The sequence below is a fragment of the Rhizobium binae genome (assembly GCF_017357225.1).
GTDB classification, from domain to species: domain Bacteria; phylum Pseudomonadota; class Alphaproteobacteria; order Rhizobiales; family Rhizobiaceae; genus Rhizobium; species Rhizobium binae.
In genome coordinates, this window is the sequence record NZ_CP071604.1 from 3,740,839 (window position 1) to 3,796,873 (window position 56,035).

At 61.7% G+C, this 56,035-nt stretch carries 52 protein-coding genes, 1 other RNA gene and 2 pseudogenes; 32 read left to right on the forward strand and 23 right to left on the reverse strand.

Annotation, left to right across the window (positions count from 1 at the left end; all coding sequences use genetic code 11):
* Nucleotides 1–438 precede the first annotated feature (438 nt).
* The 10 genes from glmM to ybgC all read right to left on the reverse strand — a co-directional run bounded on the left by glmM (nucleotide 439) and on the right by ybgC (nucleotide 11,867).
* Nucleotides 439–1,791, reverse strand: a complete 1,353-nt coding sequence (glmM, locus tag J2J99_RS18320) for a phosphoglucosamine mutase (RefSeq protein WP_168296115.1) — start codon at nucleotides 1,789–1,791, stop codon at nucleotides 439–441.
* A gap of 244 nt (nucleotides 1,792–2,035) precedes the next feature.
* A complete protein-coding gene (gene ftsH, locus J2J99_RS18325) occupies nucleotides 2,036–3,967 on the reverse strand; it encodes an ATP-dependent zinc metalloprotease FtsH (RefSeq protein ID WP_038691074.1) in 1,932 nt (643 codons plus the stop codon).
* Nucleotides 3,968–4,063: 96 nt separating this feature from the next.
* Entirely contained in the window at nucleotides 4,064–5,524 is a 1,461-nt protein-coding gene (tilS, locus tag J2J99_RS18330; RefSeq protein WP_168296114.1) for a tRNA lysidine(34) synthetase TilS, read from the reverse strand.
* Between the two features lie 11 nt (nucleotides 5,525–5,535).
* Nucleotides 5,536–6,525, reverse strand: a complete 990-nt coding sequence (gene ybgF / locus J2J99_RS18335) for a tol-pal system protein YbgF (RefSeq protein ID WP_168296113.1) — start codon at nucleotides 6,523–6,525, stop codon at nucleotides 5,536–5,538.
* Nucleotides 6,526–6,684: 159 nt separating this feature from the next.
* Nucleotides 6,685–7,218, reverse strand: a complete 534-nt coding sequence (pal, locus tag J2J99_RS18340) for a peptidoglycan-associated lipoprotein Pal (RefSeq protein ID WP_168296112.1) — start codon at nucleotides 7,216–7,218, stop codon at nucleotides 6,685–6,687.
* A gap of 148 nt (nucleotides 7,219–7,366) precedes the next feature.
* Nucleotides 7,367–8,677, reverse strand: coding sequence for a Tol-Pal system beta propeller repeat protein TolB (tolB, locus tag J2J99_RS18345; protein WP_168296111.1), 1,311 nt, complete (start codon nucleotides 8,675–8,677; stop codon nucleotides 7,367–7,369).
* A 21-nt stretch (nucleotides 8,678–8,698) separates the two neighbouring features.
* On the reverse strand, nucleotides 8,699–9,835 hold the full coding sequence (locus J2J99_RS18350; RefSeq protein WP_168296110.1) for a hypothetical protein: 1,137 nt from the start codon (nucleotides 9,833–9,835) through the stop codon (nucleotides 8,699–8,701).
* A gap of 8 nt (nucleotides 9,836–9,843) precedes the next feature.
* Nucleotides 9,844–10,299 carry a protein TolR gene (tolR, locus tag J2J99_RS18355; RefSeq protein WP_168296109.1) on the reverse strand — a complete coding sequence of 152 codons (456 nt, stop codon included), beginning with the start codon at nucleotides 10,297–10,299 and terminating at the stop codon, nucleotides 9,844–9,846.
* An 18-nt stretch (nucleotides 10,300–10,317) separates the two neighbouring features.
* On the reverse strand, nucleotides 10,318–11,037 hold the full coding sequence (gene tolQ, locus J2J99_RS18360) for a protein TolQ (RefSeq protein WP_004671617.1): 720 nt from the start codon (nucleotides 11,035–11,037) through the stop codon (nucleotides 10,318–10,320).
* 374 nt (nucleotides 11,038–11,411) lie between these two features.
* On the reverse strand, nucleotides 11,412–11,867 hold the full coding sequence (gene ybgC, locus J2J99_RS18365) for a tol-pal system-associated acyl-CoA thioesterase (protein ID WP_168296108.1): 456 nt from the start codon (nucleotides 11,865–11,867) through the stop codon (nucleotides 11,412–11,414).
* 163 nt (nucleotides 11,868–12,030) lie between these two features.
* Between ybgC and J2J99_RS18370 the strand changes: the two genes are divergently transcribed.
* The 6 genes from J2J99_RS18370 (at nucleotide 12,031) to J2J99_RS18395 (ending at nucleotide 17,909) form a co-directional block, all read left to right on the forward strand.
* On the forward strand, nucleotides 12,031–13,251 hold the full coding sequence (locus J2J99_RS18370) for an NAD-dependent epimerase/dehydratase family protein (RefSeq protein WP_168296107.1): 1,221 nt from the start codon (nucleotides 12,031–12,033) through the stop codon (nucleotides 13,249–13,251).
* A 409-nt stretch (nucleotides 13,252–13,660) separates the two neighbouring features.
* On the forward strand, nucleotides 13,661–14,497 hold the full coding sequence (locus J2J99_RS18375; RefSeq protein ID WP_168296106.1) for a glycosyltransferase: 837 nt from the start codon (nucleotides 13,661–13,663) through the stop codon (nucleotides 14,495–14,497).
* Complete coding sequence (locus J2J99_RS18380; RefSeq protein ID WP_168296105.1) at nucleotides 14,494–15,414, forward strand: NAD-dependent epimerase/dehydratase family protein; 921 nt, start codon at nucleotides 14,494–14,496, stop codon at nucleotides 15,412–15,414. Before J2J99_RS18375 ends, J2J99_RS18380 begins: the two co-directional genes overlap by 4 nt.
* Before the next feature lie 133 nt (nucleotides 15,415–15,547).
* Nucleotides 15,548–16,135, forward strand: a complete 588-nt coding sequence (locus tag J2J99_RS18385) for a 5-formyltetrahydrofolate cyclo-ligase (RefSeq protein ID WP_168296104.1) — start codon at nucleotides 15,548–15,550, stop codon at nucleotides 16,133–16,135.
* 3 nt (nucleotides 16,136–16,138) lie between these two features.
* A complete protein-coding gene (locus tag J2J99_RS18390) occupies nucleotides 16,139–16,963 on the forward strand; it encodes a TIGR00282 family metallophosphoesterase (RefSeq protein WP_168296103.1) in 825 nt (274 codons plus the stop codon).
* Nucleotides 16,964–17,060: 97 nt separating this feature from the next.
* Nucleotides 17,061–17,909: an MBL fold metallo-hydrolase gene (locus J2J99_RS18395; protein WP_168296102.1), complete on the forward strand. Its 849-nt coding sequence runs from the start codon at nucleotides 17,061–17,063 to the stop codon at nucleotides 17,907–17,909.
* A 16-nt stretch (nucleotides 17,910–17,925) separates the two neighbouring features.
* Here J2J99_RS18395 and J2J99_RS18400 read toward each other — a convergent pair whose 3' ends face one another.
* Nucleotides 17,926–18,429, reverse strand: coding sequence for a pyridoxamine 5'-phosphate oxidase family protein (locus tag J2J99_RS18400; protein ID WP_168296101.1), 504 nt, complete (start codon nucleotides 18,427–18,429; stop codon nucleotides 17,926–17,928).
* A gap of 141 nt (nucleotides 18,430–18,570) precedes the next feature.
* Between J2J99_RS18400 and J2J99_RS18405 the strand changes: the two genes are divergently transcribed.
* The gene (locus J2J99_RS18405) at nucleotides 18,571–19,317 is read left to right on the forward strand and encodes a YebC/PmpR family DNA-binding transcriptional regulator (protein ID WP_168296100.1); all 747 of its coding nucleotides are present in this window, start codon (nucleotides 18,571–18,573) and stop codon (nucleotides 19,315–19,317) included.
* 101 nt (nucleotides 19,318–19,418) lie between these two features.
* On the opposite strand, the gene J2J99_RS18410 is transcribed toward J2J99_RS18405, so the two are convergent.
* Both J2J99_RS18410 and J2J99_RS18415 read right to left on the reverse strand, forming a co-directional pair.
* The gene (locus tag J2J99_RS18410) at nucleotides 19,419–20,420 is read right to left on the reverse strand and encodes an LLM class flavin-dependent oxidoreductase (RefSeq protein WP_168296099.1); all 1,002 of its coding nucleotides are present in this window, start codon (nucleotides 20,418–20,420) and stop codon (nucleotides 19,419–19,421) included.
* Nucleotides 20,421–20,544: 124 nt separating this feature from the next.
* Nucleotides 20,545–22,860, reverse strand: coding sequence for a methyl-accepting chemotaxis protein (locus J2J99_RS18415; RefSeq protein ID WP_168296098.1), 2,316 nt, complete (start codon nucleotides 22,858–22,860; stop codon nucleotides 20,545–20,547).
* A 240-nt stretch (nucleotides 22,861–23,100) separates the two neighbouring features.
* Between J2J99_RS18415 and ruvC the strand changes: the two genes are divergently transcribed.
* From ruvC to J2J99_RS18455, 8 genes and pseudogenes are all read left to right on the forward strand, one after another.
* Entirely contained in the window at nucleotides 23,101–23,610 is a 510-nt protein-coding gene (ruvC, locus tag J2J99_RS18420; protein WP_168296097.1) for a crossover junction endodeoxyribonuclease RuvC, read from the forward strand.
* Between the two features lie 57 nt (nucleotides 23,611–23,667).
* Complete coding sequence (locus J2J99_RS18425; protein WP_168296096.1) at nucleotides 23,668–23,919, forward strand: AbrB/MazE/SpoVT family DNA-binding domain-containing protein; 252 nt, start codon at nucleotides 23,668–23,670, stop codon at nucleotides 23,917–23,919.
* Nucleotides 23,919–24,332, forward strand: a complete 414-nt coding sequence (locus tag J2J99_RS18430; protein ID WP_168296095.1) for a type II toxin-antitoxin system VapC family toxin — start codon at nucleotides 23,919–23,921, stop codon at nucleotides 24,330–24,332. The genes J2J99_RS18425 and J2J99_RS18430 overlap by 1 nt, the downstream gene beginning before the upstream one ends.
* 13 nt (nucleotides 24,333–24,345) lie before the next feature.
* Nucleotides 24,346–24,960, forward strand: a complete 615-nt coding sequence (gene ruvA, locus J2J99_RS18435) for a Holliday junction branch migration protein RuvA (RefSeq protein WP_168296094.1) — start codon at nucleotides 24,346–24,348, stop codon at nucleotides 24,958–24,960.
* An 82-nt stretch (nucleotides 24,961–25,042) separates the two neighbouring features.
* The gene (gene ruvB / locus J2J99_RS18440) at nucleotides 25,043–26,083 is read left to right on the forward strand and encodes a Holliday junction branch migration DNA helicase RuvB (protein WP_168296093.1); all 1,041 of its coding nucleotides are present in this window, start codon (nucleotides 25,043–25,045) and stop codon (nucleotides 26,081–26,083) included.
* Entirely contained in the window at nucleotides 26,084–26,986 is a 903-nt protein-coding gene (locus tag J2J99_RS18445; protein ID WP_168296092.1) for a metallophosphoesterase, read from the forward strand.
* Between the two features lie 7 nt (nucleotides 26,987–26,993).
* A pseudogene (locus J2J99_RS18450) lies at nucleotides 26,994–27,499 on the forward strand (NUDIX hydrolase).
* Between the two features lie 38 nt (nucleotides 27,500–27,537).
* The gene (locus J2J99_RS18455) at nucleotides 27,538–28,104 is read left to right on the forward strand and encodes a DinB family protein (RefSeq protein WP_168296091.1); all 567 of its coding nucleotides are present in this window, start codon (nucleotides 27,538–27,540) and stop codon (nucleotides 28,102–28,104) included.
* Nucleotides 28,105–28,118: 14 nt separating this feature from the next.
* Here the strand turns inward: J2J99_RS18455 and J2J99_RS18460 are convergent, their stop codons facing one another.
* A complete protein-coding gene (locus J2J99_RS18460; protein ID WP_168296090.1) occupies nucleotides 28,119–29,501 on the reverse strand; it encodes a virulence factor family protein in 1,383 nt (460 codons plus the stop codon).
* Nucleotides 29,498–32,101, reverse strand: a complete 2,604-nt coding sequence (mprF, locus tag J2J99_RS18465) for a bifunctional lysylphosphatidylglycerol flippase/synthetase MprF (RefSeq protein WP_168296089.1) — start codon at nucleotides 32,099–32,101, stop codon at nucleotides 29,498–29,500. Before mprF ends, J2J99_RS18460 begins: the two co-directional genes overlap by 4 nt.
* A 237-nt stretch (nucleotides 32,102–32,338) precedes the next feature.
* Between mprF and J2J99_RS18470 the strand changes: the two genes are divergently transcribed.
* The gene (locus tag J2J99_RS18470) at nucleotides 32,339–32,716 is read left to right on the forward strand and encodes a DoxX family membrane protein (protein WP_168296088.1); all 378 of its coding nucleotides are present in this window, start codon (nucleotides 32,339–32,341) and stop codon (nucleotides 32,714–32,716) included.
* A 6-nt stretch (nucleotides 32,717–32,722) separates the two neighbouring features.
* Here the strand turns inward: J2J99_RS18470 and J2J99_RS18475 are convergent, their stop codons facing one another.
* The 3 genes from J2J99_RS18475 to J2J99_RS18485 form a co-directional block, all read right to left on the reverse strand.
* Nucleotides 32,723–34,834 (reverse strand): mechanosensitive ion channel family protein, encoded by a 2,112-nt coding sequence (locus J2J99_RS18475; RefSeq protein WP_168296087.1) that lies wholly within the window; start codon nucleotides 34,832–34,834, stop codon nucleotides 32,723–32,725.
* A 263-nt stretch (nucleotides 34,835–35,097) separates the two neighbouring features.
* A complete protein-coding gene (gene gnd / locus J2J99_RS18480) occupies nucleotides 35,098–36,129 on the reverse strand; it encodes a phosphogluconate dehydrogenase (NAD(+)-dependent, decarboxylating) (protein ID WP_168296086.1) in 1,032 nt (343 codons plus the stop codon).
* A gap of 153 nt (nucleotides 36,130–36,282) precedes the next feature.
* The gene (locus J2J99_RS18485; protein ID WP_168296085.1) at nucleotides 36,283–36,765 is read right to left on the reverse strand and encodes an SRPBCC domain-containing protein; all 483 of its coding nucleotides are present in this window, start codon (nucleotides 36,763–36,765) and stop codon (nucleotides 36,283–36,285) included.
* 55 nt (nucleotides 36,766–36,820) lie between these two features.
* On the opposite strand from J2J99_RS18485, the gene J2J99_RS18490 reads away from it, so the two are divergent.
* From J2J99_RS18490 to J2J99_RS18505, 4 genes and pseudogenes are all read left to right on the forward strand, one after another.
* Entirely contained in the window at nucleotides 36,821–37,156 is a 336-nt protein-coding gene (locus tag J2J99_RS18490) for an ArsR/SmtB family transcription factor (RefSeq protein ID WP_168296084.1), read from the forward strand.
* 63 nt (nucleotides 37,157–37,219) lie between these two features.
* Entirely contained in the window at nucleotides 37,220–37,822 is a 603-nt protein-coding gene (locus tag J2J99_RS18495; protein ID WP_168296083.1) for a helix-turn-helix domain-containing protein, read from the forward strand.
* A gap of 33 nt (nucleotides 37,823–37,855) precedes the next feature.
* Entirely contained in the window at nucleotides 37,856–38,839 is a 984-nt protein-coding gene (locus J2J99_RS18500; protein ID WP_168296082.1) for an NAD-dependent epimerase/dehydratase family protein, read from the forward strand.
* A gap of 116 nt (nucleotides 38,840–38,955) precedes the next feature.
* Nucleotides 38,956–39,554 (forward strand): annotated as a pseudogene (locus J2J99_RS18505) (esterase-like activity of phytase family protein); the annotation flags it as partial.
* A 79-nt stretch (nucleotides 39,555–39,633) separates the two neighbouring features.
* Here the strand turns inward: J2J99_RS18505 and ssrS are convergent.
* From ssrS to J2J99_RS18520, 3 genes are all read right to left on the reverse strand, one after another.
* Nucleotides 39,634–39,792, reverse strand: a non-coding RNA gene (ssrS, locus tag J2J99_RS18510) — 6S RNA.
* Nucleotides 39,793–39,861: 69 nt separating this feature from the next.
* Entirely contained in the window at nucleotides 39,862–40,239 is a 378-nt protein-coding gene (locus J2J99_RS18515; protein WP_168296081.1) for a cell division protein ZapA, read from the reverse strand.
* A 16-nt stretch (nucleotides 40,240–40,255) separates the two neighbouring features.
* Nucleotides 40,256–40,531, reverse strand: coding sequence for a DUF4164 domain-containing protein (locus tag J2J99_RS18520; protein ID WP_004673381.1), 276 nt, complete (start codon nucleotides 40,529–40,531; stop codon nucleotides 40,256–40,258).
* Nucleotides 40,532–40,863: 332 nt separating this feature from the next.
* Between J2J99_RS18520 and tkt the strand changes: the two genes are divergently transcribed.
* The 8 genes from tkt to J2J99_RS18560 all read left to right on the forward strand — a co-directional run bounded on the left by tkt (nucleotide 40,864) and on the right by J2J99_RS18560 (nucleotide 50,749).
* Nucleotides 40,864–42,837: a transketolase gene (tkt, locus tag J2J99_RS18525; RefSeq protein ID WP_168296080.1), complete on the forward strand. Its 1,974-nt coding sequence runs from the start codon at nucleotides 40,864–40,866 to the stop codon at nucleotides 42,835–42,837.
* 81 nt (nucleotides 42,838–42,918) lie between these two features.
* Complete coding sequence (gene gap, locus J2J99_RS18530) at nucleotides 42,919–43,929, forward strand: type I glyceraldehyde-3-phosphate dehydrogenase (protein ID WP_168296079.1); 1,011 nt, start codon at nucleotides 42,919–42,921, stop codon at nucleotides 43,927–43,929.
* A gap of 141 nt (nucleotides 43,930–44,070) precedes the next feature.
* Complete coding sequence (locus J2J99_RS18535; protein WP_168296078.1) at nucleotides 44,071–44,385, forward strand: hypothetical protein; 315 nt, start codon at nucleotides 44,071–44,073, stop codon at nucleotides 44,383–44,385.
* Nucleotides 44,386–44,539: 154 nt separating this feature from the next.
* The gene (locus tag J2J99_RS18540) at nucleotides 44,540–44,719 is read left to right on the forward strand and encodes a hypothetical protein (protein WP_168296077.1); all 180 of its coding nucleotides are present in this window, start codon (nucleotides 44,540–44,542) and stop codon (nucleotides 44,717–44,719) included.
* 379 nt (nucleotides 44,720–45,098) lie between these two features.
* Nucleotides 45,099–46,973 carry a potassium/proton antiporter gene (locus J2J99_RS18545; protein WP_168296076.1) on the forward strand — a complete coding sequence of 625 codons (1,875 nt, stop codon included), beginning with the start codon at nucleotides 45,099–45,101 and terminating at the stop codon, nucleotides 46,971–46,973.
* 70 nt (nucleotides 46,974–47,043) lie between these two features.
* Entirely contained in the window at nucleotides 47,044–48,246 is a 1,203-nt protein-coding gene (locus tag J2J99_RS18550) for a phosphoglycerate kinase (RefSeq protein ID WP_205918744.1), read from the forward strand.
* A gap of 284 nt (nucleotides 48,247–48,530) precedes the next feature.
* Nucleotides 48,531–49,556 (forward strand): class I fructose-bisphosphate aldolase, encoded by a 1,026-nt coding sequence (locus J2J99_RS18555; RefSeq protein WP_168296074.1) that lies wholly within the window; start codon nucleotides 48,531–48,533, stop codon nucleotides 49,554–49,556.
* Between the two features lie 269 nt (nucleotides 49,557–49,825).
* On the forward strand, nucleotides 49,826–50,749 hold the full coding sequence (locus tag J2J99_RS18560) for a PhzF family phenazine biosynthesis protein (protein WP_168296073.1): 924 nt from the start codon (nucleotides 49,826–49,828) through the stop codon (nucleotides 50,747–50,749).
* A 9-nt stretch (nucleotides 50,750–50,758) separates the two neighbouring features.
* Here the strand turns inward: J2J99_RS18560 and J2J99_RS18565 are convergent, their stop codons facing one another.
* Nucleotides 50,759–50,923 carry a hypothetical protein gene (locus J2J99_RS18565; RefSeq protein WP_012485131.1) on the reverse strand — a complete coding sequence of 55 codons (165 nt, stop codon included), beginning with the start codon at nucleotides 50,921–50,923 and terminating at the stop codon, nucleotides 50,759–50,761.
* Nucleotides 50,924–51,096: 173 nt separating this feature from the next.
* Between J2J99_RS18565 and J2J99_RS18570 the strand changes: the two genes are divergently transcribed.
* The 3 genes from J2J99_RS18570 (at nucleotide 51,097) to rcdA (ending at nucleotide 53,626) form a co-directional block, all read left to right on the forward strand.
* Nucleotides 51,097–52,377, forward strand: a complete 1,281-nt coding sequence (locus J2J99_RS18570) for an MFS transporter (RefSeq protein WP_168296072.1) — start codon at nucleotides 51,097–51,099, stop codon at nucleotides 52,375–52,377.
* 152 nt (nucleotides 52,378–52,529) lie between these two features.
* Entirely contained in the window at nucleotides 52,530–52,721 is a 192-nt protein-coding gene (locus tag J2J99_RS18575; protein ID WP_168296071.1) for a DUF1192 domain-containing protein, read from the forward strand.
* A 389-nt stretch (nucleotides 52,722–53,110) separates the two neighbouring features.
* Nucleotides 53,111–53,626, forward strand: a complete 516-nt coding sequence (gene rcdA, locus J2J99_RS18580) for a protease adaptor protein RcdA (protein WP_004679442.1) — start codon at nucleotides 53,111–53,113, stop codon at nucleotides 53,624–53,626.
* Between the two features lie 140 nt (nucleotides 53,627–53,766).
* Here the strand turns inward: rcdA and rpmE are convergent, their stop codons facing one another.
* Nucleotides 53,767–53,988 carry a 50S ribosomal protein L31 gene (gene rpmE, locus J2J99_RS18585; protein ID WP_003566413.1) on the reverse strand — a complete coding sequence of 74 codons (222 nt, stop codon included), beginning with the start codon at nucleotides 53,986–53,988 and terminating at the stop codon, nucleotides 53,767–53,769.
* Between the two features lie 192 nt (nucleotides 53,989–54,180).
* Here rpmE and J2J99_RS18590 point away from each other — a divergent pair, with 192 nt between their 5' ends.
* Entirely contained in the window at nucleotides 54,181–55,983 is a 1,803-nt protein-coding gene (locus J2J99_RS18590; RefSeq protein ID WP_207600933.1) for an ABC transporter transmembrane domain-containing protein, read from the forward strand.
* Nucleotides 55,984–56,035 lie beyond the last annotated feature (52 nt).

Here is a 56,035-nt window from a genome sequence, read left to right on the forward strand (position 1 = left end):
GGCAGAGGAAACATGGATTGCTGCGGTAGAAGTCTTGGAAACGACGAACTGCCGAGCGATTTGGCTCGAATAACGGATTTAACAAGAAAGCCGGCACCGCCCACCGGCTCTTCCCGTAATATTCGCCCAGTCGTGGCACGGCATATGAGCATCACCGGCGAGTGATAAATTGGCGATGACGGTCGCCCCCAGCCACGCACCAAGTGGGTTGATACTTCCGCTGGATTTAGTGCCGTAAAGCATAGCGTCGAACGCAGCTTCGCGAACAAAGCAGCCCCGACCAGCCCATCAGCCAAGCACCCGGTCGGCGGCGGGTGGCAGCACGCCACAGCAGATCCGTATTGTTGCATAGCGCACCGGTGACCGTCCCCGTCTCGAGGCCCCTGCGGGGCGCCTCAGGATGAGGACGGAGAGAGTGCCTCGCCAATCCCCAAGGGATCAGGCAGCGCTACGAACGTTTGAAATCGTGCCGATCAGCTCGTTGACGATGCGCTCGATCTGCGCGCGATCGTCGCCCTCGGCCATGACGCGGATCAGCGGCTCGGTGCCGGAGGGGCGGATGACAAGTCGCCCGGTCTTGGCAAGCTCGGCTTCGGCATCGGCGATCGCCTTCTGCACCTGGATATCCTCCAGCGGCTTGCCGCCACTGATGCGGACATTACGCAGCAGCTGCGGCACCGCCTCGAAACGGCGGCAGACCTCGCTGACGGTCCTGCCGGTGCGTTTCACGGCGGCAAGGATCTGCAGGGCGGCAACCAATCCGTCGCCCGTCGTGCCGTAATCCGACAACACGATATGGCCCGACTGCTCGCCGCCGACATTGTAATTGTGCTGGCGCATATGCTCGACAACATAACGGTCGCCGACCTTCGTGCGGGCGAGCGCCATGCCGCGCTCGTCGAGAAAGCGCTCGAGGCCGAGGTTGGACATGACAGTGGCGACGATGCCATTGCCGCGCAGCTGCTGGCTCTCAGCCCAGCTCTCGGCAATGACCGCCATGAGCTGGTCGCCGTCGACGATCGAACCATTCTCATCGACGATGATGACGCGGTCTGCATCGCCATCGAGCGCGATGCCGATATCGGCACGGACCTCGTCGACCTTCTTCTGCAGCGCGACCGGACTGGTGGAGCCGCAGTTGAGATTGATATTGGTGCCGTTCGGCTCGTTGCCGATGGTGACGACGTCGGCGCCGAGCTCCCAGAGCACGGCAGGCGCCACCTTATAGGCAGCGCCGTTGGCGCAGTCGATGGCGATCCGCAGGCCCTGCAGGGTCACGTCGCGCGGCAGGGTGCGCTTGGCGTGTTCGATATAACGGTCATGGACGCCGTCGACGCGCTTGGCGCGGCCGATGTCATCGGACTTGGCGAGCTGCGTGCTCAGATCCTTCTCGAGTAAATCCTCGATCTCGGCCTCGATGTCGTCGGACAGCTTATAGCCGTCGGGGCCGAACAGCTTGATGCCGTTATCCTCGTAAGGATTGTGCGAAGCGGAGATCATCACGCCGATATCGCAGCGCAGCGAGCGGGTCAGCATGGCGACGGCAGGCGTCGGGATCGGGCCGAGGATGAAGGCATCAAGGCCGGCGGCAGTGAAACCCGCGACCATGGCATTCTCGAGCATATAGCCGGAAAGGCGCGTATCCTTGCCGATAACGACGCGATGGCGATGGTTGCCGCGGCGGAAGATCGTGCCGGCAGCGATGCCGACCCGCATGGCGAGATCTGGCGTCATCGGGAAGACATTGGATTGACCGCGAATGCCATCCGTACCGAAATAGCGTCTTTTCATCTGCACTCCTGCGCGTTCCGCGCGCCATTCAAGACAGCGCCACATTTCAGCGAATCTGTCTTCAAAAAGGATCTGTCGTCACTCCGGGACCCATGAATCAGACCTGCCTCAATTCATCGGGATGCCATAAATCGTGGGCATCGGCACGTAAATTACCGAGAAAATTCATTATATCCCGTTACCAATGGAAAAGGCCGGCTTTCCCTTGTGGGAAAACCGGCCCTGTCTGGAGGGGTGCCGCCGTTCAATGCGGCTGCGGCTCGAGGCCGGCTTCGGGCTCGTCGCCCTTCGTAGCAGGCCGCGCGCCGGCCTTCGGAACGGCCGAGCCGCGGCTCGGCGGAGAGTCGTCACCGAGATCGCGCGAAGGCTTCTCGCCGCGGATCAGCGCCTTGATCTCCTCGCCGGTCAGCGTCTCGTATTCGAGCAGGCCTTCGGCCAGCGCAACGAATTCATCGTGCTTTTCCGTGAGGATCGTGCGGGCCTGCGTATAGGCTTCGTCGATCAGGCGGCGCACTTCGTTATCGATCTTCTGCGCGGTGGCTTCCGAAACGTTCTTCGACTGCGATACCGAGTGACCGAGGAAGACTTCCTGCTGGTTCTCGCCGTAAGCGACCTGGCCGAGTTGATCGGAGAAGCCCCACTGCGTGACCATGGCGCGGGCAAGCTTGGTGGCCTGCTCGATATCCGAGGAGGCACCCGAGGTGATGTTCTCCTTGCCGAAGGTGAGCTCTTCTGCAACGCGGCCGCCCATCATGATGCAGAGGCGCGACACCATCCACTTGTAGCTCATCGAGTAGCGGTCGCCCTCGGGAAGCTGCATGACCATGCCGAGCGCACGGCCACGCGGAATGATCGTTGCCTTGTGCAGCGGATCGGCGACAGCGACATTGAGCGCAGTGATGGCGTGGCCGGCTTCGTGATAGGCGGTGAGCTTCTTCTCCGCCTCGGTCATCGCCGAGGAGCGGCGCTCGGCGCCCATCATGATCTTGTCCTTGGCGTCCTCGAATTCCTGCATGGTGACGACGCGCTTGTTGCGGCGGGCGGCCATGAGGGCGGCTTCGTTGACGAGGTTCATCAGGTCGGCCCCGGAGAAACCGGGTGTGCCGCGGGCAAGAACCTTAAGGTCGACATTCGGCGCCAGCGGCACGTTGCGGGCATGCACCTTGAGGATGCGCTCGCGGCCGACGATGTCAGGGTTCGGCACCACGACCTGACGGTCGAAGCGGCCCGGACGCAGCAGCGCCGGGTCGAGGACGTCGGGACGGTTGGTGGCGGCGATCAGGATCACGCCCTCATTCGCCTCGAAGCCGTCCATTTCGACCAGCAGCTGGTTCAGCGTCTGCTCGCGCTCGTCGTTGCCGCCGCCGAGGCCGGCGCCGCGATGGCGGCCGACCGCATCGATTTCGTCGATGAAGATGATGCAGGGCGCATTCTTCTTCGCCTGTTCGAACATGTCGCGCACGCGGCTTGCGCCGACGCCGACGAACATTTCGACGAAGTCGGAACCCGAGATTGTAAAGAACGGCACATTGGCTTCGCCGGCGACCGAGCGGGCGAGCAGCGTCTTGCCGGTTCCCGGAGGACCGACCAGCAGCACGCCGCGCGGTATCTTGCCGCCGAGACGCTGGAATTTCTGCGGGTCACGCAGGAATTCGACGATTTCTTCGAGATCCTGCTTGGCCTCGTCGACGCCGGCGACGTCATCGAAGGTCACCCGGCCATGCGCTTCGGTCAGAAGCTTGGCCTTGGACTTCCCAAAGCCCATCGCGCCGCGCGAGCCACCCTGCATCTGCCGCATGAAGAACAGCCAGACGCCGAGAATGAGAAGCATCGGCAAGAGCGTGCCGAGATAGCTCAGAAATCCCGAGGACCCGTCCGTCTCCGGCCGGGCGGAAACCAGGACATTCTTCTGCTGCAGGCGATCGAGCAGGCTGTCGTCGATTACAGGGGAGTAGGTCTGAAAGGTGGTGCCGTTTTCAACATAGCTTCCGGAAACACGGTTGCCCGTGACCACGACGTCCTTCACGCGGCCCGCATCGACCTCACGCAGAAACTGCGAATAGGGGATTTCGCGGGAGCCAGTCTGCGCCGGAGCCGTCTGAAACATACTGAACAGGGCAATCAGCAGAAGCGCGATGATCGCCCACAAGGCAAAATTACGTAAGTTAGGGTTCATTGAACTCCCCAGCACTGGAACAGCCGCCTCATGGCGACGGTCTTATTCGTTCTAACATAGGGTTGCGCCGTGCTGTTGCCAAGGCAATCCCCCAGGTCAGATGGTTTTTCCGTCAATACTTCTAAAAGGCAGTCCCGCATAGGGCGCCATCGCGAAAACCGCCGAAAGCCTGTCGGCAAAGATGAAATCAAATCGTGTCAAAAAGCGGTCGAAGGGTGCGAAATAAGGCATCAGATGGATCGCTCCGGCGGATTCCGGAGATAAATAGGCTCCTTCCGAGGATAAGGCGGGCGCAGAGGCAATGGCGCGCTTCCATGCGGCCTTGGGCAGGTGCCGCATATCCTCCCTCATTCCTGTGCTCGTCACAGGAATCCAGCCACCGCGCGTCCGCGCGGTGAATGACTGCTTTCGCCTGCGAGTAATGTCTCCTGCGCCCAGGGACTTGGGCGCAACGGATTCCTGTGACAAGCACAGGAATGACGGGGAGTGTGCTGCAGCGGCCTCGACTTTGACCGGTGCGGCCAACCAGTTGCGCACATAAAACCTCCCGTCCCACACCCCCGCCTCTCCCGGCCGCAGAACCAGCGGCAATAAGCCCCGGCTTTCGCGCGTGAAATAAAGCCCATCACGCCTGTGATCGAACACCACTCGACCGACGGTCATTCGCCCCGGTTCCCCGCCGGTGGCAAATGAGCGAAGGCGGTCCATATGCGCCCTCCCCGGCACGAATGTCTGTCCGCCGAAGACGGCCGTCAGACGGCCGAGCGCATAGTCCAGAACTGCGCGATCCTGTCGCAAACCATCAACAGATATTTGGCCAAGCAGGCCGCCATGAAGCCTGAAATGGCGCTCAAGCCATTCGGCGGCGCGCAGCGACAGAGCCAGCCGTGCTTCCCAGGCCGCGCGAATATCCGTCTCCGTCGCTCGATCGGCGGGTAGCTGCCGGCGCACCCGCACGCGCTCGTATTTCACATCCTCATTGGTGGGGTCGTCGATCCACGGAACACCCCGATCTTCCAGAAAAGCGCGAATATCGGCCCGACTGGAAAGAAGAAGCGGCCGCAAAATCCAGAACCGCCGGTCGAAGAGCACCGCATCGGCGATACCCGATGAAAGCTGCTCCGTTCGCATGCCGCGCATCTGCAATGTTTCGCGCTGATCGTCCAGCGTATGGCCGGTAACGATGAGATTGGCGCCGAACCGCTCCGCCGATTCCGCCAGGAGGTTGTACCGCGCCTCGCGGGCCGCAGCCATGATGCCGGTTTTCGGCTTTTCGCCCTGCCAGGCTGTAATAATGTGGGGAATGCCGAGCGATGCGCAGAGCGCTGCAACCTGTTGCGCTTCGTCCGTGGAGCCGGCGCGCAACCGGTGATCGATGGTGGCGGCACAGAGGGTAATCGAAAGATGAGACGCGGCCTTCACGGCATCATCGAGGAGGAGAAGCAGGCCGGTGGAATCGCTGCCACCCGATATCGCGACGAGAATGCGCGCAGGACTTTGAAGCGATAGGAGAAACTGAAGGATCGCCGCATGAGGCGATGCGGCTTCCGGAGACATTCCGGAAGACCTCAGCAGGCGAGACGTTTCTGTTCGCTCGCAACCTTGCTTATGACGGCGCGTGAAGCTTTCGGATAGCGCTTCGAGACCTCTCTCAGGGTCGCGCAGGCCGTTTCCTTATTGTCGAGGGCAGCAAGCGACATGCCGAGTTTCAGCAGCATTTCCGGCGCCTTTTCCGAGCTGCCGTATTTCTGATGCCCGTTGAGGAAAGTCTTAGCCGCCTCGTTATATTTACCCTGAGAATAGAGCGCTTCGCCGAGCCAGAAATTGGCGTCGGCCGCCCGCGCGCTGCTCGGGTAACGAGCGATATATTGGTTGAATTCCTGCTCTGCAGTGCGGTAATCGCCGGAAAGAACGTGGCCGTAAGCTGCCTTGTACTGATCCGCCTCACTGCCGAGTGAGGCCGTCTGCTGCGGTGTGCGGCCATTGGCATCGGGAATGGGGCCGGAGCCGATGCTGGCATTTTCGTCGACGCTTCCGCCGATCGCGTTGCCGTTCTGATCGAAGTCGATCGAGCCAAGCTGCTTCGGCGGCTGGCCGAGGCCGGTATTGTCAGGCACATCGGTGGAGGGAGCCGTTTCGGCTCCCTGCGGTGCTTGGATCACCCTGGCGACATCGTCCCCGCCGGAAGCTGGCGGAGCGGCATCAGTCTCGCTCTTCTTGACAGGAGCCTTGGCGCCACCGCCGCCGGCACCGGTCTTTTCGAGCTGCTGGAAGCGGAATTCATTGTCTTCCTGCTGCTTGCGGATCGTCTCCTGCATCTGCAGCAGCTGGAAGCTCATTTCCTCGATCCGGCCGTTCAGCTGCCGCAGCTGTTCTTCGAGCTGCTGCACGCGGACCTCGGCGTCGCCGCTCTGCACCCTGACAACAGGCGGCGCCGCCTGGTTTTCCGTGGATCGACCGCCGAGATGCAGCCCGAAGAACGAGGCCGAATAGGCCGCCCGTTCGCTCCCGGTCACAGCCGCGAGGCACAGCATGCCTGCCACGACAAGTTTCTTCATATGTATCGTCCTGTCCCAGTGATTCTTCGCGCCTTGAGGCACGAACAGGAGATTTTTCCAATTGCTGTCAAAAAGCAACGGAGTCTGGCCAAAGTGTGGTCAAAAAGAAAAGGCGGCCCCTGATGGGACCGCCTTCAGAAAACGAATTATATCCGTAAATTACATGCCGGCGCCGCCGAGCACGGTGACCGCGCGACGGTTTTGCGACCAGCAGGAAATATCGTCGCAGACGGCGACGGGACGTTCCTTGCCATAGGAGATCGTCTTCATGCGCTGCGCCGGAACGCCGCGCGAAGCGAGGTAATCCTTGGCGGCAGCGGCACGGCGAGCGCCGAGCGCCAGGTTGTATTCGCGCGTCCCGCGCTCGTCGGCATGGCCTTCGACGGTGATCTGGTAGTTCGGATAGCGCGCGAGCCACTGGGCCTGGCGGTCGAGCGTCTGCGAAGCATCGGCGCGGATCGACGAGGAGTCGGTGTCGAAGAAGATGCGGTCGCCGACATTGACCGTGAAGTCCTGGGCAGAACCCGGCGTTGCGGCACCACCCGCGCCGGCGCCGAGGCCAAGATCACCGGCACTGTTCGGCGGCTTCTTGGCGCAGCTTGCAAGCGCGAGACCGGCCAGAAGCGCGATCATGACGGGGTTGCGGGCGAAATTCTGCATGCGGCTCATTGCCGGGGTGTGAATTCGGCTCATGGCCGGGTCTCCTTGCGATTTCAGGGTTTCCGGACAGTAACCGCACTCGGTTAACCGCCCCTCAAAGATTATGGTTAACAGTTTACTGATTTGTCCCGTAGTCGCCCGGTTTTCATGATTCTAGGGCAACATGAAGGCATTGCCGCGCCTACTCCAAAAGCGGCGACCAGGCCGGGTCGGAAGCGTAGCTCGGCGTCTTGACCAACTGCTCGTTATAACCGGTCAGATCGATCGAATAGAGCTGCGGACCACCGGCGCCTGCCGCCTGGCGGAAGAACATCAGCACGCGGCCGTTCGGCGCCCAGGTCGGGCCCTCATTGTGGAAGCCGGTCGTCAGGATGCGTTCGCCCGAACCATCCGGCTTCATCACGCCGATCGAGAACTTGCCGCCGGCCTGCTTGGTGAAGGCGATGAGATCGCCGCGCGGCGACCAGACCGGCGTCGAATAGGAGCCGTCGCCGAAGGAAATACGGGTCTGGCCGGAACCATCGGCATTCATCACGTAGATCTGCGGCTTGCCGCCGCGGTCGCTTTCGAAGCTGATGCGCGCACCATCGGGCGAATAGGAGGGCGAAGTGTCGATCGCCGCCGTCGAGGTCAGCCGCGTCGTCGTGCGCGAGCGCAGGTCCATCGTATAGATGTTGGAATTGCCTTCCTGCTGCAGGCTCATGATCACCTTCTGGCCGTCAGGTGAAAAGCGCGGCGAGAAGGTCATGCCGGGGAAGTTGCCGACGACCTCGCGCTGCCCCGTTTCGAGCTGCAGCAGATAGACGCGCGGCTGCTGGTTGGCGAAGGACATGTAGGTGACTTCCTGCCGGCTCGGCGAGAAGCGCGGCGTCAGCACGAGGTCGCTGCCGTCGGTCAGCGTCCGCACGTTGAAACCGTCCTGGTCCATGATCGCCAGCTGGCGCTTGCGCTGCTGCTTGGTGCCGGATTCGGAGACGAAGACAACACGGGTGTCGAAATAGCCTTCCTCACCAGTGATCTGCTTATAGATCGCATCGGCGATGATGTGAGCGACACGGCGCCAGTTCTCTGGCTGGGTAAAGAACTGCTGCCCAGTCATTTGCTGGCCGGCGAACGTATCCCAAAGACGAAATTCGGCGCGAAGTCGTCCATCAGCCTCTTGGGTGACGCGCCCGGTGACCAAGGCCTGGGCGTTGATGACCTTCCAGTCTTCGAAGCGCGGCGCGGCATCTGGATTGGAGATCTTCTCAATAAATGCGCTTTTATTGATCGGAGCGAACAAACCCGAACGCTGAAGGTCTGCTGCGACAACCTGCGAGACCTGCGCACCCATGTCGCCCTGGAGGAAGTCGGTTACCGCGATCGGCAGCGGCTGAACATTACCCTTGTTGATGTTGATCTCGACGAGAGCATTGGCCGGCGTTGCGAACGCAGCAATGGTCACCAGACCGGCAGCGACAGCAATCGCCCGGATGAAGGAACACTTGTTCATGGAGTGAAAGCCTTTCAGCATTTAAATTCCCAGATCGCTTGGATCGAAATTAACGACGACTTCGCTCCAGGCGTCGTATTTGTCTTTTGGAAGCGACGAGAAGGGGGCCGATTTCATGATGGCGCGATAAGCGCCGCCGGCGAGTGCCCGGCGGGTAGATTCGTTGTCGCCACCGACCGCCTCGACTTCCGGTTCGCCGACTATGTTTCCGTCCTGATCGAGGTTCATGTGCACCTTGATGCGAACGTCGCTCATGCCTTCCATGCCAGGAATAACCGTCCAGTTGCCGGCGATGGCGCTCTTCAGCGCGTCCATCTCACTCATGGACAGCTTGGAACCACCATTGCTCTTCTTGGCGCCCAGCGATGCCTCCTGCGTCGAGCGCTTGGCACCGCCGGCGGAAGGATCCGTCTTGTTCAGCAAGGCTGAAATCTCGTCCGCATTGAAATCGCTTTTCATCGACGAAGCCGATTTCGCCGTTTCCTGCTTCTGGTCCGCCTTCTTCTTCTCGGTCGGCTTGTCAGCGGTCTTCGGCTGATCCTGGTTCTTTTCCGGCGGCTTTTCGGCTGGCTTCTGCGGTTCCGGCGGATTCACCTGCGGCTTGGCGACAGGGGTTGGCACGTTGTCCGGCAACGCCTCGGCTTCCGGCTTCGGCGGCTCCTCGGGCTTGGCCTGTTCTTCCGGCGGCTTTTCCTCGGGCTTGGGCGGCGTCACTTCGACGGGCTTCGGCGGCGGAATTGAGGCGACTTCTTTCGGCTGCTCGACTTCCGTATCCTCCTTGACGATGTCCTTGACATCGTTCGGGACAGGATCAGTCTTCGGGAGCGGCTTATCGCTCGAATTCGCTGCCGCAGCTTCCGTATTGCTGGGCTTCGCGTTCGGCACGGGCGGCGTCTTCAGGTCGACATTATTGTCACCGGCATTTTCGGCCGGCTGTGCGATCGGCGGCCGCGTCGTTGGCACGGGCGCAGACGTCTCCTTCTTCGGAGCCTTCTTGTCGCCCTGCTGCATCTGGGTAATGGATTCCACCGGTACGAGATCGACCGGCATCGCCTCGAAATCCTCGACCTTGAAGGATTCCGGCGCGCTCAAAGACACCATCGCCCAGGTAAGCACCAGGCAATGCAGAACAGCAGATGTGACGACGCTGGCCTTCATTTTGAGCGCTACTGGTCCTTCTTCTGCTGCGTCACGAGGCCGATGTTCTTGAAGCCGGCCCCCTGGATGCGGGCCATGACGTCGGCGATGACACCATAGGGCGCCGTCGCGTCGCCGCGTACGAAGATGCGTTCGTTATAGCCGGTGGTTGCGATCGCCTCGAGCTTGGCAGCGATCTCGGCGGCCGGGATCGGCGTTTCCTGCAGGAATACCTCGCCGTCGTTCTTGACGGAGATGGTGATCGGCTGCGTCTCGGAATTCAGCGCCTTGGCCTGCGTTTCCGGCAGGTCGATCGGCACGCCGACGGTCATCATCGGTGCGGCGACCATGAAGATGATCAGAAGCACCAGCATGACGTCGACGAGCGGCGTCACGTTGATTTCGGAAATGACGGCCCTGTTCCGACCGCCGCGACGGCGGCGTCCGCTGCCCCCGCCGCCATTGCCTCCAACAGCCATACCCATGTCAGTATACTCCGTTGGTTACTGAGCGGCAGCGCGCGGCTGCAGCTTTTCGTCGATCTGGCGCGAAAGTATGGCGGAGAATTCATCCGCGAAACCTTCCATGCGCGCCGAGAGCTTGCCGGCATCGGCGGAGAACTTGTTATAGGCGATAACAGCCGGGATAGCGGCGACAAGGCCGATCGCAGTGGCGAGCAACGCTTCGGCGATACCGGGAGCGACGACCGCGAGATTGGTCGACTTCGAGCCGGCGATCGCCTGGAACGAGGTCATGATGCCGACGACGGTGCCGAACAGGCCGATGAACGGACCGGCCGAACCGATCGTCGCAAGCGACCCGAGACGGGCGCCGAGATATTCGGTTTCACGCGCAAGCGTCACGTCCATCGCGCGGTCGATACGCATCTGCAGGCCGATCGGCGAGCGGGCGCCGCGTTCGAAGGATTTCTTCCATTCGCGCATGGCCGCAACGAAGATCGACGCCAGGCCGGTATTGTTGCGCTCCGACAGGGAGCGATAGAGTTCTTCCAGCGACTGACCCGACCAAAACACCTGTTCGAACTTGTCGAACTGGCGCCGTGCCCGGCCATAGGCCAGGTATTTGTCGATGACGATCGCCCAGGTCCACACAGAGGCTGCGATGAGCCCGAGCATGACGAGCTTGACGACGATGCCGGCCTGCATGAAAAGCGACCAGAGGCTGACGTCCGTCGTTGCTGCTGCCAATCCTACTTGTTCCATTGATCCAAAATCCCCGAATCCAAACGCCCGGCGCTGGACCGGGCGGCACAAAGTGATCTCGCAAGAAGTGTCCGGCGGCCGCCGCCCAAAGCCCTGGTCAAGCTTCCAAGTTCATCTTCCGCCTTCTTGCCGTCAAATTTGGTCAAAGGAAGGCGTGCACCGCACAAACTCCGACTTTCCCAGTAAGACACCATTATGGTTAATAGATCGTTAGTGCCGGACTATGACAGCAAGCCTGTATTCGGGAGATTCTATTCCTGGAGTACTTGACCGGAGCATTGTCTGGCGGCCGAAAGAGCGCTCGTCCTGCGGCGCGGCAATTCCTTCACATAAAGATCAAGTTTTTACAAGGCCGAATTTCAGCCAATTCGGCGCTATAGCGGCGTGCTGCCTTCCAGGAATTTTGCCGCCAGCGTTTCCGGCAGCCGCCGCGGCCGCCCCCGGGCGTTGATGACGGCGATGATCACCCGGGCGGCGATCAGCAGGGTCTCGCCCGTGCGGATCTGCTGATTGAGCACCATCTTGGCGCCACCGGCTTTTTCCGTATGCGTCAGGATCGTCAGCACGTCGTCCATGCGCGCCGGGCTCTTGAAGTCGATCTCCATGCGATGGACGACGAAGACAAGCCCCTCCTCGTCAGCGCTGATGAGCTCGCGCTGCTCGACGCCGAGGCAGCGCAGATAATCGGTGCGGCCGCGTTCCAGGAAATGCAGGTAGCGGGCGTGATAGACCAGGCCGGAGAAATCCGTATCCTCATAATAGACCCGCTGGACGAGGCGATGTCCTGCTTCCGTCAGTTCTCCCGAAATGGAAAAAGGGCGTTCCGTCATAATTTTCTCCAAACTGCGGTGCCCTCTTTGGCGCAACGCTTCTCGGCAGGCAAGCATTGAATGCCCGGCAGGTAGGCATTGAATGCGCCGCCGGCAGGCATTGAATGATTGTCATAATTCCTAACTATTCCCGATAATGAGCGAGCGATCAGGAGACGATGCGATGAAGATTGCGGTTATGGGCGGAGACGGTTTCATTGGTTGGCCAACGTCGCTGCATCTCTCCGATGCCGGTCATGACGTCCATATCCTCGACAATCTCTCGCGCCGCTGGATCGACACCGAACTCGGCGTTCAGTCGCTGACGCCGATGGATTCGATCCAGGAGCGCACCCGCATCTGGCATGCCGAGACGGGACGCCGCATCCACTTCAACCTGATCGATCTCGCCAGGGACTACGAACTGCTGAAGAACTGGCTTTCAGAACATCGCCCCGATGCCATCATCCATTTCGCCGAACAGCGTGCCGCGCCCTATTCGATGAAAAGCGACCGCCATAAGAACTACACTGTTAACAACAATGTCAGCGCCACGCACAACCTTCTGAACGCGCTGACCGAACTCAACCTCGACGCTCACCTCATCCATCTCGGAACCATGGGTGTCTACGGCTATTCGACGGTCGGCGCGGCGATCCCCGAGGGTTACCTGCCGGTCGGCATCAAAACGGCGGGCGGCGAGATGGTCAGTCAGGAAATCCTCTACCCCTCCAATCCCGGCTCGATCTACCACATGACCAAATGCCTGGATCAGCTTCTCTTCCAGTTCTACGCCAAGAATGACGGCCTGCGCATCACCGACCTGCACCAGGGCATCGTCTGGGGCACGCATACCGAGCAGACGCGCCGTCACGCGCAACTCATCAACCGTTTCGACTACGACGGCGACTATGGCACGGTGCTGAACCGCTTCCTCATCCAGGCGGCGATCGGCTATCCGCTGACGGTACACGGCACCGGCGGCCAGACCCGCGCCTTTATCCACATCCAGGATTCGGTGCGCTGCATCGAGCTGGCGCTGCTGAACCCGCCCGCCCGCGGCGCCCGCGTCGAAATCTTCAACCAGATGACGGAAACCCACCGGGTGCGCGACCTCGCCGAGATGATTGCCAGGATGAGCGGCGCCAAGATCGCCTGGCTGCCCAACCCACGCAAGGAAGCCGCCGAAAACGAGCTGATCGTCCACAACGAGAAGTTCCGCAAGCTCGGCCTCGAGCCGATTACCCTGGAAGCCGGCCTGCTCGGCGAGATCGTCGACGTCGCGAAGAAATTCGCCTATCGCGTCGACCGCGCCCGCGTGCCGGCCGTCTCCGCCTGGACCAAGGACATAGCCGCGACGATCAACCACGATCCGGAAGGCAAGCGGCTGAAGTCGGTGTCATGAGCAAGAGCGAATTCGTATTGAGAGGCGCAATAAAGCTGCTTCACCAAATCGGTTTAAGCCGTGACTGGCATGGTCTGGTTTCGCTAGAAGACGACCTGCGTGACGCTGGCGTGTGCGCGGTGAGTGGCTCCTTCCGTCCGCCCCACCCTCCGTCATCCCAGGCCTTGAGCCGGGCAACACCGCATCCATCAGCAGCAGTCGCATGGATCCCGGGCTCGAGGCCTGGGATGACCGGGAGTGCGGTTGGCGTTCTCACCAAACTCGCCGCCGGCATACAGAGACACGCCGCAGCGGATGATTCACTAGGCCGGCACTTACCCACCCTAAGTTCTGTCCTCGGGTTTGCGAGGGGTGTCACAGGAATTCAGCCACGGCGCGTCCTCGCGGTGATTGAGTGAGCGTGCTAGTGATGCACGTGTCCAGACAGCCATGCCACCGTTTCGCCTACGTTACCCTCGTCACCAACGCCGACTACGCGATCGGCGCGACCGCGCTTGCCCGCTCCTTGCGCCGGACCGGCACCAGCGCCGACATCGTCGTCCTGCATACCGGCGGGGCCGAAGCAGCCGCCCTCGCCCCGCTCGAGACCCTCGGCTGCCGCCTGATCGAAGTCGAGCACCTGCCGCTCTCCGACTCTTTCAACGAACGCCACGCCCGCGGCCAACTCCATTCCGCAGCGCCATTCACCAAGGGTCGAAAGCCGGATTTTCACTCGCCGCTCGACAATTTCTGCAAGCTCAGGCTCTGGCAGCTCGTCGAATACGAGCGCTGCGTCTTCATCGACGCCGATGCCATCGTGCTGAAAAACGTCGACAGGCTCTTCCTCTACCCGGAATTCTCCGCCGCTCCCAATGTCTATGAGAGCCTCGCCGACTTCCGCCGCATGAATTCCGGCGTCTTCGTCGCCACGCCGTCGCATGACACGTTCCGGCACATGCTCGAAAGCCTCGACAGGCCGGACGCATTCTGGCGCCGCACCGATCAGACCTTTCTCGAGACGTTCTTCCCGGATTGGCACGGCCTGCCGGTGTATTTCAACATGCTGCAATATGTATGGTTCACCATGCCGGCGCTTTGGGACTGGAAGAGCATTTCGATCCTGCACTACCAATATGAAAAACCATGGGAAATAGATCATCCCAAGGCAGCGCAGCTACAACCTTTGATCGATTTATGGCATCGTTTCCACGATGACGGCGACGTGCCCGAGATCGCGGCGTTGGACAATCCGGAAGGGGCAGCATGAAGGTATTGGTATCCGGCGGAACGGGTCTCGTCGGCCGCTATGTCGTCGAGGAACTTCTGACCGCCGGCTATCATGTGATCGTCGGCGGACGCCGGGCGCCGCATCCCCGCCTGTTTTCCAGCCCGGTCGAGTTCGCCTCACTATCGCTCGATCCCGACAAAGATCAGATCGACATCTTCAACGACGCCTATTTTTTCGTCCACGCCGCCTTCAGCCACATTCCCGGCAGATATCGCGGCGGCGAAGGCGATGATCCGAAGACCTTTCACAGGTTGAACCTCGACGGCACCGTCCGGCTTTTCGAAGCGGCCAGACGCGCCGGCACGCGCCGCTGCGTCTTCCTGTCCAGCCGGGCGGTCTACGGCGACCATCCTGCGGGAACCGAGCTTACCGAAACGATGCTGCCGAAGCCGCAGACGCTCTACGGCCAGATCAAGCTCGACGCGGAAGGCGCACTGACCCACCTCTCGACGCCGGGTTTTGCCGGCGTCAGTCTGAGGGCGACCGGCATCTATGGCGATTTCTCGCCAAACAAATGGGACGGCCTCATCGACGACTATCGCGCCGGCCGGCCGGTCGCTCCCCGCGCAGGCACGGAGGTTCACGGCCGCGACCTCGGACGCGCGGTGCGGCTGATGCTGGAGACGGAAAGCACGCGCATCTCCGGCGAGGTCTTCAACGTGTCGGACATCGTCGTCGACACCCGCGACATCCTTGCCCCCGTCCAGCGCGAGACCGGCTGTCGTCACGCGCTGCCGGCTCCCGCCGCCCGCACGGCGCTCAATCCGATGAGCACGGCGAAAATTCGCACGCTCGGCTGGATGCCGGGCGGAATCCCGCTATTCGAGGAAACAATGCGGCAGCTGGCCGCCGCGCTGCCGATGTCGCCAGCCCACGAGTCGACGCAGGAGCGATAGGCATTGTCGTCTGACGCCCGGCGGCCCGCAAGCTGGCACGGCGTGAAACCGCCGCGGTCGTGTCGCAGCTTGCATTTGCATCGGACCTCCAGCCGACTATGCTCGGCCGAACCTCTCACATCTGGCAGATCGAATGACCGCACGAGAACTGAAAGCGCAGTTGCGCAATGAACGGCTGGCCGCCCGCAACGGCATCACTCCTGAGGAGCGCATCTCCAAAAGCCTTGCAATGGCAGATCATGCCGGCGAGGCCGTCGCCTTTTCGCCCGGCACGATCGTCTCCGGTTTCCTGCCGATCCGGTCCGAGGCCGATCTGCGGCCGCTGATGGCCCGGTTTGCAGCGCGCGGCGCGCGGTTGTGCGTTCCGGCGATCCTCGACAAGCAGACCATCGCCTTTCGGGAACTGACGGAAGGCGTACCGCTCATCGACACCGGCTTCGGCACGGTCGGCCCCGGCGCGGAGGCCGCAATTCTCGATCCCGAGATCATGCTGGTGCCGCTGTCGGCCTTCGATGCCCGCGGCCATCGCATCGGTTACGGCGCCGGCTACTATGACCGCGCCATCAGCCGGCTAAGAGAGAAAGGTCTGCATCCGAAGCTGATCGGCATTGCATTCGACTGCCAGGAAGTGGCACATGTGCCCGACGAGCCGCACGACATAAGCCTGGATGCCATCCTGACAGAAAGCGGCCTTCGCTTTTTTGCCTCTTGGATCGGATAGGGAATGCGGCTGCTTTTTTTGGGTGACATGGTCGGCAAGACGGGACGCACGGAGGTCTGGGACCGCCTTCCCGGCCTGATCTCCGATCTCAGGCTCGATTTCGTCGTCGTCAACGGCGAAAATGCCGCCGGCGGCTTCGGGATCACCGAGGATATCTTTCTGGAAACGATCAATGCCGGCGCCGATGTGGTGACCACAGGCAATCACGTCTGGGACCAGAAGGAAGCGGTCGCCTTTGCCGGGCGCCACGATCAGTTTCTGCGGCCGGCCAATTATCCCCAGGGCACGCCCGGCCGCGGCTCCGGCCTTTTCTATGCCAGGAACGGCGCGCGCGTGCTCGTTGCCAATGTCATGGGCCGGGTCTTCATGCACCCGGAACTCGACGATCCCTTCAAATCGGCGGAGGTGATCCTCGACGCCTGCCCGCTGAAGGAGCAGGCCGATGCGATCATTTTCGATTTCCATGCGGAAGCGACCAGCGAGAAGCAGTGTTTCGGCCATTTCGTCGACGGCCGCGCCAGCTTCGTCGTCGGCACCCATACCCACGTGCCGACTGCCGATGCGCAGATCCTGAACGGCGGCACGGCCTATATGTCGGATGCCGGCATGTGTGGCGACTATGATTCCTCCCTCGGCATGGACAAGGAGGAGCCGCTGAACCGCTTCATTTCCAAGATGCCCAAGGGCCGCATGGAAGCGGCGAGCGGCCCGGCGACGATCTGCGGCGTCGGCGTCGAAATTTCCGACGCGACGGGACTGGCTGAGAAGATCGCGCCGCTGCGGCTCGGACCGCGCCTGGCCGAGACTCTACCGGAGTTCTGGCGGTAATTATCGCCTGCGCCCAACACGCAAATGTGAGCACCCCGATCTGGACCCCTGCGACCTCATGCCGCATTCTCCCGACCTTCAGCGCCGGAGGGGTGGCATGAGGCCGCAACATCTTGTCCTCGCGATCGCATGTATTGCGGCCTTCATCGTGTCGGGTCGCGCGGCAACAGCGCAGCAACAGCGATCGCCCGTCAGCCAGTGCCAGGCGATCGCGCAGGCCATCCCCGAAGTGACCTTCGCCAGCTTTTCCGGCGCCCAGCCGGTCGCGTCCGCCGTTTCCGAGGGCGAGGACGTCAAGTTCACCTTCCTCGGCCATTCCACTTTCGAGATCGATACACCTGCCGGCATCATCATCGCAACCGATTATAACGGCTGGTATCGACCGGCGGCGCTTCCAGACGTCGTGACCATGAACAAGGCGCATACGACCCACTTCACCTTGACGCCCGAGCCGGGCATCAAGCACGTGCTGCATGGGTGGAGCGATATCCCCGGCGAGGCAGCCAACATCGATCTTGTGGTCGGCGATGCCCATATTCGCAACGTCGCCACGGATATCCGCTTCAGCTATGGGCTCGGCGGCTCGCAGCAGAATGGAAACTCGATTTTCATTTTCGAAATTGCCGGCCTCTGCATCGGCCATCTCGGCCATCTGCATTACGAGCTGACGGATACCCATTATACCGAGATCGGCCGCCTCGACGTCGTCATGGTGCCGGTCGACGGCGGCCTGACCATGGGCGCCGACAGCATGAGCCGTGTGATCAAGCGGCTGCGCTCGTCGCTGATCCTGCCGATGCACCGCCGCGGCCCGCCGGTCAATGCCTTCGTCTCCATGTTCGGCAAGGACTTCGATGTCGCCTATGCATCCGATGACAGCATCACCGTCTCCCTGCGCACGCTGCCGAAGAAGCCGCTGATCTATGTGCTGAAGGGGGTTCAGTAGGCCGCCCGGTTTTTACTCAGGCGAACTGTAGATGACGCTTGATGCCGACGTCAGGCATCTTGTCGTCATCCAGATTGGCCTTGGCGATCTCCCAGCCAAATTTCAGCGTGTTGCCTGTGGAAACCCAGATCTCGGCGTCGTCGACGTGCAGAGATAACATGGTGAGCTTGGGATCTTTCTTGCCGCCGTCATACCAGGCCGCCACGATCGAACTCCAATACTCCTCGATCTTGGAAGGGTCGGGACGGACCTCGATCACGCCGGAAAGACAGGCGTGATAGTCATGATCCTTGCCAATAACGCAGAAATGGGCGCGGCTGCCGGGCTTGATGGCGCGCACGATATCGGCGTCGGTCTTGGTATAGAACCAAATCGTGTTGGTGGTGGGATCTGCATGGGGCGCCATCGGCTGCATGTGCATATCGAGCCCTGATATGCCGAGCATTCCGGCGTGAACGCCGTTGACCTGATCCCAGAGTTGACGTGCCGGTTGTTCCTGCGCCTCGCTGAGACTAGCCATGACCGTTCCTTTCCGTTGGATGGAGTCCGGTTGAAACGTCATCCCTTGGCCTTTGTTCCGAACCGCTTTTTCCTTGAATGGCTGCCGTTTCGCTCTTATAAGGCGGCCCATTCCGAACAATGAGACGTGAACAGGGGTGCCATGGCTGGCCATTCACAGTTTAAAAACATTATGCACCGCAAAGGCCGTCAGGATGCCGTGCGCTCGAAAATGTTCTCCAAGCTCGCGCGCGAAATCACGGTTGCCGCCAAGGCCGGCCTGCCCGACCCGTCGATGAATGCGCGTCTTCGCCTGGCGATCCAGAACGCCAAGGCCCAGTCCATGCCGAAAGACAATATCGACCGCGCCATCAAGAAGGCGGCCGGCGCCGACGGCGAAAACTATGACGAAGTCCGCTATGAGGGCTATGGTCCCGGCGGCACGGCGATCATTGTCGAGGCCTTGACCGACAATCGCAACCGCACCGCCTCCAACGTCCGCTCGATCTTCACCAAGGCCGGCGGCGCTCTCGGCGAAACCGGATCCGTTTCCTTCTCCTTCGACCATGTCGGCGAGATCACCTACAAGCTTTCCGTTGGCGATGCCGACAAGGTGATGGAAGCCGCGATCGAAGCCGGTGCCGATGATGTCGAGACCGATGAAGAGGGCCACTACATCACCTGCGCCTTCGAAGCCCTCGGCGAAGTGTCGAAAGCGCTGGAATCCAGCCTCGGCGAAGCCGAAACCGTCAAGGCCGTCTGGCGCGCCCAGAACAATGTGCCGGTGGACGAGGAAAAGGCCCAGTCGCTGATGAAACTGATCGACAGCCTGGAAGATGATGACGACGTGCAGAACGTCTATTCCAATTTCGAGGTCTCGGAAGAAGTGCTGGCCAAGCTCTCAGCCTGAGTTTCCAAACGATCATCAACGAAAAACCCGGCCGCGACGCCGGGTTTTTCTTCTCGCCTCGCATACGATGTTCCGCTCTGAAGGTGCTCGTTGCGCCCCCTCTACGCGGCAACCCGCAGGAAATTTCCCAACCCCGCGAACAATTCCACCGACTTCAGTCGCGCTTCGATATCATGGATCGGCATGGAAATGATCACCTCGTCGGCCTGCGTTTCCTTGAGAAATGCCGTCAGTTTCGCCTCCGCCGTCTCCGGCGACCCGACCACGGCATAACGCAGCGTGTGTTCGACGTTCATCTTCTCCATCGGCGACCAGAATGTCTCCATATCGGCCACCGGACGCGGGAACGGACCGCGGACATTGCGGCGCAGGTTGACGAACTGCTGCTGAGCCGAAGTGAAATGGTAGCGCGCCTCCTCGTCCGTCGCCGCCACCGCGCCCATGACGCCGACCATCACATAAGGCTTGTCGAGCGTTGCCGAGGGCTGGAAGCGATCGCGGTAGATGGCGATCGCATCGAGCAGCATGTCGGGCGCGAAATGCGAGGCGAAGGCATAGGGAAGCCCGAGCATGGCGGCCAGCTGGGCGCTGTAGAGGCTGGAGCCGAGCAGCCAGATCGGAACATGCGAACCGTTGCCGGGAACGGCAAGGATCGCCTGGTTCTCGACCGGCTTACCAAGCAGCTGCTGCAGTTCGACCACGTCGTTGGGAAAGCTGTTGGCGCCGGCCTCAAGATTACGCCGCAGCGCCTGCGCCGTGCGCATGTCGGTCCCCGGCGCACGTCCGAGGCCGAGATCGACGCGGCCGGGGAAGAGCGCCTCGAGCGTGCCGAACTGCTCGGCGATGACGAGCGGCGAATGATTGGGCAGCATGACGCCGCCGGAGCCGATGCGGATGCTTTTCGTCGCCGCCCCGACATGACCGATGACGACGGCGGTGGCCGCGCTGGCAATTCCCGGCATGCCGTGATGTTCGGCGAGCCAGAAGCGTTTGTAACCGAATTCCTCGGCCTTGCGTGCCATCCGCGCCGAGCTTTCGAGCGACTGGCTGACGGTGCTGCCTTCGGCAACGGGGGAAAGGTCGAGGATGGAGAAGGGAACCATGGGAAACCTGCCGGCCAATTGAAGGATGCAGCCTATGTAGGTTCGCGCCCGCGCCATTCCAAACCATGCACGCAAACAAAAGGGCCGCGCGAACGCGACCCATGCTAGATGCCCGAAACGATGCCTACCGGTGACGGCGCAGCACATGCACCTCGGCGCTCGGCCTGTGGTCTCCGTGCGGCAGCGTGAAATTGCCGAGTTGGCGATCCATTTCCAAAGCTTCCGTCGCCAGCCGGTGGATCGCTGCCGTCGTCTCCTCGACCATTGAGGCATTCTGCTGCGTCATTGCGTCGAGTTCGGCGACGGCGCTGTTGATCTCCCGCAGCGTATTGGCCTCCTCGCGCGTCGATTCCATGATCTCGTGGATCTGCCCGTTGATCGCCTCGACATGCGCGCCGATGCCCGTCAGCGCGACACCGGCCCTTTCGACCAGCGAAACGCCGCTTTCGACCTCATGCGTCGATTTCTGCAGCAAGCTGGAGATCTCCTTGGCCGCGCTCGACGACCGCTGGGCGAGCTCGCGCACTTCCATGGCGACGACAGCAAAGCCCTTGCCCGATTCACCGGCGCGCGCTGCCTCGACACCGGCATTCAGCGCCAAAAGATTGGTCTGGAAGGCGATGTCGTCGATGACCGAGATGATCGTGTTGATCTGGCGTGAGGAGGTCTGGATCGCCTCCATCGCCGCGATCGTCTCGCGCATGATCTGGCCGGAGCCGGTCGTCTCCTTCTTGGCGTCGCGGGCGATGCGCTCGGCCTGCTCGGCCCGCTCGATCTGCCGACGGACGGACTGGGTGATGGCGCTGATTGCATTCGCCGTCTCGGTGATCGAGCCGGCCTGGCGCTCGGTGCGCCCGGCAAGCTCGTCGGCGCTGGTGCGCATCTCCTCCGAGCCGGCCCGCACCGCCATCGAGTTGCCGCCGATGGCCGTCATGGTTTCGCTCAGTGTCGCGAGCGCCTCGTTGAAATTGATGCGCAGGCTTTCGAGCTCGCTCGGGAAGTGCCGATCGATCTGATAGGCGAGATCCCCGCTCGCCAGATGGTGCAGGGCCTCATCGATCGCCTCCACCACCTGCTGCAGCGACTTCGCCTCGGCCTCGCGCTCGGCAAGGTTCTGCTGGCGGTCCTGCTCGGCCTGAAGGCGTGTCTCTTCGCTGGCGGCTTCCAGTTCGCGGCCTTCGATCAGCGACTGCCGGAAGCGGGCAAGCGCGTTGGCCATCGTGCCGATCTCATCTTTTCGGTTCAGGCTTCCGATCTCGGTGTTGAGCTTGCCATCGGCGACATCGCGGGTGACGCCGGCAAGCCGCGCAAGCGGCGAGAACAGAAAATTGGTGACCAGGCCAGTGGCTATCGCCATGACGACGAGCACGCCGATGCCGATCATCGTCAACAAAGTGGCGATCTCGAGTGAGCCGGCATTGAGTTCGCTGAGCAGCACGCTTTCGACCACGAGGAAGCGGTCGCCGCGATAATCGATGCCGCGGACATAGGCGCGAGCCGGACCGTCGGCCCTGTCGAAATCGGCCACCGTCATCGCCGAACTGGCAAGCGCGTCCTTGATGAAGCTGAAGGGTGCGGCATCGAGCGTCGCAAGCTTGCCGTTCGCATCGAGACCAATCGCCGAGCCATCGTCGGAGACGATCGCCGCCCGCGCGGTGCTGCCCTGAACAATGCCCTTTGCCAGGATGCTGGTGACGATGTCGTCACGCACCTTGAACAGGATGATGCCTTTGGCCGCACCGAGTTTGACGATCGGCACGGCATAGAAAATCGCCGACCCGCCGCTGGCCGCATCGACGCGGAGCCCGGAAAAGCCTGTTGGCGCGGCATCATCGGTCGCCTTGGCGGTATTGTCGATTGCCTTGGCGAAAGCGATGCCGGCGCCGGTCGCCTTCCAGGCGTCCGACCTCAGATTCTCGGCGAAGTCGTCCTCCTTCTTATAGGAATAGAGGACGGTACCATCGAGATCGGCGATCAGCAGATCGCTGAAAGCGGTATCCTCGAGGTCGCGGGCGACCTCGCCCTGCGTCTTCTCATGGTTCGAATAATAAAAGCCGCTCGGCCCTTCCGGCTTCATCAGCTTCTCGCGCTGATCGGCGGGGTTGGGATTGGCCGTGATGAAGACTTTCTTCAGCTCGGCGCGGGCATCGCCGGAGGTCTTCTCGATCGTCTTCCAGCCGCTCTTCAGGCTGGTGATCGACATCTGCAGCGCCTCGATGCGGGCGATGGAATTGGCCTGGTTCTCAAGCTGCGCCAGCTGATCCTGCAACATGTCGCCGCGGAAGATCAGCACGCTCTCCTTGGCCTTCAGCGCCTGCTCGTCGGAGATGCGGCTGCTGGCGAAATAGGCGAGCACGTCGATCACCGCGATGGACAGCACGGTCATCAGGATGAATGTGGCAATGACCTTGAAGGACAGGGATTGAAATCTCTGAGCCATGTACGACGAACCCCTTCTGAACGCGTCTGCCGGCGCGGGCAGGCAGCGTGCCTGATCGACCGATCTTCAAACAGAACACCGGGGCTTATCTCTTTGCGACACAAGACCCCCTTGGTGTTTGACACTAGAATTCAAGCATCTGTTTTAATTCGCGGTAAATGGAGCGGCGTAAATCCGGAAGGGTTTTTGTTTTGTTCACATATCGATGGCACTTATTTCGCAGTCGCTATAGGTTAAACCATGCAAAATACGATTCGCATCGTCGGCATCGATCCCGGACTTCGCCGCACCGGCTGGGGGATCATCGACACATTAGGCAATTCCCTGCGGTTTGTGGCCTCGGGAACCGTGACCTCCGACGGAGACATGGATCTCGCCTCCCGCCTGTGTCAACTGCATGACGGCCTGGCGGAGGTCGTGCACGCTTACAAGCCGGATGAGGCCGCGGTTGAACAGACCTTCGTCAACAAGGATGCGGTGGCGACGCTCAAGCTTGGCCAAGCCCGCGGCATCGCCATGCTGGTGCCGGCGCGCGCCGGGCTGCAAGTCTCCGAATATGCGCCGAACGCCGTCAAGAAGGCCGTCATCGGCGTCGGCCATGGCGAAAAACATCAGATTCACATGATGTTGAAGATCCTGATGCCGAAGGTCGAATTTAAGGGCGATGACGCCGCCGACGCCCTGGCCATTGCCATTTGCCATGCCCACAATCGTGGCAGTAATCGGATGCGGGAAGCGCTGGCCGGCTAATCCGTTCTTGACTTGTTCCCATAGTAAGGATAATCCTTACTTCGAAGGAGCAAGAAGATGCGCGTCACCTCCAAAGGCCAGGTCACCATTCCACGCGATCTCAGAGAGCTTGCGGGCATCGAGACCAATAGCGAAGTCATCTTCTCGATCGAGAACGGTAAGCTCGTTCTCTCCCCGAAGAACGGCAAGCAGGAGATCGAGGACCGGGGCCGGCTGGACCGTTTCCTTCAGACGATCCGTCGTCTCGAAGGCACCGGCGATCAGGCGATCAATGCCGAAGACCTGATGTCGATGACCCGTGATCGCTGATGGCAACGCTTGTCGATACAAACATACTCGTCGATCTGGCAGTGGCCGGTTCGGACTGGCACGGTTGGTCGCGTCGAAAAATGCTCGACGTCTTCAAAGATGGGCCGGTCATCATAAATCCGATCATCTATTCCGAATTTTCCCTTCGCTACGACGATATGGATGAAGTCGACCAACTGCTTCCGCAGGATGAATTCCGCCGCGAGAACCTTCCTTGGCCGGCTGCCTTCGCCGCAGCTCAAGCCTTCCGGCTTTACCGTCGCGTCGGCGGAGGACGCGAACCGATATTGCCCGACTTCCTCATCGGCGCCCATGCGGCGATAAGGGGCTACAAGATTTTGACCCGCGACCCGAGCGGATACCGATCTTATTTCCCCTCCGTTGAACTTATCACGCCCGAAACGGAACCTTGAGAGACCGCGCCCCATGATCGGCAAGCTGAAAGGCACCATAGACGAGATCGGCGAAGACTATGTACTCGTTGATGTGCACGGCGTCTGCTACGTCGCTTACTGCTCCGCCCGCACCCTGTCCAAGCTCGGCTCGGCCGGTGAGGCCTGCGTGCTGTTCATCGAGACCTATGTGCGCGAGGACCAGTTGAAGCTCTTCGGCTTCATGACCGCATTGGAGCGGGAATGGTTCAACCTGCTCCAAAGCGTTCAGGGGGTGGGCGCCAAGGTCGCGCTTGCCGTGCTCTCGACCTTGACGCCGGGCGAACTCGCCAATGCCATTGCCCTGCAGGACCGCGCTGCCGTTTCCCGCGCCCCGGGCGTCGGCCCGAAAGTGGCGATGCGCCTCGTCACCGAGCTCAAGAACCGAGCGCCGGCCTTTGCCGGGGAAGCGATCAATATCGCCCTTAAGCAGGAACTCGGGGAAGGTGTCGCGGCCGCACCCGTTGCCGACGCGGTGTCTGCGTTGACCAATCTCGGCTACAGCAGAGACCAGGCGGCGAATGCGGTTGCCGCGGCAATGAAGACGGCGGGCGATGGCGCCGACAGCGCCAAATTGATCAGACTGGGATTGAAGGAACTGGCACGGTGAAAACCGGAAAACCAATGAATGGGTGTCGGGGCACCCGACGTTTGGTGTATTGCTGTAACAGGTTTCAAAACGGAATGAGAGCATGAGCGAACCCGCCCGCCTGATATCGCCGGAAAAGCGGGGCGAAGATCTAGACATCACGTTGCGCCCGCAATCGCTGGACGAATTCACCGGCCAGGCGGAAGCGCGCGCCAATCTCAAGGTCTTCATCGAGGCGGCGAAGAATCGCGGCGAGGCGCTGGACCATGTGCTCTTCGTCGGCCCGCCCGGCCTCGGTAAGACGACGCTGGCGCAGATCATGGCGAAGGAACTCGGCGTCAACTTCCGCTCGACATCCGGTCCGGTGATCGCCAAGGCCGGCGATCTTGCCGCACTGCTGACCAATCTCGAGGAGCGCGACGTGCTCTTCATCGACGAGATCCATCGCCTCAATCCGGCCGTCGAGGAAATCCTCTACCCGGCCATGGAAGATTTCCAATTGGACCTCATCATCGGCGAGGGCCCTGCCGCCCGCTCGGTGAAGATCGATCTGTCGAAATTCACGCTGGTGGCGGCGACCACCCGCCTTGGCCTGTTGACGACGCCGCTGCGCGATCGCTTCGGCATCCCGGTGCGCCTGAGCTTCTATACTGTCGAGGAACTGGAACTGATCGTGCGCCGCGGCGCGCGGCTGATGAACCTGCCGATGACCGAGGAAGGTGCGCGCGAGGTCGCGAGACGCGCCCGCGGCACGCCACGCATCGCCGGCCGGCTGCTGCGGCGCGTGCGCGATTTCGCCGAGGTGGCAAAGGCGGAAGCCGTCACCCGCGAAATTGCCGACGAGGCGCTGACCCGCTTGCTTGTCGACAATGTCGGCTTCGATCAGCTCGACAAACGCTACCTCAACATGATCGCCGTCAATTTCGGCGGCGGCCCGGTCGGCATCGAAACCATCGCCGCCGGCCTTTCCGAGCCGCGCGACGCAATCGAGGATATCATCGAGCCATATATGATCCAGCAGGGTTTCATTCAGCGCACGCCGCGCGGCCGTGTTCTGACCGCAATCGCGTGGAAACATCTCGGAATGCAACCGCCCAAGGACATGGAGGCTGCGCAGTTCCGGCTGTTCCAGGAGGACAACTGAGTGATCACCCGCCGCGGATTTTTCAAGCTTGTCGGCGGCGGTATCGCAGGTGTCATGTCGCTTGGTGGTTACGCCTTCGCCTATGAACCGCTGGCAAGGCTCGGCATCGCCCGCTACCGGCTGACGCCGCCGGGATGGACACCAGGGCTGAAGCTCCGCGTCGTCGCGCTCGCCGATATCCATGCCTGCGAACCCTGGATGTCGGCAGGCCGCATTACCGCGATCTGCCAAAGGGCGAATGAACTCGAAGGCGATGTGACCGTCCTGCTCGGCGATTATGCCTCGGGCATGAACATGGTGACGCAATACGTACATTCGAGCCAGTGGTCGAAGGCGCTGGCCACTCTGCGGGCCCCTCTCGGCGTCCATGCAGTCATGGGCAATCATGACTGGTGGGAAGACAGGACTGTCCAGAGGAACGGCGGGATGGAAACTTTCGGGCACCGGGCGCTTGCCGACGTCGGCATCCCGGTCTACGGCAACCGCGCCGTACGACTCGAAAAGGATGGCCACGGTTTCTGGTTCGCTGGCCTCGAGGACCAGCTGGCGCTGCTGCCCGGCCGGAAATGGGGCCGCACGCGCATGCTCGGCCTCGACGACCTCGAGGGAACGATGGCGCAGGTGACTGACGATGCGCCCGTCATCCTGCTCGCCCACGAGCCCGATATCTTTCCGCGCGTACCCGAGCGCGTCTCGCTGACGCTCTCCGGCCACACCCATGGCGGGCAGATCCGGTTCCTCGGCCGTTCGCCGATCGTCCCCTCGCGTTACGGCAATCGCTACGCCTATGGCCATATCGTCGAAGCGGGGCGCAATATCATCGTGTCCGGCGGCCTCGGCTGCTCCATCGCGCCGGTCCGCTTCGGCGTGCCGCCGGAAATCGTCGTGATCGATCTCGGATAAGAATGACATGAGCAAGCGCACTCACATCCGCCTGACTGTGGGCGCTGAGTGTTTCAACCATCGCATCGCCAGCCTTGGTTTTCGCAATGGCCATGTGCTCGTCCATCGCGCCGTGCACGAGCCCTTCTGGACTTTCCCGGCGGCAGGGCGGAAATCGGCGAGACCTCGGAAGAAACACTAAAGCGGGAGATGATGGAGGAACTCGGCATTGACGTCACAGTCTCGCGCCTCCTCTGGACCGTCGAGAATTTTTTCCGCTATGAACACCGCGGCTGGCATGAGCTCGACTTCTATTATCTGATGGAAATTCCACCGGAATTTCCCTTTCGGCCGCACGAGATCATCCATCGCGTCGAAGACGGCGACAACCATCTCGAATTCAAATGGGTGGCGGCAACGCGCACTGCCCTGACCGCGCTCGACATCCCGCCCTATTTCATTGCCCAGGAAATCGAGAACCTGCCGGCAGCACCGCGTCATCTCGTCTGGCGTGATGGCAATCTCGATGACTGACGCAAACATTCCGCCAGCGCTTGAGAGGAAAGCCGCCGATGTCGACGACCTTCGATCCCGTCAGGGTCTTTCGCAAACTTGCCTATAACAACGCCCTTGCCAATCACCGTCTGTTGCGCGCTTGCGCGGCATTGAAACCTGGCGAATTCGAAGCGCAGCGGACGGGCTTCTTCCCCTCGATCAAGGAAACCATGAACCACATCATCACGGTCGACTGGTTCTATGTCGATGGCATGGAAGGCGGCACGCTCGGCTACCAGGCCTTCGAGGTCGAAGAACCCTTCGACGACGTCGAGTCACTGGCGCAAGCGCAGGCGAACGTCGATCAGCGTCTGATTGCGCTTTGCAAAGCCCTGACACCGGAAAGGCTGGTGTCGACCGTCAGGCTCCATCGCGGCGACCGCATCCAGGAGGAGCGCATGGACGACGTGCTCGCCCATCTCTCCCAGCACCAGACCCATCATCGCGGCCAGGTGCACGCGATGCTTTCAGGCACCAGCGTCGCTCCGCCGCGACTCGACGAATTCATCGTCGCCGACGATGCGCAGTTTCGAGGCAAGGAAGTCGCCGAACTCGGCTGGAGCGAGGAAATGCTGATACGTTAGAGCACGATGCCGTTCTAGTCTTGCAGCCGCTTCTTCAGTCCGTCGATGATCGTCTTGGTCAGAAGATCGTAATTTTCATCGAAGTGATGATCGCCGGGCAACTCGATAACCTCGGCGCCGCTGTCTTTCAGCGCCGGGCAGGCGACGTCGTCGTCATCGTCCTTGCCGTAGATGCATTGCACGAGTTTGGGGTCGACGTTCTTCAAATCGGCGACCGGATCGCCTCCCGCCCCTTCCGTCTTCTGGCCGAGCCAGCCGAGAACGGAAATGACGTAGTCGACTTGGTGCGAGAGCGACAGCAGCGACAATTGCGCCACCGCCGACTTCTCGGCCGGTTTCAGCAGCTGGTAGGTCGCGGGCACGACGTCGGCGCCGAAGGAATAGCCGACGAGCAGCACATGCTTCACCTTCCACTGTTTGCGGTAGAAATCGATGATCTTCGAAAGATCGCCGGCGGTCTCCTCCGGCTTGCGCTCCGACCAGAAATAATGAAGCGAGTCGATGCCGACGACGGGAATGCCTTCCTTCTGCAGGGTGCCGCCCACCTCCTTGTCGATGTCTCGCCATCCGCCGTCGCCGGAATAGATCACTGCCATCGTATCGAGGGTGGGGGTGGCCTCGAGGATCGCCAACGGCAGCCCGAGCGGATTGCCGAAGGCGCCGGAGGCGGTGACGAGGTCATCGAGCGTATCGGCAAACACCGTCTGCGCGTCGTCGGTGGACTCGCGGATCTCGATCGCGGAATGGACTTCCTTCAGCGCTTCGGCATGCGCCCTGCCATCCTTGTTGGCGTTGGGCGTAAAAACTGAAATAACGGGATCCGGCAGAGCGCCGTCACTCAGCCCGTAGACCATGCGTTCGCCGACGGCTTTTTTCGAAGCAGGCGTGCAAAGCTCCTTGGTCAGCGGGATGCCGGCCTTCGGATCGACGGCGAGCGTCTGACCGATCGTCGCATCCGGTGTCTGCGCCGCGATCGCCAGAGCCAAGGCCCCACCCTCGCCGATCCCGGCGACAATCGGCAGGTGATAGGCGTTGTTGCCTGTCGCACGCTGCACCTGCTGGCTCAGCGATTCGATGTCCGAGACCATGTAGACGCAGCCGTCGTTGAGGCTGACGTCGTAGCGGTCAAGCGCCTGGATATAGGAAGGAAAGTCGACACCGATGACAACGGCGCCTTCGGAAACCAGCCTGTCGGCCTCGGCCCTCTCATAATCACCCCAGCCGGCGGCATCCGAAATCAGCATCACCGTACCCTTCACCTCCCCTTCCGGAAGGAAGATGTGAGGCGACGGGATGAGCCCGCTTTCGAAGCTCTGCGTGGTTTCCTCGGCGGCGTCAGCCGATGCGGCCGCGAGCATGCAGGCGCATGCCGTGGCAAGAAGGATTGTCCTGATCATTTTCTCACTACCCCTTTCAACCCGCCCCCGATCAGTAACGTCGCGTCCATCAACGCGATCATCGGATTGCCCCCTCCGGAGACCGCAAGATAACGCGGTTGCCAGTGCGGGTGAAACTTGGATTTGAATGCCCGAAGGCCTTTAAAGTTGTAGAAGCGCTCGCCGTGTTCAAAGACGGTGCTGCCGATGCGGTCCCAGACGGGTGCCGCCTCGCGTTTCGACATGCCGGAGAGAGGCGCCATGCCGAGATTGAAGTGGGTGAAACCCTGACCGCGCAGATACTCCATGATCTGCACGAAGAGAAAGTCCATCGAGCCCTTCGGCGCGTCCGGAGAGAAACGCATGAGATCGATCGTGCCCTCCTCCCGGGATTCGGTGACGAGGATATTGGCAAAGGCAACGATCTTGCCGTCTTTCTTCAGAATGCCGACCGGTTGAGAGGCGACATAATCGGGATCGAAGGCGCCGAGCGAGAAGCCCTTTTCCTTGGCGTTGTGATGCTCGAGCCAGGCAGCGGAAACCGCGGCGAGATCATCGATGACCACGGGCACGTCCTGCGGGTCGACAACGGCGAATTCCAGCCCGTCGCGCTGCGCCCGGCTCGCAGTCTGCCGGAGATTCGCCCATTTGCCGCCCTTCATCTCGAAGGTCCTGAGATCGGCCACCGCCAGTTCGCCGAGCTTGAAGGCGCGCAGGCCGGCATCAGCGCAATGGGAAAGCAACGCCGGCGAGATCTGGTAAAAAACCGCGCGACAGCCTGCCGCCCGCGCAGCCTCGACGAAGCGCCAGACGAGTTCCGGTACGGCGCGATGATCTCCAACCGGATCGAAGAGGGCGATCCATGAGCGGCCCTGCCGGCCGTACATGATGAAGGCGTCGCCCTTCTCCGAAAACATGATGCTCTTGTCGCCCATCCGCACCAGATTGGCGTCAGCATTGCCCTGCTTCCTGACGATGTCGACAGCGCGCGCCAGCGCCTCCTCCGTCGCCGGTTCCGGCCGGAAGGTCGCCGGCCGGAGCAAGCTGAAAATGGCAATGGCCGACGAGATGATGGTGATGCCAAGCAGGGCGCGCAGTCCCCGCGGCGCCTCGGCGGTGAATTCAAACTGCCACCAGAGTTCGTTGCTGTATTCGACATCGCGATAGACGAAGAGCAAGATGACGACAGCGCCAACGACGATGACGGCGATCGCCATCAGCCAGGATGCCGTCATTGCCTGGTTGAGCAGCGACGCATGGCGGGTAAAGAGCCGGCGGCTGACGAAGAGCCCGAAGATGAGGAAGGCAAGAAAAGCGGCTTCAACCAGCGCAATTGCCTTCAACAGCGACAAGGTCAACGCCGCAACGGCCGAGAACACCGCCACCCACCAGGCGCCGTCCAGCCTTTGACTAAGGCCGCGCGCGGCAACCACAAGCGCCAGCCCGAGCAGGCTGGAGAGGAAGTGCGCGCCTTCGACCAACGGCAGCGGCAGATAGTTAGACAGAAATTCCAGATTCTGATCCGGCGTCGGTGTGACGCTCGAAAACACCAGCATGACGCCGAGCAGCAGGGCCAAGGTCGACAGCAGCTGCGGCATCAGCCGCCCGCCGATGCGCCGGACGCTGGAGGCGGCGGGGTGATCGACAAAACGGCGCAGTTCCGTCGCGGAGACCGCGAGCACGGCGATCAACAGCGGCAGCACATGATAGGTCAGCCGATAGAGCACCAGCGATCCCAGCACCGCATCGATATTCACCGCGCTGCCGAGCGAGGCGATAATTACGGTCTCGAACACGCCGAGTCCGGCCGGAACGTGGCTGAGCACGCCGAGACCGACGGCGATCGCATAGACGGCCAGGAAGGCCGGCCAACCGATGGCGGTCTGCGGCAAGAGCACGTAGAGCACCGAGGCCGAAGCGGCGATATCGAAGGCCGTCACCAGGAATTGGCGCGACCAGGTGCGCGAATCCGGCAGGCGGATCGCGACGGCGCCGAGATCGAGCACGCGGCCTTCGCGGCCGATGAACAGCACAGCTCCGAGAATGGCGAGGATCGAGCCGGCGATCAGCCGGAGAAGGAACGCGCTGACACCGATCAGCGGCCCGATCTCGCTTGCGATGATAATGAGGGCGATCGCCGCGACCCCCGCTAGCCCGAGACCGAAGGACAGGGTGACGAAGGCGATGATACGGCCGATATCCTCCGGCGAGAGACCGAGGCGCGTATAGGCGCGGTAGCGGATCGCACCGCCCGAAAGGGCGCCGAAACCGGCGGTATTGCCGACCGCGTACGCACTGAAGGCCGTCAGCGCCACATGCGGAAACGGCAGTTTTTTGCCGATATACTCGATGGCGTTGAGATCATAGAAGACCAGGGATAGGAAGCTGAGCGCAGTGAAGAACAGCGCCAGCAGGATCGCGCTCGGCCTGGTCGCCGCCAGCGCACCGACGACATCATCATAGCGAACCTCGTTGGTGAGCTGCATGATCGCATAACCGACGAGACAAAAGACAACGAGCGTCGCGGCTGCCGTCAGTGGCGTCCTGTACCGTCTAAAAAGCCCACGAATAGAATACGCGTCCGTCGCTTCCATCTCTTCCAAATCGCCGTGACCCGACATCTCGTACCTGCGCAATTTCCAAATTCGGCGGGAATCATTTTTCAAAGACATAACATGACAGGCCTATAAGCTCTGTGAAGCCGTGCCACCGTTACCCCAGCCCCGCCGCCTGCGCCTCAATCACCCTCAATTGGGGCGAATTTGCGCAGGCGAACTGTGTTCGCACATTGCATTTTCGTAAGCTTGTGAAGAGTTTGCGATCATGACGAAGATTTGAGACGCGAGAGAAGATTAGACATGCAGGATGACCTGGCCTTCGTGATCCTCATCCTCGGCAGATTGCTGCTCGGCGGTCTTTTCGTTGCCGGCGGCATCCATCATTTTTTCGTCATCGTGCCGATAACCGATGCCATCGAAGCCCGCGGCGTTCCTTTTGCGAAATGGGTGCTGCTGTCCGGCAGCGTCTTTCAAAATGCTGCCGGCCTCCTGCTGATGCTGGGTCTGTTTGTCACCGCGGCAGCGTTCGCTCTCATCATCTTCACGCTTGCGGCGTCGGTGATGCTGCTAAATTTCTGGGACATGGAAGGCACAGCCCGCGACAGCGCCGTCAACAGCTGGAAAAGCAACATGGCCATCATCGGCGGCCTGCTCACCGCAGCTGCCGGGGCGTTGTGAGGCAGTTCAGGTGGCCGGCTCACCGCCGGCCCGTGCATGCGCAGCGTAGCGCGCCGCGGCAGCATCCACCTCCGCCGCGCGATCGCCGGCCACCTGCACCGTCGGCACAGCGAATTCGATGCCGTTTTCCTTGAAGGCATTGCGGATCATCGCCAGTGCATTGCGGCGGATAACGAACTGTTCACCAGGCTTCGTCATCATCGACAGGCGCAGCTCGATCGCGAATTCGCCGAATTGCTCGACACCCTTCATCTTCAGCGTTTCGATGATGTGCGGGCCGAATTCCGGATTATCGAGCAACGTTTGACCGATCTGCTTGATCACTTTTTTCGCTTTGACCAGATCGGTGTCGTATGTGACGTTGAGACTGATCTTGTCGATCGTCCAGTCGCGGTTGAGGTTCTTGACCGCGCCAAGTTCCCCGAACGGCACGGTCGTCAGCGGCCCGCGGTGATGCCGGAGCTTCACCGAGCGCAGGCTGAAGGCCTCGACGACGCCCTTGTGGCTGCCGCTTTCGATATATTCGCCGACACGGAAGGCATCGTCCCAGAGATAGAACATGCCGCTGATGACATCCTTGACGATCGTCTGAGCGCCGAAACCCACAGCAACGCCGACGACGCCGGCGCCGGCAATCAATGGCCCGATCTCGATGCCGAGGCCCGAGAGCACCATGAGAACCGCAATAACGGCGATAACCACGGCAAGGATATTGCGGAAGATCGGCAGCAGCGTCTGAAACCGCGCATGTCTGGCCTTCTCCTCGTCCGTCGCGCCGCCGTCCAGGGGCATGCCGAGCAGCTTGCCGTCGATATAGGCTTTGACGAGGTGCCAGAGCAAATCGGCAGCAAGCAGGATGACGATTCCGCCGATGACGCCGCGCGCGATCTTATCGACCATTTTGTCGCCCGCCGCCATCGTGTCGGCGCCGACGCCGAGCAGTTGGCCGAGCCAGATGGCTGCGAATGCGATGATCAGCGCCCTGACGCCGCGGTCGAGCAATACGGTGGCAATGCGGCGCGTGGCAAGGAAGCTTGCCTCGGTCTGCTGCAGCGATTTCACCGCAAGCGTCGAGACGGCGAGCACCCGCGGCAGCATCAGCACATAGATGCCGAGCCAGAGCAGCCAGTTGAACCCGGTGACCCACAACCCCCAGAGCAACAGGAAATAAACGGTGAGCGCCCAGGAAATCCCGTGACCGCGCTTCTCGTCCTTCTGAGGCCGCGACCAGACAGCTTCGATCGCGATCAGCAGCAGCCCGATGCCAAGGATATAGCCGACGAAGAGCCGGGCGCTCGGGGAAAAACCGAGCGGTTCCATCGACTGGATGGCCGCCCAGCCAAGCATGAAATAGATGACGAAGATCGCAGAGTGGCGATACCAGAAGAGCGCGACGGCACGTGGCGGCATGGTCGGCGCGGTCACGCCTTGCCGCTCTTCCTCGGCCCGCGTCATCCCGATGAGATCGACCAAGAGGCCGCCCAGGCAAATCGTGAAACGCTGGACTATGAGCGCGATGGCGCAGAGGATCGCCACGCTCTGGCTGAGCGGAGGCCAGCTGAGACTGAAAAGCGCGAGCATTGTTGCCGCGGCGAAAATGAGAGCCGGTACGACGCGCGGCGTCAGATGCATGCCCGCCATCTGAGCCAGACGCCGGCGGCGACGGCGGAAGGCATAGCGGGCCATGCTTTCGACGATGGCCCCGAGCAGGAAGATCGCCAGGAATTGCGCGATCATTCGACTCCGGCCGGTAGCGGCGAACTCACCGAAAAACAGCAAGGACGCATTGCCGATCTGCGAGGGCAAAGTCATCGCCGCGTCGGACACCATCGAGACATGCCGGCGCGAATGCTGCAGCAGGCCAGAGAGAACCGACATCTGATTCTGGCTTGCCGAATCGGCGACAGGGGAGGTCGCCATCTGTGTCGCCATCCACTGCTTGACCTCCGGCGCCTGCATGAGCTGCATCATCTCACGCACTTGCGCCGGCGGGGTATCTGCAGCCGGCGCTGGCGCAGGCGTTTGGGAAAAGCCGGGCGACGCCGCCGGGAAAAGCGCAACGAATGCCAAGATGCCGAATATGGCGGCCTTTAAGCCCGCCGCCGTGCCACGCCCCATGACCGCCCTCCAACGGAGTGTCGGCCGCTTGGAAGGAAGCAACCCCGACATTTCCTTTTCCGCAATGGATACTCGGGACCGTAGCCGCCAGCAAGCGGTAGGAAAACCATACCAACGGCTAGAGGAATTCCGTTAAAAGTGAGAAGCGGTTTTCTGTCCGGAATTGCTTGAAAAGGTTAGAGCGGGTTCTGCCTTTCCGTGAAAAACTTGACCGCTCCATAGCCGGAAGAATTCCCCGCCTGAGGGCGAGGAAAGCTCTGGCCTCAAGATTTCGGCGTCGGCTTTTCCACATGGCCGCCGAAACCGGCGCGCATTGCCGACAGCACCTTGTTGGCGAACTCGTCATTGTCGCGCGAGGAGAATCGGCCGTAGAGCGCAGCGCTCAGCACCGGGGTCGGCACGCTTTCATCGATTGCCGCCATGATCGTCCAGCGGCCTTCGCCGCTGTCCGAGACACGGCCCGCATATTTGGAAAGTCCGGGATCGGCATGCAGCGCATCGGCCGTCAGATCGAGCAGCCAGGAGGTGATGACGCTGCCGCGACGCCAGACTTCGGCGACATCCTGCAGATTGAAATCGTATTGGAAATGTTCGGGATGGGCGAGCGGCGCGGTCTCCGCATCGGCATCGTGCGAGGCAGCGCCAATATTGGCGTGTTTCAGAATGTTGAGGCCTTCGGCATAGGCAGCCATCAGGCCGTATTCGATGCCATTATGGACCATCTTGACGAAATGACCGGCGCCGTGCGGGCCGCAATGCAGATAACCCTGCTCCGCGGTGCTGGCCGCCGCCGCTTCGGCGGTGCGGTTCGGCGATGCTTCCGTCTTGCCGACGCCGGGGGCGAGCGTCGCAAAGATCGGAGACAGATGCTGAACGGTGCCCTTCTCGCCACCGATCATCAGGCAATAGCCGCGCTCCAGGCCGAAGACGCCGCCGCTGGTGCCGACATCGACATAATGGATGCCCTTGGTGATGAGTTCGGCACCACGGCGGATGTCGTCATGGTAATAGGAATTGCCGCCGTCGATGACGATATCGCCGTTCTGAAGCAACGGCACCAGGCTCGAAAGTACCTTGTCGACGATCGCCGCCGGCAGCATCAGCCAGATCGCCCGGGGGTGGCTAAGCTTCGAGACGAATTCCTCGAGCGACGCGCTCCCGGTCGCGCCGAGGCCTGCAAGCTCGGCAACGCTTTCGGGCCTCGCGTCATAGACGACGCATTCGTGACCGCCCCGCATCAAGCGCTGGACCATGTAATTGCCCATGCGGCCCAAACCAACCATCCCAAGCTGCATATGAATCTCCTGGAAACCGAAATGAAGTATCGACTCCGGAAACTAGCACCCGCAGTGCGACAGGCAAGCGAAGTCTCGACCAGGTCAGCGCGTGCGACGATCGCGCCGCGGCTAGATAACGCCGGGCCGAACAGCCCGACGCCGGCTCATTGCTCACTCATCGGGCGCGCTGGCCGGTTCACCCTTCATCTCGCTGAGGAACATGCCCTCGCGCAGGTTGATGCCGTACTCGACGAAGGCCTTCATGCAGCAAAGCATCTGCGTCCAGCCTTCACAATTGAGATAGGTGCCGCGCCGGCCGGCCTCATCCTCGCGCCAGCCGTTCTCGGCAATCGTCACCAGCGTGCCGCCATCCTCCAGCGGTTTGAAATTCATCTCGACCAGCGTCTTGTAACTCGTCTTGTCCTCGCCGGTGCCGCCGTCCCAGCGAAGCACGATGCGGCTTTCCGGCACGAGCTCGACGACCTCGACCGGCGCATCCTTCCACCAGATCACCGTCGTGCCTTGGACGAGCGGGGCGCTCGCCCCGCCGATCGTGGTGAAATAGCTGCTGAGCTTCTTCGGATTGACGACGGCGTCGAACACCTCTGCGACGGGACGGCCGATGCGGCCGGAAATGCGGATTCCGAGAGACATGGCATTGCTCCTCTTCTCCATTGTGCCCAAACCCATTATGTTATAAAAACATAACATGTCAAGCGAATCAACCGACGACCCAGTTTTTAAGGCGCTGGCGCATCACCGCCGCCGCGAGATTCTCGATCTGCTCAAGGATGGCGCCCGCACCACAGGGACGCTTTGCGACTTGTTTCCCGACATGGACCGCTGCACGGTGATGCAGCATCTGAAAGTGCTGGAGGAAGCCGATCTGGTCATCGCCAGGAAGGAGGGGCGCGAACGTTGGAACCACCTGAACAGCCTGCCGATCAAGCAGATCTACGATCGCTGGATCAGCGCCTATGCCGGCCACGCCCTGTCGATCCTCGATCGGCTGAGAAGCGATCTCGAAGACCAGCCGGAACAATGAGGGGCGCCCCCCTTGCCGGCCGGCCGAAATGCTATGCTGACCACAAGACAGGAGACGGGACAGATGACGATATCCGGAACCGGCCTACGTCGCATGCGGCGGCTGCGCAGCATGAAGCAGCAACACCTCGCCGAACTCCTCGGCGTCAACCAGGCGACCGTTTCGCGCTGGGAGCGAGATCAACTTGCCCTGTCGCCGGAGCAGGCCGTCAAGCTGGAACGGATTTTCGCCGCGCCGCACCATGCCGCGGCCGCCGATGCAGCCTTGAAACGGCTGGTCGAGGATTCCCTCCGGCCTGTGCATCTGATCTGCGACAGCACCCATCGGCTGCTGTCCGCCTCCCGTCCGCGGCAGGCGGAATGGCGCGCACCGATCGGCGCTTTTCTCGGCCGCTCCCTTTTCCCCTACGCTTCCGCCGAGATCGCCGCCGCCGAACGATCGCTGGAGGCATGCGGCTGGCATGCGGGCAGGCTCATGTCGTTGACATTCGATACCGGCGCCAACGCCAATGCGTGCCTGCCGATTACCGCCAGCCGCGTCACCTGTGAACGGATCATGCTTTCCGACGGCAGCGCGGGTCGCCTCGTCACGACCGTCACCGAGCCTGCAGCTTTCCTGCACCCCATGCATAATTTATGCGTTGTCCGAAAATCCCCGTCTCAATAGCCTCCGCCGCGGAAACGGTCTGGAGAAAATGCAATGACAATCTTGGTGACGGGAAGCGCCGGCCATCTCGGCGAGGCGCTGATGCGCGTCCTGAAGGCGCAGGGCCGATCGGTGCGCGGCGTCGACATCAAGCCTTCGGATTTCACCGACGCGGTCGGCTCCATCGGCGACCGCGCCTTTGTCCGGCAGGCGATGTCCGGCATCAGCGGCGTCATCCATGCCGCCACGCTGCACAAGCCGCATGTGGCAACCCACGGCAATCACGACTTCCTCGAAACCAATATCGGCGGCACGCTGAACCTGCTTGAAGAAGCGACCGCCGCGGGCGTCGCAAGCTTCGTCTTTACCAGCACCACCAGCACCTTCGGCGCAGCATTGACGCCGGCGGCAGGCGAACCGGCAGCTTGGGTCACCGAGGACGTGTGGCCGGTCGCAAAGAATATCTACGGCGTGACGAAACTCTCTGCCGAAGCTCTGTGCGAGCTCTTCGCCCGCAAGTTCAAACTGCCGGTTATCGCTCTCAAGACTTCGCGTTTCTTTCCCGAAAGTGACGACGATCCTGATATCCGCAATGTCTATTCAGCGGAAAATGCCCAAGCCAACGAATTGCTCCATCGCCGCGTCGATATCGAGGATGTGGTCGGCGCCCACCTGCTGGCGCTCGAAAAGGCGCGTTCGATCGGCTTCGGCCGCTACATCGTCTCGGCCACCACGCCCTTTTCATCGGCCGATTGCGCCGACATCAGGCGCGATGCGCCCGCGGTCATCGAGCGGCTCTTTCCAGGAGCTCGCGCCCTCTATGTCGAACGTGGCTGGAAGATGTTTCCGGCGCTCGATCGCGTCTACGTCAACGAGCGCGCACGGCGCGAACTCGGCTGGCAGCCGCGCTATGATTTCCGCTTGGTTCTCGATTGCCTGCGGCAGAAACGCGAATGGCGCAGCCCATTGTCGCTCGAGGTCGGCTCCAAAGGCTATCACGACGAAATTTTCGCCGAAGGCCCCTATCCGGTCGATTAGCACGCTGAATCGCCTGGGCGAGAAAAACGTCATCCAGATATCTATTTCCATGAAGAAGGCCAGACAATACGCATTGCGGCTGTTCGCCGCAATTCTTGCGGCCTCCGCCGCCAAATGACGCCGCGGATCCGGATCATCTGAAGCTGGTCCACGAATATCTCGTGCCGCTGCCGGTCTTCAAGGACGCCAAGGACAAGACGGTGATCGCCGCCCAAAGCGAAATCGTCGCGCTTTCCGACAAGACCTTCCTGATGCTCGCCCGCGACAGCGGCAACGGCCAGGGCATGAAGGGCGATACCTCGCTCTATCGCAAGGTCAACATCGTCGATCTCTCCGCCGCGACCGATATCGCCGGCAGCGATTTCGACGCCGACAAGCCGATCGCACCGAAAGGCGTCGTCGATCCCGCGCTGACGCCGGCGACGCTGACGCCCTTCATCGATCTCAACGACAAGGCCGAGCTTGCCCGCTTCGGCCTGCACAACGGTGCGCCGAACGCAAGAACGACCTCTCTGAAAAATGGGAGGCCCTGGGGCTTGCAAGCGTTCTCGATCCGAACCTGCCGGATGACTATTTCCTGTTCGTCGCCAATGACAACGACTTCCTGACGCAGGATGGTTTCCAGGTGGGCGCAGCATACAAGGCGGAAGCCGGCGCCGACGTCGACACCATGTTCCAGGTCTTCCAGGTCACCCTTCCCGGCTTGAAGAAGTAGCCGCGATTGCTGAAAAAAGGCGGACGCGCAAGCCGCGTTCGCCCGTCGATCCGGATGCCTTCGCCGGCGATGGAGAGAAGTGCGATCCACGACGACCGATGGATGTTTACGATCCTGGGCGCCTACAAACGTAGGTGGGCACCGTTTGTCCAGGCCCACGGGCCTGGCCAGGGACAGCTCCCTTTGGATCGAGTATGGCCCCAGGGATTGTGGTTCCTGTCGAGAGGCGCAGACCGCATCGCGATATATAAGGTCGTTTGCGCCGACGCGCCAGTGGCGACCGCAGGCCGCGCCGAATTAATTGAGATCAGTTGAGGTCGGGGGCGGAGCGGCCGTTCAGCTTGTCGGTGATGCCGCGGATGCGGCTCGACACGTCGCTCAGCGCCGCCGCCAGCGTTTCCTCGGTACGGGCGGTCGCAGCAAGCACCGTATCGCGGTTGCCCCGCAGCGACTCGAGCTCGGATTCCAGCCCGGCGATGCGGCGCGTCAACTCGGCAATCTCGTCCATGATCATGATGCCGGCCATGACGGTAATCCTGAGATCGCCGATCTCGCCGAACTGACCCTTGAGATGGCCGACATAGCGGTCGAAACGGGTGGCGAGATCGGTCAGATGATCCTCCTGCCCCTCCTCGCAGGCCATGCGATAGGCCTTGCCGTCGATCGTCACCGTCACCTGCGCCATGCCAAAACTCTCTCTCTCAGCGATCCAGAACCGCGCGGATCGTTTCCATGGCCGTCACCAGCCGCCGCGACACCTCGCGATTGACCTCTTCCAGCCGGTTGGCACGGAATTCGGCCTGGTCGAGCTCCTGCGCCAGCCGGGAGCGGTCAGCGTGCACGCGCCGCACCTCGCCCTCGATCTCCCCCTGTTCGCGCTGCCGCTCGATGCGCATGTCGACGGCGTTTTCGAGGCTCGAAATCGCCTGTCTCAGCTCGTTGAGCGCTGCTTCCATGGTTTTGCCTGTGGGCGTCATGCCTTCCGATTCCCGCGCAGGATCTGCGAATCGGCACTCCGCGCCGATCCTGTGAGTTCAAAAGGATATGCAGCTCCCCGACGGCCCGTCAATAAATCCCCGCACCCGTCCGCCGGCCTATCTTGTGGATGAGCGTTTTATCGGTGCCTGCCGCACAAAATTTGTCATTTGTATATTCGCGCGAACAAATGTCAAAAATCGCCCCAACTCCGCCGGATTCGGCCCGCCATTTATTGACTCGCCCGTCCTAACTGCTATGTCTCTGCCGCTTTCATTCGATGGTCTTGGAGGCTCGAGGCCATCCCCCGACACCCGGAGCTTGCGGAAAAGCCATGACCTCTCCCGAACAAAACGACCGGATGGCGAATGCGATCCGTTTCCTCGCCATGGACGCCGTTGAAAAGGCGAATTCCGGCCACCCCGGCATGCCGATGGGCATGGCCGACGTGGCAACGGTTCTGTTCACCAAATATCTGCGCTTCGACCCGAAGAAGCCGCACTGGCCGAACCGCGACCGCTTCGTGCTGTCGGCCGGCCACGGCTCGATGCTGCTCTACTCGCTGCTCTATTTGACCGGTTATCCCGATATGACGGTCGAGGACCTGAAGCAGTTCCGCCAGATCGGCTCGAAGACCGCCGGCCATCCGGAATACGGCCATGCGACCGGCATCGAAACCACCACGGGGCCGCTCGGCCAGGGTATCGCCAACGCCGTCGGCATGGCGATCGCCGAGCGCAAGCTGCGCGAGGAGTTCGGTGCGGACCTGCAGGACCATTACACCTACGTCATCAATGGCGACGGCTGCTTGATGGAAGGTATCAGCCATGAGGCGATCGCTCTTGCCGGCCACCTGAAGCTCAACAAGCTGATCCTCTTCTGGGACAATAATTCGATCACCATCGACGGTGCCGTTTCGCTGTCGGATTCGACCGACCAGATCGCCCGCTTCAAGGCTGTCCACTGGAACACCATCGAGATCGACGGCCACGATCAGGCCGCCATCGCCGATGCGATCGAAGCCGCTCACAAGTCGGACCGCCCGACTTTCATCGCCTGCAAGACGGTCATCGGCTTCGGCGCGCCGAACAAGGCCGGCAGCCACAAGGTTCATGGCAGCCCGCTCGGCGCCGATGAAATCGCCGCCACCCGCAAGGCTTTGAACTGGGATTATGAGCCCTTCGTCGTCCCTTCCGACGTTCTCGAGGCTTGGCGTGCTGCCGGCACCCGCTCCGACAATATCGTCAAGGCATGGGAAGAAACTCTTTCCAAATCGCCGGCCAGAGCGGAATTCACCCGCCGTATGGCAGGCGAGCTGCCGGAAGGCTTCGACGCGGCGATCACCGACTACAAGAAGAAACTCGCCGAGACCAAGCCGACCGTCGCCACCCGCAAGGCATCCGAAGATGCGCTCGAAATCATCAACGGCTTCCTCCCGGAGACGCTCGGCGGCTCCGCCGACCTGACGCCGTCGAACAACACCAAGACCAGCCAGATGGTCTCCATCACCCCGACGGATTTCAAGGGCCGTTACATGCACTGGGGCATCCGCGAGCACGGCATGGCATCTGCCATGAACGGCATCTCGCTGCACGGCGGCCTCATTCCCTACGGCGGCGGCTTCATGATTTTCTCGGATTATTGCCGCCCGCCGATCCGCCTCTCGGCGCTGATGGGCATTCGTGTCATCCACGTCCTGACGCATGACTCGATCGGCGTTGGCGAAGACGGCCCGACCCACCAGCCGGTCGAGCAGATCGCCGGTCTGCGTGCCGTTCCGAACCTGCAGGTCTTCCGTCCGGCCGACGCCGTCGAGACGGCGGAATGCTGGCAGATCGCCATCAAGAGCAAGAACCGTCCGTCCGCGCTGGCTCTCACCCGCCAGAACCTTACGACCGTCCGTACCGAGTATAATGAGAAGAACCTCTGCGAACTCGGCGCCTATACGCTCGCCGGCAAAGCCGATGCCAAGGTGACGATCTTCGCTTCCGGCTCGGAGGTCGAAATCGCCGTCGCCGCCCGCGCGACCCTCGAAGCCAAGGGTGTTTCGGTGCGCGTCGTGTCGGTGCCCTGCACAGAACTGTTCTTCGAGCAGCCGGACGCCTATCGCAAGGATGTTCTCGGCAACTCGCCGGTCAAGATCGCCGTCGAAGCCGCCGTGCGCGAAGGCTGGGACGCGTTCATCGGACCGGAAGGCAGCTTCATCGGCATGAAGGGCTTCGGCGCCTCCGGTCCGGTCAAGGACGTCTACAAGCATTTCGGCATCACTGCCGACGCTGTCGTTGCGGCTGCGGAAGCAAAGCTTTAAAGAGAGCGCCTTGAGGCGCTCTCCATCTCCTCAATTCCAGGCCCTCTCCATCGGGCCCTATTCTATCGGGAGTGAATGAACATGACAGTCAAGGTTGCCATCAATGGTTTCGGCCGCATCGGCCGTAACGTCCTCCGCGCGATCGTCGAATCCGGCCGCACCGACATTGAAGTCGTCGCCATCAATGACCTCGGCCCGGTCGAGACCAACGCCCACCTGCTGCGCTACGACTCGATCCACGGGAAGTTCCCGGCAAACGTCAAGGTCGAAGGTGACACCATCACCGTCGGCAACGGCAAGCCGATCAAGGTCACGGCGATCAAGGATCCGGCAACGCTGCCGCACCGCGAACTCGGCGTCGACATTGCCATGGAATGCACCGGCATCTTCACCGCCCGCGACAAGGCCGCCGCCCATCTGACGGCCGGCGCCAAGCGCGTCATCGTCTCGGCTCCTGCCGACGGCGCCGACCTGACCGTCGTCTACGGCGTCAACCATGACCAGCTCACCAAGGAGCACATGGTCATCTCCAACGCCTCCTGCACCACCAACTGCCTGGTTCCTGTCGTCAAGGTTCTCGACGACGCCGTCGGCATCGACCACGGCTTCATGACGACCATCCACTCCTATACCGGCGACCAGCCGACGCTCGACACGATGCACAAGGACCTGTATCGCGCCCGCGCCGCTGCCCTCTCCATGATCCCGACCTCGACGGGCGCCGCCAAGGCCGTCGGCCTCGTGCTGCCGCACCTCAAGGGCAAGCTCGACGGCACCTCGATCCGCGTTCCGACCCCGAACGTTTCGGTCGTCGACTTCAAGTTCGTTGCGAAGAAGGCGACCACCGTGGGCGAAATCAACGAAGCCATCAAGGCCGCCTCCAATGGCGCCCTGAAGGGCATCCTCGGCTACACCGACGAGCCGCTTGTTTCCCGCGACTTCAACCACGACAGCCATTCCTCGATCTTTGCGACCGATCAGACCAAGGTCATGGAAGGCAACTTCGTGCGCGTCCTCTCCTGGTACGACAACGAGTGGGGCTTCTCCAGCCGCATGTCCGACACGGCCGTCGCTTTCGCCGAGCTCATCTGAGAGCCTGACGATCAAACATTCGCAAGCGGCCCGGGAAACCGGGCCGTTTTGTTATAGTCACTGCGCCGGATCGATTGTAATATCTGACATGGCGCACCAAGCCCTGAACGGCATCGCCGCCGGGGAGATAGAGAGAGATCGATGGACTACTTTACCGTTGAGATCGCCGGCCGCGCCATTGCCAGCTTTCGCTCGAAAAACCATGAGGAGGCGACGCATTTCTTCGAGGCGGAAGATTTTCGAGACGATCTGACCATCCTGGAGTACGAGGGCAAGCCGCTGTGGGACCGCAAAGGGGCGCTGAGCCTGCGGAAGGCGACCGCAGAGGAAGCCAGCGAAGTCGAGCACGCCTACGAATTCGATGACGATCCGCAACGGACCATCGACGACGAATTCGTCGTCTTCCTGGTTCCGGTCGAGGATCTGACCGATGAGGGCGATGACACCGAAGACTGACCCGCGATCTGCTTCGTTTCCGCTTTGAAAGCCGCTTCGAAGCGACGGGGCCGCAGGGGTGGAATCGCGGTTGGCAATCCGCTGACCAAACGTGATAGATTGAAAAATGCAGAGCGCTGCAGAATGGCTGAAATGATCCAAGCGGAGGCGATCAATGGCAGAGGCGCAAAAACGCTTGTCCCGCACCACCCTCAAGCGGCGGCAGCGGTTTCATCCCAAGCGGGACGTTCGGCCTGCCGTGTTGGCAAAGGCTGATCGGCTGGTGATCCGTGTGGCGGCGGCCATCGGCCTCTCGTTTCTCGCCGTCATCATACTTCAGGCAGCGTTGGGATAGCGCCGATCCGCGGCGGCAATCCTTCTTCCCGTCATCGGACGAGACGAACAGTCCGCGTCAACGAAGGTGCGTGCCCTATCCTGTCGCGGTTGCAGATGCCGGCAGGAAAAATCGATCTTCCTGCCTTTCGCCCTGCTCTTGCCTGATTTTCCTATACATTCTTTATAGAGAATTTCTCCGGTAGCATTTCCGTGTCGGTCGCCGTCCGGCGGCCGTTCAGCAGCATGATGCAGCACGAGACGAGGTTAAGCCGCAAGGCCTACCCTTCTCTGCCGTTTTGCCGTTTACTGATGGATCGACGCGCGTGCCGGAGGGTGGAAGTAGACGGATCGGCCAGGGGTGGCCGTATCCGTGAAGCAGTCGACGGAAAGGGGCGGGCATGGAAGCTTTCTACATCGTGGTGCTGGTTGCGACCGCGCTCGTGCTTCTGGCCGCTTTTTCGAGCCTGCTCGCCTTCCGCTTCGGCGCGCCGCTGCTGCTGCTGTTCCTGTTGATCGGGCTTGCCGCCGGCGTCGATGGCCTCGGCATCGAGTTCAGCAACAACTACCTCGCCTATATTCTCGGCTCCATCGCGCTGGCCGTCATCCTGTTCGATTCCGGCTTCGGCACGCCAATGCAGGCCTTTCGGCTCGCGGCGGTGCCTTCTCTCACGCTCGCCTCGGTCGGCGTGCTGATCACCGCCTCGCTCTTTGCCGTCGCCGCCATGTGGCTGTTGAACTTCACCTGGCTGGAAGGCCTGCTGCTCGGCTCGATTGTCGCATCGACGGATGCCGCCGCCGTCTTCTTCCTGTTGCGCATCGGCGGCATCAATATCCGTGACAAGGTGCGCTCGACGCTCGAAGTCGAATCCGGCACCAACGATCCGATGGCGATCTTTCTCACCATCGCCCTCGTCGAAGTGCTGGCGAGCGGCGAGCGTTACGCCGGCATCAACATCGGCATGCTCGCCATGTTCGTGCAGCAGATGGGGCTCGGCGTCATCCTCGGCCTGCTCGGCGGCATGATGATCGTCCTGATCGTCAGCAGGCTCGACACCGATCGCGGCCTAACGCCAATCTTCGTGCTGGCGCTCGCCCTTCTTGTCTTCTCCTTTGCCGGCGCGGTCGGCGGCAGCGGCTTTCTCGCCGTCTACGTCGCCGGCATCTATGCCGGAAACCGCAAGATGCAGGCGATCGGCACCATCAAGCGTTTCCAGGACGGCATGACCTGGCTCGCGCAGATCATCATGTTCCTGGTGCTCGGCCTGCTCGCCACCCCTTCGCAGTTTCCTGTCATCATCGTGCCGGCCATCCTGCTTGCCCTCTTCCTGATCTTCGTCGCCCGGCCGCTCGCCGTCTGGCTGTCGCTGCTTCCCTTCGACTACACGCAGCAAGAAATCGGTTTCGTCGCCTGGGTCGGTCTGCGCGGCGCCGTTTCCATCCTGCTCGCCATCATGCCGATCCTCGGGCGGCTGGAAAATGGCCAGATCTTTTTCAACACGGCCTTCATCATCGTGCTGGTCTCCCTGCTGGTGCAGGGCTGGACGATCAAACCCGTCGCCAAGAAGCTCGGCCTGATCATTCCGCCACGCATCGGCGCCGTCGATAAGGTCGAGGTCGACCTGCCGGGTGCCGCCAACCACGAACTGCTTTCCTATCGCGTGATCAAGGATAGTCCGGTGCTGCGCGGCGAACGCATTCCGCGCTGGGCAACCCCCTCGCTCGTCATCCGCGACGGCAAATCGATGCGCTACCAATATGCCGGGCGGCTGCGCGAGAATGATCTCGTCTATCTCTTCATCGTGCCAAGCTATTCGCGCCTGCTGGACCGGCTCTTCGCCAGCCGTGCGCCCGTGGACGAAGACGATGCCGAATTCTTCGGTGCCTTCGCGCTTTCGCCTGCTCGCCCCGCCGCCGATCTCGACGCCGCCTACGGTCCCGGCCTGCTCAACGAATCCGAAAAAGGCCTGACGATCGCCGAATTGATGCGGCAGCGCCTCGGTGGAAAGGCCGATTATGCCGACCGCGTCCGCCTCGGCTCGATCATTCTCATCGTCCGCGATCTCGACGAGCACGACCACGTCACCTCGGTCGGCATGTCGCTTGAAGCGGTCGAACCGGCAATCACGCTGCCGATCTTCATCAATCTCAAGGACATCATTCAGCGCATTCGCGACCGCATCAAGGGACGCCGAAGCCGCGAAGCGGCAACCTCCGACGGTGCGGCGAAAGCTTCGGCCGGAGGCGACGAAGCCAGACGCGAAAACGGCCGTTGAACGCCTTGCGTCTGAAATGATCCTTGCTATGGTCGGCGCAACTTCCGCCAACCAAGACTGGATCCTCCCCATGCCCGCATTCAAGACCCTCGACGATCTTTCCGACATCAGCGGCAAGCGCGTGCTCGTCCGCGTCGACCTCAACGTTCCGGTCAAGGATGGCAAGGTCACCGATACGACGCGCATCGAGCGTGTGGCGCCGACGATCCTCGAATTGTCCGACAAGGGCGCCAAGGTGATCCTGCTCGCCCATTTCGGCCGGCCGAAGGATGGCCCTTCGCCGGATCTGTCGCTGTCGCTGATCGCCCCTTCCGTCGAGGAAGTGCTCGATCACGCCGTGGCGACGGCCTCCGACTGCATCGGCGAGGCCGCCGCCTCCGCCGTCGCCGCGATGAATGGCGGTGATATCCTGCTTCTGGAAAACACCCGCTTCCACAAGGGCGAAGAAAAAAACGACCCCGACTTCACCAAGGCGCTTGCCGCCAACGGCGATATTTATGTCAACGACGCCTTTTCCGCCGCCCACCGCGCCCATGCCTCGACCGAGGGTCTTGCCCATCACCTGCCCGCCTATGCCGGCCGCACCATGCAGGCCGAACTGGAAGCGCTGGAAAAGGGGCTCGGCGCCCCGGCCCGCCCGGTGGTCGCAATTGTCGGCGGCGCCAAGGTTTCGACCAAGATCGACCTCCTGATGAACCTCGTAAAGAAGGTCGACGCCCTCGTCATCGGCGGCGGCATGGCCAACACCTTTATCGCCGCCCGCGGCACCAATGTCGGCAAGTCGCTCTGCGAGCATGATCTTGCCGAGACGGCCAAGCAGATCATGATCGAGGCGGCGACCGCCGGCTGCGCCATCATCCTCCCGGAGGACGGCGTCGTTGCGCGCGAATTCAAGGCGGGGGCCGCCAACGAGACGGTCGATATCAACGTCATTCCCGCCGATGCCATGGTGCTCGACGTCGGCCCGAAATCGGTCGAGGCGATCAACACCTGGATCGAGCGCGCCGCAACGCTCGTCTGGAACGGTCCGCTCGGCGCCTTCGAAATCGAGCCCTTCGACGCCGCAACGGTCGCTGCCGCGAAATACGCCGCGCAGCGCACTATAGCCGGAAAGCTCACCTCGGTTGCCGGTGGCGGCGACACCGTCTCGGCGCTCAACCATGCCGGCGTTGCCGACGACTTCACCTATGTCTCGACCGCCGGCGGCGCCTTCCTCGAATGGATGGAAGGCAAGGAACTTCCCGGCGTAGCCGTCCTCAGCGCCGCCGGCTAAGACCGAGTGCCTTGGCGCGAAAAACGCATGCGGTGTCGCACTTGCAATAGACGGTGCGGCGCCGCAAACGCAATTTTGCAGGTTTTACATGTGGATAGACCGCGGTGGCGAGAACCCTTCTGCGGTCTTTTGCTCAAGAGTTGAAAATATTCCCATTTTTTCAAACGATTGAATTGATTTCAATCGTTTCAATGACTTAGCCTTCCATTTTCCTCCCTATAAACTTCTGTTATCGCCGTCCTATATTCTTAAACCGCCGATGTTTAACGCTGTGGAGAGATCGAATGAGCGAACAACTGGAAGACATTGCAGTGCAGATGGTTGCGGGCGGCCGGGGACTGCTTGCGGCTGACGAATCGACCTCCACCATCAAGAAGCGTTTCGACACGATCAATCTCGAATCGACCGAGACGAGCCGCCGCGACTACCGCGAGATGCTCTTCCGCTCCGATGAGGCGATGAAGAAGTATATCTCCGGCGTCATCCTTTTCGAAGAGACGCTCTACCAAAAGGCCGCCGACGGCACGCCTTTCGTCGACATCATCCGCGCAGCCGGTTCCATTCCCGGCATCAAGGTCGATACCGGCGCCAAGCCGATGGCCAAATTCCCCGGCGAAACCATCACCGAAGGCCTCGACGGCCTCGGCGAACGCCTTGCCAAATATTATGAAGCCGGCGCCCGTTTCGCCAAGTGGCGCGGCGTCATCGCCATCTCCTCGACGCTACCGACCCGCGGCTCGGTTCGCGCCAACGCTCAGGCGCTCGCCCGCTATGCCGCTCTCTGCCAGGAAGCCAAGATCGTGCCGATCGTCGAGCCGGAATGCCTGATGGACGGCAAGCCGGGTGACCACAATATCGACCGCTGCGCCGAAGTGACTGAATCAACTCTGCGCATCGTTTTCGAGGAACTGGCCGAAGCTCGCGTCAGCCTCGAAGGGATGATCCTGAAGCCGAACATGGTCATCGACGGCAAGAACGCCCGCAAGGCATCGGTCGAAGAAGTTGCCGTGCGCACCGTCCAGGTGCTGAAGCGCACGGTTCCGTCTGCGGTTCCCGGCATCGCCTTCCTTTCCGGCGGCCAGACCACGGAAGAGGCGACCGCCCATCTTTCCGCCATCAACGCCACCGCCGACCTGCCCTGGCTTGTCACCTTCTCCTACGGCCGCGCCCTGCAGGACAGCGCCCTCAAGGCCTGGAACGGCAAGCCGGAGAATATCGCCGCCGGCCAGCGCGAATTCACCCACCGCGCCGAGATGAACAGCCTCGCCGCCAAGGGCAGCTGGAAGAAAGACCTGGAACAGGCCGCCTGATTTTGGACTTGGATTTGAGGCGGGAGCAGCAGCCATTGCCGCTCCCGTCAATCCTCTCGCGACTCGCCGTGGCTGGTTTCCCGTGACGGGCACAGGAATGAGGAGGCTGGAGAGGAGCCGTTCTCCCCATGGACACCGGGGAAGTTGCGTGGACAATAAATGCGGCCGCGTAAGACGCTTGCCCTCTCATTTGTCACGGCGACAAGAAACCGCTTCATCCCCTTAAGAACCATGCTTACTCATAGCGGCCCGCCACTACAGGAGCCGCTATGGACACCATTTCCTACGTCACCGTCGATGTCTTCACCTCCACGCGTTTCGAGGGCAATCCGCTTGCCGTGATCTGCGATGCGCGCGGCCTGAGCGATGTGGCGATGCAGAGGATCGCCACCGAGTTCAACTATTCCGAAGTCACCTTCGTTCTGCCGCCGGAAGATCCGCGGAATTCGGCCCGCGTGCGCATCTTCACCCCGACGATGGAAATCCCCTTCGCCGGCCATCCGAATGTCGGCACCGCCTACGTGCTCGGCCAGCAGGCGGAACTCTTCGGCAGGCCGGTCGGCGAGACGTTGCGCTTCGAGGAAAGGGCCGGCATCGTCGAAGTCGACCTGAAACGCAACGGCGGACAGATTGAAGCCGCTGCCATCCGCGCGCCGCAGCCGTTGACGATCGGCGAAACCATTACCGAGGAAACCGTCGCCCATTGCATCTCGCTCGATCCGGGCGTCATCGTCGCCACTACTCACGCGCCGGTCTTTGCCTCGGTCGGCCTGAACTTCGCCGTCGCCGAATTGAAGGGACTCGAAGCCCTGGCCGCCGCCCGCCCGAACCTGGCCGGATTTCAGGCAGCCGCAGGCCGCCAGACGACGAGCGGTCACGACTTCTCGCTCTTTGTCTATGCCAGGTCGGCCGAGAATCCATGGAATATTCGCGGCCGCATGTTCGCGCCCCTCGACAACGTGCCCGAGGATCCGGCAACCGGCAGCGCTTCGGCCGCCCTCGGCGCCTATCTCGTCTCGCTTGCGCCGGCGGCCGATATGAATGTCCGCATCACCATCGAACAAGGCGTCGAAATGGGCCGCCGCAGTATCATTGCCCTCGATGTCGCGAAATCCGGCGGGATCGTCACCGATGTCGTCGTCTCCGGAAGATGCGTTGCCGTCATGCGCGGAGAAATCATCCTGCAAGGCTGATGATCCGGGCTACATCAGGAAATCGCGCGACAGCAGCGCCAGCGCCCAGACGCCGAAAGCGATGAGCGCGATCTTCCAGAAATCCATGCGCCGCCGGAGGCCGGGAAAGCCGAGCGGCTTGATCACTTGTATCGCCATGGCAAGGATGAGCAGCAAGGCTATCAGCTTTGTCATGCTTTATTTTTTCCATTTTTCGGAATGTCACAGGACGGACATTTTTCCGCGCGAACAAGAGGGCCTCGACACGCCGTAAAGATATTCCGGGGCACAATCAATCATCTTGAGGCTGGCCAGACGCAGGTCTTGCCTTATGTCCGTTTACAATCGCTGAGACCGAGTCTGGGGAAATGAAGAGAAATCTGTTGTCCGTCGCCGCGTTGCTCTTTGGCACGCTCTTCCTTTTCATGGGCAACGGCCTGCAGGGCATCCTGCTCCCCGTGCGTGGCAATCTCGAAGGCTATGCAACGACGACGCTCGGCCTGCTTGGCACCTCGTGGGCGGCTGGCTTCGTCATCGGCTGCCTGGTGGCGCCGAAATTGGTGCGCCGCGTCGGCCATGTTCGTGCCTTCTCCGGCTTCATCTCGATTATCGCCATCATAGCGCTGGTGAGCGGCATCATCATCCATCCGGTCTGGTGGGTGGTCCTGCGCGCCGTCACCGGCTTCTCCACCGCCGGCACATCGATGATCATCGAAAGCTGGCTGAACGAGCGCGCCAGCAACGAGAGCCGCGGTGCGATCTTCTCGCTCTATATCGGCATCACATTGCTCGGCGTCGTCGGCGGTCAGATGATGATCCCTCTCGAGGATGTACGCACCCCGGTGCTGTTCATGATCTGCGGCATCTTCTATTGCATCGCCATGCTGCCGACCACGCTTTCGACCGCCGCCTCGCCGCAGCCGCTGAAGGCTGTACGCCTCGATCTGCCGGCGCTTTACCGCAATTCGCCCGTCTCCTGCCTCGGTATCTTGCTCGTCGGCATCGCCAACGGCGCCTATGGCACGCTGGGCGCCGTCTTCGGCGCCGGCGCCGGCCTTTCCGATACCAGCATCGCCGTCATGATGAGCGCCACCATCTTCGCCGGCGCCATGATGCAGCTGCCGGCCGGCCGACTCTCCGATCGTATCGACCGGCGTTACGTGCTCGCCGCCATGTCGGCGATCGCCGCCTTCGCCGGCCTGCTGATCTTCATGCTCCACCCGACATCGCCCGCCTTGCTGATCGGGCTGGTTGTCCTGTACGGCGCGGTGGCCAATACGCTCTACCCAATTGCCGTCGCTCACGCGAACGACTTCGCGGCATCGGAGGATTTCGTTAAGGTCTCCGGCGGCCTGCTGCTGCTCTACGGCATCGGGACCGTCATCGGCCCTACGCTCGGCGGCCCCGTGATGTCGGCGATCACCCCGCACGCGCTTTTCCTGGTCACTGCCGTCGCCCATGTGCTGATTACCGGGTATGCCATTATCAGAAGCCGGATCCGCGCTGCCGTCCCGGCCAGCGACCGCGATGCCTATACGACAATCCCGACCGGCACATCGCCGATGCTGACGCCGGAAAGCATGTCGCTGGCCGATCGCGGCACCGGCAAGTCTCCCGAAAGCGGCGATCCTGCTGTAAAGTTCGGATAGGCGTCCCGCAAGACTGCGCTGCGGACTTTTCCGTGCCTCATGAACGGGACGCTCAGGACAGGGGTGGGTTAGGCCGGATCGGCCTAAATTTCCCTTCCGTATCGCCCGTATTTTTCGCCATCATGCTGCCTGCAGCAAAAGGAGGAGAACCGATGAGCTATATCGATGACGACCGGCCGCAGCAGAAAACCGCCCATGAGATCGGCGCCGATCTCTCGATGCTTTCAGTGGACGAGCTGAAGGCGCGGGTCGAGCTGCTGAAGACCGAGATCATCCGCCTGGAGGCCGAGGCTACTCGCAAGGCCTCCGGACGACAGGCGGCGGAAAGCTTCTTCCGATCATGACCCGGCAAAAGCGTCAAAAAACAAGACCATGGCTAGAAAATGAGCCAACCTCAAGTCTTCATTCGGCACAATGTTAATATAATATTAAGCTTTATAAGGTATTACTATATTCATCCAGATTTCCTCTGGGTCTCAGACAGTTTTCCATGCGGTGAATTGGTCTGATTTTTCTCCCTGTTTTACCTTGAGAGCCGCTTTTGCGGCTCTTCTTTTTGCTGCGGCCGGCGCATTTCCATGAAACTGTGGAGATTAACCCTTTCTTAAGAAACGGCTTGCGCATTTGCGCTAATGATACCATCTTAAAGTCATAAAGACCGGACGCGGAAACTTTTCCGTCAACCCCGGCGTTACCTGACCATAAGTAGCTGCGTGCAACAGGGACTATTGCGATGTCGGAAGTTGGATTGAACACGATCAGTTTTGCGGGCCGCGCGGCTGCATCCTCGCAATTCAAGGCGCTTTATGCCGAAGGCATGTCGCTGGTCGAAGAGACCGCCGCCTATCTCGACGGCCAGGGCCGCGCAGCCTCCAAGGTTCTGCCGCGCATGGCGTCCGTGCTCTACGCCGCGGAATCGATGCGGCTGACCACCCGCCTGATGCAGATGGCCTCCTGGCTGCTGCTGCAGCGCGCGGTCAACAACGGCGAGATGTCCCGCGATCAGGTATTGGCCGAGAAGAACAAGGTTCGCCTCGACGGCTTCAACGTCGACCGCGCCGCGCCGGGCTGGGGTGATCTGCCGGAATCCTTCCGCGACCTCGTCGAGCGCTCGCTGCGCCTGCAGAACCGCATCGCCCTGCTCGACCGCGAAATCTATCGCCCGGCCGAAGCGGTGATCGTCCATGACAATCAGAACAGCGTCCAGGCGCAGCTTTCTCTACTTCAGACGGCCTTCGGCAACAACTGAGCGGATCTGAGAGAATTCCATTTCAAACCGGCTGCGCACAGCGCAGCCGGTTTTTTATTGCCGGGTAACCCCGCCCCTCGCAAACGCAAAAAAAGCCCGGCAGAACCGGGCTCTCTTCGAATTCCGTCGAGCAGAAGCGATTAGAGGCCGAGGCCGCCGAAACGCTTGTTGAACTTGGAAACGCGGCCACCACGGTCCATGAGCTGCTGGTTGCCGCCGGTCCAGGCCGGGTGCGACTTGGAATCGATTTCGAGGTTCATGACAGCGCCTTCCGATCCCCAGGTCGAGCGGGTTTCGTATTCGGTGCCATCGGTCATGACTACCTTGATCATGTGATAGTCGGGATGGATGCCTGCCTTCATAACAATCTTCCTGCGATACCGGAGTTCAAATTGCCGCATGCAGTTGCGGCCACCGAACCGATTGAATAAATGAAGCCGCAGTCGTGATGGCTACGGCTTCCCATTAGGATGGCGTGCCTATACATGAAGGACGCCGGGATAACAAGAGCCAACAGGCCGCATTAGCGGGTCCTCGCGGCGATCGGAGATGATTTGGCAGAACAGGCACAGGCTGTGGAAAACAAAAGGCGGTCGCTGCATCCGCTTGGGCGGCTAGCGCCTTACCTCATGCGCTATCGCGGCATGGTGGCCGGAGCGCTCGTTTCCCTGGCGCTTGCTGCCATCACCTCACTGGCGCTGCCTCTCGCCGTGCGCCGCATGATCGACCACGGCTTCACCCAGTCCGACGGCCGCTTCATCAACAGCTACTTCGCCATGCTGATGGTCATGGCCATCGTGCTCGCGATTGCCAGCGCGCTGCGCTACTATTTCGTCATTACCATCGGCGAGCGCATCGTCGCCGACCTTCGCCGCGACGTCTTTGCCCATGTAACGCGGCTGTCGCCCTCCTTCTTCGACGTCAACCAGTCCGGCGAAATCGTCTCGCGGCTGACGGCCGACACGACGCAGATCAAGTCCGCCGTCGGCGCCACCGCCTCGGTGGCGCTCAGGAATCTCATCCTCTGTCTAGGCGCCATGGGCATGATGGTCGTCACCTCGCCGAAACTTTCGAGCCTCGTCATCGGAGCAATCCCGCTGATCGTCTTCCCGCTCGTCGCCTTCGGCCGCTCGGTGCGCAGGCGTTCCCGCGCCGCCCAGGAGACCCTTGCCGAAGCTTCCACCTTCGCCAACGAGACGATCGCCGCGACCCGCACGGTTCAGGCCTTCAACGGCGAGGACGCCGCAGCGACGCGTTACGGCGGCGCCGTTGAATCGGCCTATGAGGCCGCCCGCGCCGCCATCCGCTCGCGCGCCTTGCTGACCGGCATCGCCATCACGCTGATCTTCGGCAGCGTTGTCGCCGTGCTCTGGGTCGGCGCCCACAGCGTCCTTGCCGGCACGCTTTCGGCCGGCACGCTCGGTCAGTTCCTGCTCTACGCCGTCATCGCCGCCGGGTCGCTCGGCGCGCTGTCCGAGGTGTGGGGCGAGCTCTCGCAGGCGGCCGGCGCTGCCGACCGGCTGACCGAGCTTCTTGACGAGGTCTCCCCGATCGCCGCCCCCGCCAGCCCGGAAGCCCTGCCCTCGCCCAGCCGTGGTCGCGTCGAATTTTCCGGCGTGCATTTCGCCTATCCCTCGCGCCCCGGCAAATCGGCCTTGCATGGCTTGAGCTTTGCGATCGCGCCCGGCGAAACCGTCGCCATCGTCGGCCCGTCAGGCGCCGGCAAGAGCACCGTCTTCTCGCTGCTGCTGCGCTTTTACGACCCGCAGCAGGGCTCCGTCACCATCGACGGCGTCGACGCCCGGCTGACGACACCGGACGAATTGCGCCAGCGCATCGCCATCGTGCCGCAGGACGTCACCATCTTCGCCGCTTCGATCCACGCCAACATCGCCTTCGGCCGGCCCGGCGCCTCGCCCGATGAGGTTCGCGCTGCGGCGATTGCCGCCCAGGCCGACGAATTCATCGCCCGGCTGGACAAGGGCTACGAGACCGAGGTCGGTGAACGCGGCGTCACCCTCTCAGGCGGCCAGCGCCAGCGCATCGCCATCGCCCGCGCCATCCTGAAGAACGCGCCCCTGCTGCTGCTCGACGAGGCCACCTCGGCGCTCGATGCCGAAAGCGAGACGCTGGTACAGAAGGCGCTCGACGGCCTGGTCGATGGCCGCACGACACTCGTCATCGCCCATCGTCTGGCAACCGTGCTGAAAGCCGACCGCATTCTGGTCATGGACCAGGGCCGCGTCATCGAGGAAGGTACGCATCAGAGCCTGATCCGCCAAGGCGGCATCTACGCCCGCCTCGCGCGGCTGCAATTCGATGCCGCCAACGAGGACGTGCTCGCCCCGGCGAAATAGCCGGCGCTTTTCCTTCAACCCGCGACGAAAGTCTGAAAACCCTGCCGCCTCC

Excerpts from the sequence above, each read along its gene's own strand:
- glmM (WP_168296115.1), bottom strand. The coding sequence starts at position 1,791 with ATGAAAAGACGCTATTTCGGTACGGATGGCATTCGCGGTCAATCCAAT.
- ftsH (WP_038691074.1), bottom strand. The coding sequence starts at position 3,967 with ATGAACCCTAACTTACGTAATTTTGCCTTGTGGGCGATCATCGCGCTT.
- tilS (WP_168296114.1), bottom strand. The coding sequence starts at position 5,524 with ATGTCTCCGGAAGCCGCATCGCCTCATGCGGCGATCCTTCAGTTTCTC.
- ybgF (WP_168296113.1), bottom strand. The coding sequence starts at position 6,525 with ATGAAGAAACTTGTCGTGGCAGGCATGCTGTGCCTCGCGGCTGTGACC.
- pal (WP_168296112.1), bottom strand. The coding sequence starts at position 7,218 with ATGAGCCGAATTCACACCCCGGCAATGAGCCGCATGCAGAATTTCGCC.
- tolB (WP_168296111.1), bottom strand. The coding sequence starts at position 8,677 with ATGAACAAGTGTTCCTTCATCCGGGCGATTGCTGTCGCTGCCGGTCTG.
- J2J99_RS18350 (WP_168296110.1), bottom strand. The coding sequence starts at position 9,835 with ATGAAGGCCAGCGTCGTCACATCTGCTGTTCTGCATTGCCTGGTGCTT.
- tolR (WP_168296109.1), bottom strand. The coding sequence starts at position 10,299 with ATGGGTATGGCTGTTGGAGGCAATGGCGGCGGGGGCAGCGGACGCCGC.
- tolQ (WP_004671617.1), bottom strand. The coding sequence starts at position 11,037 with ATGGAACAAGTAGGATTGGCAGCAGCAACGACGGACGTCAGCCTCTGG.
- ybgC (WP_168296108.1), bottom strand. The coding sequence starts at position 11,867 with ATGACGGAACGCCCTTTTTCCATTTCGGGAGAACTGACGGAAGCAGGA.
- J2J99_RS18370 (WP_168296107.1), top strand. The coding sequence starts at position 12,031 with ATGAAGATTGCGGTTATGGGCGGAGACGGTTTCATTGGTTGGCCAACG.
- J2J99_RS18375 (WP_168296106.1), top strand. The coding sequence starts at position 13,661 with ATGCACGTGTCCAGACAGCCATGCCACCGTTTCGCCTACGTTACCCTC.
- J2J99_RS18380 (WP_168296105.1), top strand. The coding sequence starts at position 14,494 with ATGAAGGTATTGGTATCCGGCGGAACGGGTCTCGTCGGCCGCTATGTC.
- J2J99_RS18385 (WP_168296104.1), top strand. The coding sequence starts at position 15,548 with ATGACCGCACGAGAACTGAAAGCGCAGTTGCGCAATGAACGGCTGGCC.
- J2J99_RS18390 (WP_168296103.1), top strand. The coding sequence starts at position 16,139 with ATGCGGCTGCTTTTTTTGGGTGACATGGTCGGCAAGACGGGACGCACG.
- J2J99_RS18395 (WP_168296102.1), top strand. The coding sequence starts at position 17,061 with ATGAGGCCGCAACATCTTGTCCTCGCGATCGCATGTATTGCGGCCTTC.
- J2J99_RS18400 (WP_168296101.1), bottom strand. The coding sequence starts at position 18,429 with ATGGCTAGTCTCAGCGAGGCGCAGGAACAACCGGCACGTCAACTCTGG.
- J2J99_RS18405 (WP_168296100.1), top strand. The coding sequence starts at position 18,571 with ATGGCTGGCCATTCACAGTTTAAAAACATTATGCACCGCAAAGGCCGT.
- J2J99_RS18410 (WP_168296099.1), bottom strand. The coding sequence starts at position 20,420 with ATGGTTCCCTTCTCCATCCTCGACCTTTCCCCCGTTGCCGAAGGCAGC.
- J2J99_RS18415 (WP_168296098.1), bottom strand. The coding sequence starts at position 22,860 with ATGGCTCAGAGATTTCAATCCCTGTCCTTCAAGGTCATTGCCACATTC.
- ruvC (WP_168296097.1), top strand. The coding sequence starts at position 23,101 with ATGCAAAATACGATTCGCATCGTCGGCATCGATCCCGGACTTCGCCGC.
- J2J99_RS18425 (WP_168296096.1), top strand. The coding sequence starts at position 23,668 with ATGCGCGTCACCTCCAAAGGCCAGGTCACCATTCCACGCGATCTCAGA.
- J2J99_RS18430 (WP_168296095.1), top strand. The coding sequence starts at position 23,919 with ATGGCAACGCTTGTCGATACAAACATACTCGTCGATCTGGCAGTGGCC.
- ruvA (WP_168296094.1), top strand. The coding sequence starts at position 24,346 with ATGATCGGCAAGCTGAAAGGCACCATAGACGAGATCGGCGAAGACTAT.
- ruvB (WP_168296093.1), top strand. The coding sequence starts at position 25,043 with ATGAGCGAACCCGCCCGCCTGATATCGCCGGAAAAGCGGGGCGAAGAT.
- J2J99_RS18455 (WP_168296091.1), top strand. The coding sequence starts at position 27,538 with ATGTCGACGACCTTCGATCCCGTCAGGGTCTTTCGCAAACTTGCCTAT.
- J2J99_RS18460 (WP_168296090.1), bottom strand. The coding sequence starts at position 29,501 with ATGATCAGGACAATCCTTCTTGCCACGGCATGCGCCTGCATGCTCGCG.
- mprF (WP_168296089.1), bottom strand. The coding sequence starts at position 32,101 with ATGTCGGGTCACGGCGATTTGGAAGAGATGGAAGCGACGGACGCGTAT.
- J2J99_RS18470 (WP_168296088.1), top strand. The coding sequence starts at position 32,339 with ATGCAGGATGACCTGGCCTTCGTGATCCTCATCCTCGGCAGATTGCTG.
- J2J99_RS18475 (WP_168296087.1), bottom strand. The coding sequence starts at position 34,834 with ATGGGGCGTGGCACGGCGGCGGGCTTAAAGGCCGCCATATTCGGCATC.
- gnd (WP_168296086.1), bottom strand. The coding sequence starts at position 36,129 with ATGCAGCTTGGGATGGTTGGTTTGGGCCGCATGGGCAATTACATGGTC.
- J2J99_RS18485 (WP_168296085.1), bottom strand. The coding sequence starts at position 36,765 with ATGTCTCTCGGAATCCGCATTTCCGGCCGCATCGGCCGTCCCGTCGCA.
- J2J99_RS18490 (WP_168296084.1), top strand. The coding sequence starts at position 36,821 with ATGTCAAGCGAATCAACCGACGACCCAGTTTTTAAGGCGCTGGCGCAT.
- J2J99_RS18495 (WP_168296083.1), top strand. The coding sequence starts at position 37,220 with ATGACGATATCCGGAACCGGCCTACGTCGCATGCGGCGGCTGCGCAGC.
- J2J99_RS18500 (WP_168296082.1), top strand. The coding sequence starts at position 37,856 with ATGACAATCTTGGTGACGGGAAGCGCCGGCCATCTCGGCGAGGCGCTG.
- J2J99_RS18515 (WP_168296081.1), bottom strand. The coding sequence starts at position 40,239 with ATGGCGCAGGTGACGGTGACGATCGACGGCAAGGCCTATCGCATGGCC.
- J2J99_RS18520 (WP_004673381.1), bottom strand. The coding sequence starts at position 40,531 with ATGACGCCCACAGGCAAAACCATGGAAGCAGCGCTCAACGAGCTGAGA.
- tkt (WP_168296080.1), top strand. The coding sequence starts at position 40,864 with ATGACCTCTCCCGAACAAAACGACCGGATGGCGAATGCGATCCGTTTC.
- gap (WP_168296079.1), top strand. The coding sequence starts at position 42,919 with ATGACAGTCAAGGTTGCCATCAATGGTTTCGGCCGCATCGGCCGTAAC.
- J2J99_RS18535 (WP_168296078.1), top strand. The coding sequence starts at position 44,071 with ATGGACTACTTTACCGTTGAGATCGCCGGCCGCGCCATTGCCAGCTTT.
- J2J99_RS18540 (WP_168296077.1), top strand. The coding sequence starts at position 44,540 with ATGGCAGAGGCGCAAAAACGCTTGTCCCGCACCACCCTCAAGCGGCGG.
- J2J99_RS18545 (WP_168296076.1), top strand. The coding sequence starts at position 45,099 with ATGGAAGCTTTCTACATCGTGGTGCTGGTTGCGACCGCGCTCGTGCTT.
- J2J99_RS18550 (WP_205918744.1), top strand. The coding sequence starts at position 47,044 with ATGCCCGCATTCAAGACCCTCGACGATCTTTCCGACATCAGCGGCAAG.
- J2J99_RS18555 (WP_168296074.1), top strand. The coding sequence starts at position 48,531 with ATGAGCGAACAACTGGAAGACATTGCAGTGCAGATGGTTGCGGGCGGC.
- J2J99_RS18560 (WP_168296073.1), top strand. The coding sequence starts at position 49,826 with ATGGACACCATTTCCTACGTCACCGTCGATGTCTTCACCTCCACGCGT.
- J2J99_RS18565 (WP_012485131.1), bottom strand. The coding sequence starts at position 50,923 with ATGACAAAGCTGATAGCCTTGCTGCTCATCCTTGCCATGGCGATACAA.
- J2J99_RS18570 (WP_168296072.1), top strand. The coding sequence starts at position 51,097 with ATGAAGAGAAATCTGTTGTCCGTCGCCGCGTTGCTCTTTGGCACGCTC.
- J2J99_RS18575 (WP_168296071.1), top strand. The coding sequence starts at position 52,530 with ATGAGCTATATCGATGACGACCGGCCGCAGCAGAAAACCGCCCATGAG.
- rcdA (WP_004679442.1), top strand. The coding sequence starts at position 53,111 with ATGTCGGAAGTTGGATTGAACACGATCAGTTTTGCGGGCCGCGCGGCT.
- rpmE (WP_003566413.1), bottom strand. The coding sequence starts at position 53,988 with ATGAAGGCAGGCATCCATCCCGACTATCACATGATCAAGGTAGTCATG.